Origin of the sequence: Ruegeria jejuensis (assembly GCF_041537905.1) — a bacterium.
Taxonomy (GTDB): domain Bacteria; phylum Pseudomonadota; class Alphaproteobacteria; order Rhodobacterales; family Rhodobacteraceae; genus Ruegeria_C.
This window is the reverse complement of the sequence record NZ_JBGRUO010000020.1, coordinates 54,492-104,555: the sequence shown is the minus strand read 5'-3', so window position 1 is coordinate 104,555 and position 50,064 is coordinate 54,492. Positions and strand designations below refer to the sequence as shown.

The window sequence follows — 50,064 nt, the reverse complement described above, 5'->3', positions numbered from 1 at the left end:
GTCAACGCCCTGGGTGTAGCCCACCAGCGCGTCGCCCACATCGCGGAACTTCCACCAGGCATAATCCTGAACCGTGTCCAGCGCGCCATCGACCACCGAGAACTTGAACGTGTCATTGCCCTTGCCACCGGTCAGCGTATCCGCCCCGGCCCCGCCATCCAGCAGGTCGTTGTTCTTGCCGCCATCCAGTACATCATCGCCCGAGCCGCCATAAAGGCTGTCGCCATTGTCATTGCCGTACAGCACGTCATTGCCGATATTGCCATAGAGCAGATCGCCGCCATCACCGCCATAAAGCGTGTCATCGCCGGCCAGACCGTCAAAGATATCCGTCCCGCCACTGATCAGCGCAAGATTGTCATCATTGCCATCCGTCAGCAAAACAGCAGCAGGATCAATCGGATCCAGCCCGACCTGGACGGTCACCCAAGCCGTATTGGACATTTCGGCATTTGCATCCGAAACGCTGTACTCGAACCGATCTATGCCCACGAAATTCGCGTCGTCCGGGGTATATGTAAACGCGCCTGTTCCGGGATCCTGCGACAGCGTTCCGAAGGCCGGTGCCTGGGTGATGACGATATCGCTGGCCGCAAGTGCCGGGCCGTCGGGATCCGTGTCATTTGCCAGCATGTCGAGCTGGAACGGGCTGCCGTCAGCCAGTACAACCCAGTCGTCCTGTGCGATCGGGGCCGTGCGCGCGGCAAAACTCACGGATTCGTAGATGGCGGATGTGGACGGGGCGAAATCGGGATCACCCATCCAGCTTGGCGTCCCGTGCCAGAGGCTCAGGAAGATCTGTGCATCGGCAGTTGGCACATCAAGGTCGACCGGGTCGGTCACCGAATGCAGAAGGATCCCGTTTGCATACCACGAAATCGAATCCGGCCCCCACTCGATCGTGTAGTCATGCAGTCCGGCAGAAGAGTCGAAGCCCAGATCGATAACGGTGCCGACGCTCTCGCCTTCAAAGTGATAGGTCAGTAGCGCCTGGGTCGGGTCGCTGCTGAGGAACTCAAAATCGATCTCGGTCTGGGGGGAATAGAGGAAAAAGGTCGAGTTGGCGCCGCTGCCGACTGCGGTTTGCATCGTAACGGTATAGCTGCCGAAGCTGAAATTCTCGATCGAGCGTATTTCACCGCCGCTGAAGGATTTGCCGTCCTGTGGCTGATCATCCAGTGTGAGGGTGAGCTGACCGGCTGAAACGGTCACATTGGATGGGGACCAGGCCGTATCGATCCATCCCCCGGGCAACGCGTAATCTGATACCAACCAGACACCGGCCTCCAACGGACCGTCAAATTCTTCCAAAAATGTCGACATATACCCCAACCCACTACAAAACAAACGGCGCGGCGTCCCCCCAGGACAATTCCACACCTCTACCGATGGCTAAAATAGACAAACAATCTTAGCCCCCCAACACTATCTTTACAGGTAAGACGACCCCGAGAGCAAATCAACTCTGTGCCATAAACCCGCAGAGATTGTTTCCGCAGTTGCAACGGTGGCTCAAAGCGGCGCGATTCGTGTCCCGCGCGCGCCGATAGAGTCTGCCCCGCTGCCGCCCCCGGGTCGGAAAATGGAATCAATGTGAAACAAATTCAGGCATTTGTCGCCCTTTCGGCAGGTCCGTTGCCCCTCATTCCGGCCTCGAAGAAACCGCCTCTGCCTGACCCTCTTCCGGGGTGTGTGTCATCGGGGTGGCATCCCTGAAACCAACAGCGCTCAACAGCGCACGTATCTTGGTCTCATAGATCGGGCGTGCGTATTTTTGGTCATAGAGCGCCCGGGCATTGCTGGCGCGCCGTCCGGCCTCCTCCGGGTTGTCCAATACCGCGCACATGCCCTCGGCAATCGAGTCGGGCGTCGGCTCGACCAGAAAACAATAGTCATCGTCAAGAACCTGCGTGTGCGACCAGATTCGTGTTGCAATCAGGGGTTTTCCGCTGGCCAGCTGTTCATAGACCTTCAGCGGCGTGTTGGTGCCGTCGATGCGGGGCGACAGCAGCGCATCCGCCTCTCTGTTGAGCCGCAGCGCCGTCGTTTTCGATACCCGGCCGGTGAACACGCATTGATCTGACAGTCCCGCGTCGGCGGCCACCGCCTTCATGGCGGCCACCTGTTCGGGCGTGCCGCCGGCCAGCACCAGCCTGGCCTGCTTGTGCCGGTCGGTGATCTGGGCAAACGCCTTGATGACCCGGTCAATGCCCTGATATTTTTCGAATGTTCCGGCATAAACCATCGTTGGGATATCTGCGGAAAACACGACATCCTCGGCGTCTGAATCCACCGCCACCGGCGCGCTGGGGGACGCTGCCAACCTGACATCGTCGAAGATCGAGTTCTCGATCAGGAAATGCTTGTCCTCCGGGACGCCCTGCTGCAGCGCATAATCCCGCAGGTCGGGGCAGATCGTGATCACCGCATCAGCCGCCTTCAGGCAGCTGTCTTCGAGAAAGCGGAAGATTCCGATCAGTATCTTCGATTTCGTGAACCCGAAATTCTCCAGCTGCTGGGGCAGGCTGGAATGCATGTCATAGATCAGCCGGAACCGGAAGAAAGGCTTCAGGGCCCGGCACCAGAACACGGATTCCTCATGGGCATGCACCAGCCCGTAGCGATGTCGGATCAGCATTCCGATGGTCCAGAACAGAACGAACACATCCAGAAACAGTTTTTTGACCGAAGGACCAACCGGCACCGGTTCGAGAAACCCGATACGCGGGATTCGCACGATGCGAACGCCCGGAATATCCACATCCTGCCCGGGGTGGTAGGTCAGCAGATCGATCTGGACGCCAGCCTCGGCCAGAACCAGCGTGCGGTAATAGACGCTGAACGGCGTGCCGCGGGGCGTGAAGAACGGATGCGGTGCGACAACCAGCATATCCGCGCGTCGCTTGGTCTGACTCATGTGCCGGTCCCCCATCAGAGCCATCCTTCCTTGACGTACCAGTCCGCAGTGTCCACAAGTCCGCTCTCGTTGGTATAAAGATACTCATAGCCGGTATGGTCGCGCATCTTCGACGTATCAAAGGCGCGATCCTTGGTGAAGAACGCCACACGCCGCCGGTAAATCGGCGGCTCTATCCCCAGGGGCTTGCAAATCCATTCGCACAGATCGCCCGCGATGAAGAACGGGGTGACGGGCAGGCGCAGAATTCTGGGTGCTGTTTTCAGTTTCCCGGCAATGACGCGGACCATCTGTTCGATGCTGATAGGCCCCCGGGCGCCACAGATATAGACCTCGCCGAGAGTCCGCTCATGGGTGGCGGACAGGATCATGAACCGCACCAGATCCTTCACGTGGATCAGGTGGTAGAGCCCCTTGCAGCCATATCCCAGGATCGGCACCACCGGTTTCTTCGCCATCTTGAACACTTTGAGCAGGCGGCGGTCGCCGGGGCCGTAGATGGCGGCGGGCCGGACCACGGTCAGCGGCAGTCCGTCGGTCTTTGCAAAGTCGCGGATCCACAGCTCTGCCTCGACCTTGGTGTCCTGATACTGATCGCCGGGCGCGAAGCGGTATTCCTCGTTTGCGGGCGGCTCTTCGATATGGCCGTGAACGCCGATGGTCGACACGTGGACGAAGCGTTTGAATTCCGGGTTCTGTGCTGCGATCCGGGCCAGGTTCTGGGTGCTTTGCACATGCACTTTCCAGTAGACGTCATCGCTGATCTTGGCCTCTCGGTAGGCGGCGGCGACATGGAAGACATAGTGCACCCCCTCGGAGGCGTGGGCGGCTACATCGGCGTCGAACACATCGCCCTGGAAGATTTCGATCGGCAGGTCCTCGATCCCGTCGAGCCGCGACGAGCTGCGCACGATTGCGCGCACGGTGGCGCCTGTGGCACATAATTCCCGGACCAGATGTTTGCCGGTGAACCCGGTGGCCCCGGTCACCAATACAATGTCGCCCTTGCCAATACTCATATTGAGGTTGCCTCTAATTCGTTGATCAATCTGTGTCTGAAGGATGAAGGGGGTAGCCGATTCAGGACCTGTTGGGTCTCAGCGCGTCGCTGTTCGACCGACCAGTTGAAATGATCTGCCAGCGTTTGCTCAATTACGGCGAAGTGCTGCGCGCTCATCCGGCCCGATACCAGGTCGTTTGTTCTGCGCAGGACGATGTCGTCAAGGCGAAACGCCTGGGTGTTCTCGACATGCGCTACCACGAAATCGCGCAGCCCGGCATCGGATAGCCCGCAGGTGTCATGCGGCATGCCGGGATAATCGGGAATCCTTGTGTGACGCGTCTGACAGGCGCGGCGGTCTTTCCACTGATCCAGCAACCGGTCGACGGCCTGTTCCGCGACCAGCCGTGCGGTCGTCCATTTGATGCTGACGATGCTGAACACCCCGCCGATACCATCCGTCGTAGCGTGATCGACGATCCTGCTTTCATGCAGCTTGGCTCCGTCCTCGGTCACGGTGTCGTCTCCCGGTGTGAGCCCCTGGTAACAATACAGGATATCATCGGTCGTCACACCCATCGCCGGAAAGGCGGCTGCGAATTCTTCGACAAATGCCGCGATCTCCTCTTGGTCGACCCTCAGGTCGAGAGTGGTGTCACGATGGGTGAAGTGGGTTGTTCCGATGACCGCCCTGCCTTGCCAGGGCACGACGAAGAACATCCGCTTGGCGGTGTCGATCCGGGAATCGGAGGCGCGGCTGCTCTTGACGGCAAGGGCGTGCGGCAAGGCGGGTTTGCGGGTCACCAGGTTCATGCTCTTGACCAGCCCCACCTGCAGCGACAGCCTGGATCCCCCGGCGCGCCTGATCCAATCCGCCGCCCAGGGCCCGGTTGCGTTCACCACCGCGCGCGCCGCGATCTCGAAGCGATCGCCGGTGCGCATGTCCCGTGCCCCGAGCCCGCAGACGGATTCGGGGGCCGAGGGATCGAAACGCAGTTGCTCGGCCTGCACGTCATTGGCAACGCAGGCACCGTGATCGACCGCTTGTTGCAGGATCTGCAGCACAGCTTTATCGGCGAGTCCGACCTGCGCGTCAGCCCAATAGGCACCACCGGTCAGCGCCTGAGGGTCGATTCCCGGCGCGCGCTTGCGGCAGGTGGCGGCCCGCATCAGCTGGCCCTTCGGCCAGGCCGGCCGGCGACCGTCGCGCAGCGCGACACCGGCGTTCAGCGCCTCGAACAGGGCGATCCCGGCCCCCAAGGCCAGGGGCCCCCGCATGCCATAGCCGTAGGTTGGCATCAGAAACCCCAGCGGCTGAACCAGATGCGGTGCGGTTCTGAGAAAGATCTGCTGCTCGCGGATGGATTCGATGGCCCGCTTGAAATTCAGATGCTGCAGATAGCGGATGCCGCCGTGAATGGTCTTCAGGGAATTGTGGCTGGTGGCGCCGCAGAAATCGCCCTGCTCGATCAGGGCAACGCTCAGCCCCCGCAGCGCCGCGTCCCGCGCCACACAGGCCCCCTGTATGCCGCCGCCGACAACAACCACATCAAAGCGGCGTTTCCGCAGGAGGGAGATGTCGCGCCTCATCGCTTACTCAACGGTGCCCGGTTTTTGCACAAAGGCCAGCATGTGATAGCCGGTGTTGCGGGTCATGCGCGCCGGAAGGGCGTGAAACAGATCAACAAAAAGCGTGTTGTACACGGCGGCCTTCCAGCCTTTATGCACCTCGGTTCTTTTGGGGAATCGGTACAGCTTTATCTCTTTGTCGGGGAATGGCCCGGTCAGTTCCGAGAACTCATCGGGGTCTTTCTTGTGAAAGACCGGCGCGTCCATATAGTCGATCTTCACACCGGCCACGCGATGCATGAAATAGAGCCATGACCGCCGGTTGATCATCATGAGCAGCGCCCGTCCGCCGGGTTTGAGGACGCGATGGATCTCGCGCACCATGTTTTCCGGCGACGGCGTAAAATGCAGCACCGTGTGGCAATAGACGAAATCGAAGCTGTCATCGGGAAAGCTCATAGCTTCGCCATCCATGACGTGAAACTGCCCCGGCAAGTCGCGCCATGCGAAGTTCTTTTCTGCCAGCGCGATCGCCTCAGGAGCGATATCGATGCCGGTGACCTCGGCGCCATGGGAGGCAAAGCGCGCGGTGTCGGTGCCCAACCCGCAGCCGACATCCAGAACTTTCTTGCCGGCATGCCGGTCATAGCCGACCACGGGCTCCAGATATTCGAGTTTATCGAAGCGATAGCGCTCGACCTCCTCGAAGAAGGCCTGCGAGCCGACATCCAGATGGCGGGCCACTTTCCAGTTCGAGACGTTCCGGTCCCAATAATCCGAGATGTTCTTCACCGGTTTTCACCACCTACACGACAACGCCCGACATGATCGAGATGTGCGCACTCTAAGGGGCCTTGATCCTTATTGGCAACACGGGTCGGTCGCGTCACGCCTTCGGCAACAGGTCTGTGCGGGCGAGCGGTATGGGGTGGTTGATGCGGTGTCATTTTTGGTGCTAGGCAATTCATTGCAGGAGATCAAAGCAGGGGAAGCCGGTGGAAAGCCAGCGCAGCGCAGTCCGGAAAGACTATGTCGTCGATGCACTGAGCGATGACGGGTCCGCCCTTAGAAAATACCAGCGGTTCTTCATTGGCGATGAAGGCTGGCGGTCGCTGCTAAAGTATGAATTCGCAATGTTTTTTGCCGCCGGAACCCGCGGCGCGCTGGGTTTTTTCCTGCGCAAGCATCTGTTCCCGGGGCTTTTTGGCGAGGCCGGTCGCGGTTTGAATTTCGGTCGCGATATTTCGCTGCGCTGCCCGGGCCGGATGACGCTGGGCGACAATGTTACGATCGATGACGGATGTGCGCTGGATGCGCGCGGCACCACCGCGCCCGGAGATTTTTCCATCGGCGCGCGCACTTTGATCGCCCGCGATACAGTCCTGCTCGTCAAAAGCAATTATCTCCGGATCGGCTCCGATTGCTCGATCGGCAGCCAGTGCAATCTCAGCGGGGTGTCCGGCATCGAGATCGGCGACCACTGCATCATTGCCGGGCAATGCTATTTCGGGGGCGGGCGTTACAAGATGGCGCTTGGCCAGGGTCCCATGGTGCTCCAGGGGCTTGAAACCAAGGGTCCGGTCAAACTGGGCAACGATGTCTGGGTGGGGGCGCATGTCTCGGTTCTGGATGGCGTGACCGTGGGCGACGGCGCCGTTATTGCTGCAGGGTCGGTGGTGACCTCGGATGTGGCCGAAAACGCCATCGTGGCAGGTGTTCCGGCGCGGCAGGTCCGGCTGCGGAGCTAGGGGCCCTAATCACGTCGGCCTTGCGAACAATTCCGCTACCGTGCGCCGGATTGGTTCCACGGCGCGCGCCACCGTTCGAATCTCTCTTCTGACGCTTCAAGACACCAGGGACCGTGAGAGTGGGAGTCCCGGGAACATGAAAAATGATTTCTTGAGATTTATTTCTTTTAAAAACAAACTCTTAATTGATACAATGCGCGAGGCGTGAACCTTGCTCGCCCCCCCGCATAAGGCGCTTGTGGCAAGTATTTTAGTGCCGGCCCGACCGTAAGCGGACGTCGCGAGGATCTCGCTTTCTTCAAGAATTGCTTTCACTTGCGCGTGTTGCTAGGGTCAACCCGCGCCCGGAAGTAACGGCCCATATTGGTAGCGTGTTTAAGGTTTTGTATTGTTAGGTGTTCGAGCGGGAGTAAGGCATTGGCCGTCAGATATTCCATAATAGTTCCCATATTGAACGAGGAAGACAGCGTTGGTTTGCTCTATAGCAAGGTCGCCAACACAATGGATGGCGCCGGGCTGCCGTTTGAGCTGATCTTCGTCGATGACGGATCGACCGATACGAGCTTTCAGAAACTGTCAGAGCTTGCCGCCGCGGATTCACGGGTCGTTGTGCTGAAATTCCGCAAGAATTACGGGCAGACTGCGGCGATGACCGCCGGTATCGAATATGCGCGTGGCTCGGTCCTGGTGACCATGGATGGCGATCTGCAAAACGATCCCAGCGACATCCCGATGATGCTGGCGAAGATCGACGAAGGCTATGACATGGTGATCGGCTGGCGGATCAACCGTCAGGACAAATGGCTGTCGCGCAAGCTACCCTCGATGATCGCCAACCGGCTGATCGGCAAGGTCACGGGCCTGCCGGTGAAGGATAATGGATGTTCGCTCAAGGTGTACCGGGCGAATGTGATCAAGCGGGTGCCGCTTTACTCCGACATGCATCGGTTCATCCCCGCCATGACGCTTCCCGTTGGGGCCCGGATCGCCGAGGTCGGCGTACGCCATCACGCCCGCCAGTTCGGAGAATCGAAATACGGGCTGTCGCGGATCTTCAAGGTTCTGCTGGACCTGATCGCGATCAAGACCCTGCTGCTTTTTGCACGCCGCCCGATGCGCCGCTTTACCGGGCTTGCCGCCGCCTCGGCGGTCATGGCGATTCTGTTTTCCTGGCCGATCCTGTTCGGGGCAGGTGCGACCGGATCGGGCAGTGTGATGGTATATACGTCGGTTGCGATGCTCTGCGGTTCTCTGACGTTGTTTTTGTTTTTAATCGGCGTGGTGTGTGCCCTGATACATCGCCAGATCGGACCCGCCGAACTATATTGGCTAGGGGATCATTCCGCGCGCGCCCTACCGGAGAGGAATTGATATGCTGCACGACCAGAACCCGGCCGAGACCGAGGCCACCGCAACCGGTCTGGTATCGGTCATCGTCAGCGCCGAGGGCGACGGCAAAGGCTTGGCCGATCTACTGACCGCGTATAGGACCGTCCTGGACGCGCGGCCCCAGTCATATGAAATGATCATTGTGTTCGAGCACGCCTCTGCCGGTATCCGGGCTGCGCTGGAGCCACTGGGCGCGCAATGGCCAAACCTGAGGCTTTTCCCGCAACGGCCATGGAATGGCGAGGATGCGGCGATCAAGCAGGGGATCGGTCTGGCAGTTGGCGATATCGTCCTGACTCTGCCCTGCTGGCCCGAGATTGATCCCGGCTCCATCATCAGCCTGATCGACGCGGTCGGCCCGGCCGACATGGCCGTGGGACGGCGGGGTGAACTCAACCGCAGCAGCATGCAGAAAGTCCGGGCGCAGGCCACGCATGGGCTTTTGAACCTGCTCTTTCAGCAGAAATTCGAAGATGTCTTCTGCCGGGCCCGGGCCGGACGCCGGGATGTGTTTCTGCGGGTTGCCGAACTGGGTGTCAGGCAGCATTTCCTGCCGCTGATCGCAGCTTCGGAAGGCTATGACGTCCAGGAGGTGGACCTGCCCGTCGTCAAGGATGTTGATGCGCAGCAGATCTACAAGTTCAAGCCGAACGCCCATGTGGGGGCTCTAGTTGATGTTCTCACCCTGTTTGTCGGGCTAAAATACCTCAGGCGGCCCTTGCGCTTCTTTGGCTCCGTCGGCGTTCCGCTCATTCTGATCGGGGCGCTGCTGACCGCGTATCTGGTGATCGAGCGGCTCTTTTTCGGCGCCCCTCTCGCGGATCGCCCGGCTCTGGTCTTTGCCGTGTTGATGCTGGTTCTGGGCATCCAGATCGTGGCCTTGGGACTGGTGGGCGAGATCATCATCTTTTCGTCCAGCCGAAGGTTGCGCAGCTATGAAATCGGAGAGGTCCTGCGCGGCCGGCCCTCGACTGCGCCCGGATCAGAGCCTGAGGCGGTCCGCGATGCAGAGGCCCCACCACAGGATGATCATCAGAAGAGCGATATAAGAAGCGATGTTGCGGATGCCTGAAGCGTGAATATGGACCTCCGCAACCCGGATCGTCGTTGGCGTTTCGAACCGCCCTCGGATCGATGCCACATCGCCCTGAAGCGGCGCTGACGCGCTCAGCCGGAATTCTTCTCCTGTCCAGACATGCAGACGGGTGCCGTCAGGGCCGATAGCGAGGCGGCTGCGGTCGAATTCGATTGACTTGCCTGCCCTGTGTTCCACCGCGTCCAGCGTTGCCGCAAAATGCAGATCGGCCGCCCGCGCGCCCTCTATCATAAGGATCGGCAGACCGGCATATGCGAGCAGCAGCAGCGTGGCGGCCACCGCCCGCCAGCCGCGAGGCCATTGCAGGTCCTTGCCGGATTTGAGTTCCTTTATCCAGAGCCAAACCCCGACCGCAACCGACAGGGCATAAAGCGCATGGGTCGGCCAGTCTTCCGGCCAGAACAGGCCGACATTCACCAGATCCCACTGTAGCGGCGCCAGCAGAACAACCCCGTTTGCCCATTTCGTCTGCAAGGCATCCAGACCCAGATGCAGCAGCACGCCAAGCGCCAAAACAGCAAAAACGGATCGGGGCGCCCTGCTGAACAGGGCCAGACAGGCACAGAGGATCAAGGTGACCAGCAAGCTGCTCTGGGCGATCACATAGAGCCGCACCTCCACCGATGAGGCACCGGTCACGCCGACAACAACCCGCTGAAGAATCCACGGCACATCCGGCAGGACGCACCCGGCCAATATCCATTTCGCATCGGCTTTCGGCAGGCATGCCTTGGTCGCCAAATACTGGAACCCAATATGGCCAAGCGTTGCGGGCACGGCTCAGCCCAGGCGTTTTCTGATCTGCATGGCCGTCTGATGCGCCACGAAGCCACCCAGCCCCCGAAGCGCGCCATAACAGTCCGGCGATCTCTCAAGCGCGCGCAACCAAGCGGCCAAGCTGTGAAAAGGACGGTCGGGATCGAGCGCACATTCGGCAACAAAGCCGTATCGACCCGCGGCAGCGGCCTGGTTCCGAAGCGGCAACGGGTCCGATCCCGTCAGAACCCGCCATCCATTTGCTTCGCCCTGCGCCAGAATTCCGGGCCGCGGCGTACCGGTGAGGCGCACGCCGCTATCGGCGAGGAAGAACCCGTCGGATGCCGGTGGGCGGGCAGCAAGCGCCTTCATGATACGCCCGCGTCCGCCGGTCCATTTCCCAACCCCCCATGGCAGGACGGCAAGCGCCCCAAGGTCACGGACAGCCGCCATCACCTCGGTCAGTGGTAGACCGTCGGGAAGGGCCTGTACGGTTCCGTTGGCAAGAACTTCCAGCCCTTCCGCCGTAACGATCTGGCGTCCTGCGACGATGAAAAGCCGGGATCCGTCATCGCGCCGGGCAACCACGGACATCGCCTCTGCGCAAGCGATGATGGACCAGTCGCCCGCGTGATCGGGCAGCGCGCCAAACCGGTCTACGCCCGCCATTTCGGTCAGGAGCAGAACGCCGGTCGCGCGTTCGGGTGATACGGCCAGCCCCATGTTGCGACAGGCGCTGTCCAGCACTCGGGAGATGGGGAAGTCGGGGTGGATATGCACATGACCATCCACGCGGCAGACCTGCCGGGATGGGTCGTTTTCCGCGGAGCCGCCGTTGTCCAAAGCCATCTTCTTTTCCCGATGCCCCCCTGAATCCCTATTGCATATCAACGCCCCGGTTCGGAATCGACAACAAAACCCGCCATTTCGAGTTACTGATTCGGGACCTCGCGGTGATGTCGCTACTTATTCAAACCGAAACGGAAGGATCGGTGTAGCTGAAACTGCGTTCATTCTCTGCCCTGCTGACAAATTGTTCCGCTTAGCGCGCCATTGGAGAGATCGGACAATATCGATACCGCCTTCGAATTGACGAATGGCCAACACCCTGTTTCATTTAGTCATTATCGGCGGTCGCCTATGTGTGATTTCACGTACCGGGTGGCAGCAGACGGGATTGGAATTTGACCGCTATTTGTTACTACACACAGGGACCGTGCGTTAACGAAACATACCACTACCGCAGTTTCGAACAGATTCGAAATCGGTTTTTGGCCGGTCGGGCATGTGCGGGCCTGGCACATATGGATGTTCGAACGCCCCTGCGCGGCCCATAAGGAAATGTCAGTGACCGACAAACCCGAACAGAAACGCATTCACCCCGGCCAGGATCATCCCGGAACAGGCCTTATCCCGCTTGTGCTGATCTCTGTGGTGGCATTTGGCGCAGCTCTTCTCACCCGGATCGGTATGATCGATCACCCGCTGATCTATGACGAGTTGTATCAGTATCTGCCCTCTGTCAGCTGGCAGGAGAGCCAGAGCTTTGCCGTTCTGGACGGCATCTATGACCGGGCCGCCCGCTTCAGCCAGTTGATCGCGCTGAGCTTCGGGATCATGGGAGAGCAATCGGCCAGTGCCGCGCGCCTGATTCCGTCGATCCTTCCCGGTGCGCTTCTGGTGTCGCTGGTCGTGGCCTGGGCCTATCGTGTCAGCGGCAGTGTGACTGCCCTGATCGCGCTGGTTTTTCTGCTGTTCTGGCCGAATGGCATCGAGGTTGCGCAATATATCCGTTTCTATTCGCTGCAGGGCGTGCTTTTTGTGGCCGGAGCCCTGCTGGTCTATGTCGCCCTTGTCGAGTTCAGGTCGCTGGCATGGCAATTGGCAGCCCTGGCCGCTGCGGCTGTTCTCTTTCTGATCGCCCTCGATTTGCAGATGCTGACAGCATTGGGCATAGGCGCGGTCGGGCTCTGGGTGCTTCTGGTCTTTGCGCCGGGCTGGCTGCGGGCATATCCGCGGCTGTGGTGGTTAGTTGGCCTTGTGTTGCTCACGGTCGCAGGTGTCTTGCTGAGCGGCATCTTTTCTGCCGAAATCCAATGGCTCTGGACCACATATAACTGGGAACCTTGGCCGCCCGCGAACGACACCACGTTCTATCACCGGAATTTCCGGGACAATTACCCTACCTTCTGGCCGCTGTTTCCGGTCATCGCCATCATCGCGTTGCGGGCCAATTTCCTGCCAGCCTCTTTCTGTCTGATTGTGTTTGCTGCAACCTTCGTGCTGCAATCTTTCGGAGGGCTGAAGAATATCCGTTATCTCTATCCGACGATGCCGTTCTTCTTCGTGCTTTGGGGCATCGGCCTGCAGGCAGTGCTTCCCACCGTGTGGCGGTTTCTGAAAGACGGCGCGGCAGAGGCGATGTCGTTTCTGCTGCCCGCATCTTTGAAGAAACCGTTCGCCTGGTTGATGCTGGTCGTCGCGGCGGGGTTCGTCGTCTTTGCCAACCCGGTCTTTATCCGCAGCACCAAGCTGATACTGGGAAAAGACGAAAACACGTTGCTGGGCAAAACCCGCTGGCAATGGACGGATGCAGAGACCCTGCTTGCCCCATGGCTGGCAGACAATGCGCTCATCGTGACCGAAGAGGAAATGCGCGCTGTCGAATGGCTGGGTGATTTCGATCTGGCATATAACAAGCCCCGATTCTCGGAGTTCCTGTATGTCCGGGGCACCGAGACGCCGCCGTTCAGTCTCGACCGCAGGACAGGCCGGCCCCTGATCGGGGATTTCGCTGACTTTGAGCTGACGGTTCGGTGCATCCCGGTGGGCGTTTTCATAACCAACCAGCCCGGTGTCCGGCACCCCAACATCGTCAGGCTTCTGCAGGACACCCGGGATGCGGATCTGCATTTCACGCTGCAGACAGGAAGCGGGTCCTCGCTGGTTGGCTGGCGGCATGGCGAGACCATGAACCTGCCTGCCGACTGCGCCCGGCTACCGGATTTCGGCACGCCTTCGGCTGCCGGGCGGATTCTGTCGGGCCAGTCCGAACCTCAGAGCGTCTCGTCAGCCACGGCAGACAGGTAGGGATCGCATTCCGGCAGCCAGGGATCGACAGAGCCATAGTCAAACTGGGTCTCGCGCTGCTGCTGGATGGCGATAATGTTGCTTCTGGTCAGGATCGTATACAGAAACCGGTCCTGCAGCGCGGCTGCGGGGCCGATCATTCGCAGCCGGTCGCCGTGCCAGGCAAAATACATCTCTGCGGCCAACCGTTTGGCCGGGCTGCCTTCTCCGGCAAGGGAGGCAAATTCGGTGACGAAATTATTGATGCCGTCAAGTTGCAGAACCTCGGGCCCGAAATGATCCCGAAGCGTGCGCCGAAGAAACGCGGTCGTGCCGCCCAGGGATAGCGGTACCGCCACCAGCGCGGCGGCGGCGCCCCCGCCGATCAGGAACATCCGGCGGCGCATGGTCATAGCGTTTCCCCCGCATAAAGAGACAGCGCCGACAGCGTCAGCGTCGGGTTGGCGGCGGCCCCTGTTGTAAAGGCGCCTGCCCCGAGACAGGCCAGGTTCGCAATCCCGAAGACGCGGCAGGATTTGTCGACGACCCCGCCTGCACTGTCCGCAGCCATGGGCGTGCCACCGACAATATGCGCCTCGGTCGGCTCAAACCCGCCAAACCGGACGATCTCATGTTCAAACGGGATCAACGAAGAGATCATGTCACGCGCGCGGGCGAGGCCTGCATAGGCATAGCCGCTATGCCCGGTCCATTGAATGACCGGCTCATCCTCTTTCAGAACCACCCGGTTTTCGGCCAGTGGCAGATCCTCGGCCACCAGTTTGAGCTTGAGCCGGTGCAGCCATTTTCCACGCTCCAGCCGCAGCGATTGTGGCGCGTTCCAGCTTTCGATCATCACCGAGGCCGCCTCGCGGCGGAAATCACCATCATAGAACCCATAGCCCATGCCGGTCAGGGAGGTGCCGCCATAATAATTGTCGAACGGGATATCGACCCAGACGAACTGGCCCAGCTGTTCATGAATGCCGCGCCCGACCAGATCGGAGCCGATGCCTGATCGCAGCAGAATGGCGGAATTGTAGATCGGGTTGGCCCCGAGACCGATGAAATCGCCGCGCAGCGTGATCGGGCCAGCCCCGGCGGTGTCGGCCACAATACCCGTCGCCTGACCGGCTGCGGTCTCGACCACTCGGCATTCCGCATCGAGCAGAAAATGGAACCCCTCATCCTCGAACAGGTCCAGCGCGTTCAGGATGGTGAATTTCGCATCGATGGGGCACAGGTTGCAGGCGCCCGACACGCAGCAATTGGCGCGCCGGCCGCCATTGGAGCGGGCGCAGGGCATTGGCTGCCAGCTTGGTTCAGCGGCAAACAGCTTGCGTTCGGCGCGGGTCGGCACATGCGGCGGAAACGGATAGGGCGCGCTGCGCGGCGCGTATCCGGCCTCATCCGAACCGGCGATGTCCATCAGATATTCGGCCTCGACCATATACGGCTCGAGTTCGGCATAGGAAATCGGCCAATCCTGACCCACGCCGTAGCGCGATTGCAGTTCGAAATCGCTGGGCTGCAGGCGTGGCGTATTCCCCCACCAGCAATTCGAGCAGCCGCCGAATTGATGGCGTACGGTCCAATCCTTGCGCTGCCCGGAACTGTTTTCCTGCGCAACGCCGGGAAAGGATGGGATCAGGCGGTTTTCAAGCTGGGTATCATGATCGATAAAAGGGCCGCGTTCGACAAAGAGGACCTTCAGTCCCCTGCCCTTCAGCTTGTAGGCAAAAAAGCACGCCGCAAAGCTCGACCCGACCAGGATAACGTCCCAGCCGGTCTTTTGAGCGTCTTCCGCGGATATGGGTCTCAAATCTCGGTCCTATCTGTTCCTGTTGCGGGGCGTGCTCCGGTCTCGCACCCGAAAATATAGGCCTGCGCCACGTGCAGGCCGGTTGGTCTGCTGCAGATGGATCAAGCGGGCCCGTTCAGGATAATACCGGCGCCGCCAAGCTTCATGTCCCTGAATATATTCAGACTATCGGTGATGCTGCCCAGGGTGACCTTGTTGGCCTCGATGGTGAAAATACCCAGATCCTGGGAGCTTAAAGTGGCGAATCTGTTTGAAACATCGTCAAGGCCCGGTGCGTCGATAATCACGACATCATAGGCCTTGCGCAGCAATGAGATCAGGTCCTGAACCCGCTCGGCGCTGTAGATGATCGACGGATCCGCCGCGGATGTCTGGGTTCCGATACAATCGAAACCACCCTCGGAATTCGTGGCGACCACACATTCGTTCAGGGGCTTCTGGCTGTGGATTGCCGACAGGAAACTGGCCTTGTCCGATACGCCGAGACTTGCGGTCAGCTGTGCGGTCCGGAAATCGCCGTCCACCAGAACACATTTCTTGCCGCGTTGGGCGCTTGCCCAGGCCAGCAACACAGCCGACAGCGTCTTGCTGTCATTTGCATTGTAGGACGTGAAGAAAATGGACCTGAGGGATTGCTCATTATGCAGATTTATATTGTCGGCCAGATTCAAGGCGGCCCGGGCCAGATCCTCATCCTGTGACAACCGCCGAAGCAGATCCTGCACCGAACCGGTTTTTCTGAGGCGCGGCGTGTTGCCGAAAACGGCCAGCCCCGTCGCGCTGAAAATCTGTCGAGGCGCGGCGAGTTTCCTAGGGCGCCATTCCAGCGCCAGCGCCAGTGCCGCTCCCAGCGACAGGCCGCCGATCAGGGCCAGAACCGCGGCAACTTTCTTGCGCGGATGTGACGGGCTGCTGGGCGGTGTCGCGTATCTGATGACCTTTGCATCCGAGATCGGGATCTTCTGGAATTCGCTGATTTCCCGGTAGCGCCCGAGAAAATCCTCGTAGACGCGCAGGTTGATATCGGCCACGCGCTGAAGCTGGTTTAATTCGATCAACTGCTTGGACCGCTCCAGATTCAGGCCTTCGAAACTCCGCAGGCTGATCTCCAAGGTCCGGACGTTCAGCCGCAGAGTCTCCACGCGGTTGTTCAGTTGCAGCAGTAGGTTTTCCACCTCGGTGGCCAGATCAGCCTCGGTGCGCGCGATCGCACGCCGGATCGAGGCAACCTGCGCAGATTCGTCGGAAAAGCCTGAAGCTGCCGCGGTTTCCTCGCGTCTCAGTTCCACAAGTGTCCGGCGAAAGTCGACCAGGGCATCGCTGGTCAGGATATTGGCGGTCGCAAGCGGGCCTTCGGCTTCGTTCACCAGCGTGGCGCGGCGGATCTGAGCTTCGGCCTGGGCCAGCTCGGCGCGTGCATTTACCAGCTTTGTGGTGAATTCCTGCATCTGCTGGTCAAGGCGCGCGCCGTTATCAGCATCCGCTTCCATCGCGCTGCGCAATTCCAGAACCGCCCGCTCCGATTCCTCGACATTATTGGCCAGTTCTTCCACGCGCCCTTCCAGCCAGCCGGTAAACCGGCTTGCCGCCTGGAACCGCTTGTCGGCGAGAAAGCGGATATATTCGCCCATGACCGTGTTCGAGATGGCGGCCGCCTTTTGCGAGTTCTCGGAGGTGGCCTGCACCGACATCAGAAAAGACGTGCCCTGCTGGCGGATGGCCAACCCCCTGCGGACAATGCCGACAGCGGCGCCCAGATCCCCGACCAGTTGCTCATTGAGAGATGCCGCCTCAAGGATTTCCTGGTTCCCCGCCCCGCCTGCGGTCGCCACGCTATCGCTTTGTGGCCGTTCCGGCCGCAGAATGGATTTTGCCGTTGTCTTGAGCCAGGTGATCACCGGGTTCGGCGCGCTCTGCTCTCGGAGGCTGGGGTTGAATTCCGGGTCTTCATCCAACTTCAGCTTGCGCACCACATTGATCAGGATGTCGTTGGATCGCATGATCGCGATCTCGCCTTCGATCACCGCATTGCTGAGCACCTGGGCCTCGACCAGATCAAACGAGTTCTGCTCGCTCAGCCCCTGGCCACCCAGCAGAAGCTGGCCGCCGGATGTATAGGTCGGCGTGATCGTCGTGAGGTAGTATACGGCAAGTGCCAGGCACAGCACCCCCGTCATCGTGATCAGAACCATGCGACGGCGGAACGCCTGCACGACATCCAAGAACTCAAGCGTCTTGGGTTGGGATTCCGCAGCTTTGGGCAAGCGCATATCCAGTTTTCTGTCAGGCGGTATAACTTTATTCATACGTCTTCATCAGCTTCCGAGAACAACACCAAAACGTTCACACAACTTCTTTTACACATTACAGAAGCGATCTTACGCCCAAAAGACCACTCATGGGCGAAGATAATCGACCGAAACAACCAGGTTCCAGCTTCCGAGACTACATCCGATTTAAATCTTTGAAAAGTCAGGACGCTGGTTGCACAGGGATTTGCGCCTCACCAGCGAACACTGTCAACAGAAGGAAGGGTAATCTGGCCCAAATCAGGGCATTGTTCATCAAAATAGAGGAGGCCAGCAGCAACCGCGACACTATCGAGCAAACCACCAGTGCACTCCCGGCATCGCAAACGCGCCCTCGCGCCCGTGTCTGGCTTTTCAAACTTGAAACACCCTGACAAAAAAGCGTAAGCGGAAGACACCCGGATCAGCGCAAGTTGCACCCCCCTCCGGCAAAGATTGTAACATTAGATGAAATGGTCATAATTGCTGACCGCAAGGGGTTGTTCGGGTGACGGCGCATTTTTTACGTGTTTACAAATTGACTTCTTCAGAGAGTTCCCGTTTCCAGAACGGCAAGAGGCGTCCACAGCGATGACCAGCGATTCAGAACATGTCGGGATTGCATTTGTCGGCTGCGGGTATGTGGCCGATCTGTACCAGGCAACGCTTGCCAACTGGACCGAGTTGCTGCACCTGCGCGGCATCCGTGACATCAATCCTGCGCGACAGAAGACATTCGCAAAACATTATGGCCTTGCGGAATATGCCAGCATCGACGCGGTGCTGGCCGATCCTGGTGTCGAAATCGTGGTCAACCTGACGCCACCCGATCAACATTACGCAATCACCAAACAATGCCTGGAAGCGGGGCGGCATGTGTATTCCGAAAAGCCTCTGGCGCTTGATCTGGGAGAAGCGCGGCATCTGGTCGAACTGGCCGAGCAGCGGGGGCTTCAGGTGGTTTCGGCGCCGTCCAGTTTCCTGGGACCTGCGGCACAGACCCTGTATCAGGCGGTGCGCCGCGGCGAGCGCGGCACACCGCGCCTGATCTATGCCGAGATGGATGACGGCATGGTGCACCGGATCGGCTATGAGAACTGGAAAACCGCATCAGGCGCCTATTGGCCCGCTGAGAACGAATTTGAGACCGGATGCACATTGGAACATGCGGGCTACGCGCTGACCTGGATGGTCGGCATGTTCGGGCCAGTGCGCCGCATGGTCTCTTTTGCAAGTTGCCTGATCCGCGACAAGGGCCCGCACACGCCGCCGGATTATTCGACCCCGGATTTCACCGCCGCCTGTCTGGAATTCGATAACGGTCTGGCCGCGCGGCTGACCAACAGCATTCTGGCACCGCATGATCACCAGTTCCGCATCATTTGCGAAGATGGGGTGCTCAGCCTGGACGAGACCTGGAATTTCTCTGCCCGCGTCCGGTCCTCACCGGTACCGGCAACCCGGCTGCATCGCGGGGCCAAAAAGCTGTTCGGGCTTGATTTCGGCCGGCGGATCAGCCCTGAACCCTCGCGCGAGATATCAACGGCCAAGCGGGGCTATCCGATGGATTTCGCGCTGGGGATCGCCGAAATGGCCACGGCGATACGGCAGGGCACCGCGCCGCGCCTGGCCGGAGAGTTTTCGCTGCACATTACCGAAGTCTCGCTTGCCATCCAGCATCCCGAGATTTTCGGAGCCGAGTACTTTCCGACCACCGCACCTGCGCCGGTGGAGCCCATGACAAAGATCTGAGCCGGCGCGGTGACATCCCGTACATGCGTTGTTATGAAAACCAGAGGGGTTTCGAGAAGGGTCCCGGAAAATGAACGTTGACGAGACCGCCCTTCCGGGTGTGCGGGTTCTGACCCCCGCACGATTTGGCGATGCGCGGGGATTCTTCAGCGAAAGCTGGAACAAGCGCCTGCTGGCCGAACATGGGATCACGCTGGATTTCGTGCAGGACAACCATTCGCTTTCCATGCAGGCGGGCACCATTCGGGGCCTGCACTTTCAGGCGCCGCCCGCTGCTCAAGACAAGCTGGTGCGCTGCGGGCGCGGCGCGCTTTTCGACGTGGCGGTCGATATCCGCAAGGGCAGCCCCACCTACGGGCAGTGGACAGGGGTGGAGCTGAGCGCCGAGAACGGCAAGCAGCTGCTGGTTCCGGCCGGCTTCCTGCATGGGTTTGTCACCCGCCAGCCCGAGACCGAGATCTGCTATAAATGCACCGATTATTACGCCCCCGAATGTGACGGCGCGGTGCGCTGGGACAGTTGCGGCATCGACTGGGGCTTTACCGGTGATCCGGTGCTGAGCGACAAGGATGCCGCTGCCCCCGCACTGGTCGATTTCATCAGCCCCTTTGTCTGGGAGGGCGCAGCATGAAGCTGCTTGTGACCGGCGGGGCCGGGTTCATCGGATCAGCGGTGGTGCGCCGCGCGATCCGCGACGGGCATGAGGTGATCAATCTCGATGCGCTGACCTATGCGGCCTGTCTGGACAATGTGGCCCCCGTGGCCAATGCGCCCGGTTACACCTTTGTAGAGGCTGATATTTGTGATCGCGCCGCCCTCGATACGGCCTTTGCCACCCATCAGCCCGATGCGGTGATGCATCTGGCCGCCGAAAGCCATGTGGACCGCTCGATCGACGGGCCCGGCACTTTCATCGAGACCAATGTGACCGGCACCTATACACTGCTGGAGGCCGCGCGCGCCTATTGGGTGGGACAGGGAAGGCCGCAGACCTTCCGCTTCCACCATATCTCGACCGATGAGGTCTATGGTTCGCTGGGCCCCGATCCCGACCGCGACGGCCAGTTCACCGAAGACACCTCTTATGATCCGCGTTCGCCCTATTCGGCCTCCAAGGCGGCCAGCGATCATCTGGTGCGCGCCTGGCACGAGACCTACGGGCTGCCGGTGGTGCTGAGCAATTGTTCCAACAATTACGGCCCCTATCATTTCCCCGAAAAGCTGGTGCCCGTCGTGATCCTGAACGCGCTGGCGGGCAAGGTGATCCCGGTCTATGGCGCGGGAGAGAATGTGCGCGACTGGCTCTATGTCGAGGATCATGCCGAGGCGCTGCTGACCGTGGTGCAAAAGGGCGCGCTGGGGCGCAGCTATAATATCGGCGGCGAGAATGAGGTGAAGAATATCGATCTGGTACGGATGATCTGCGCTATTCTTGATCACAAGAAACCCGCAGACAGACCCTATGCAGAGCAGATCAGCTTTGTCACCGACCGTCCCGGCCATGATCTGCGCTATGCCATCGACCCCACCCGCATCCGCGACGAGCTGGGCTGGCGGCCCAGCGTGACGCTGGAGCAGGGGCTGGAGAAAACGGTGCAATGGTATCTCGACAACAAGGCCTGGTGGCGCGCGCTGCAAAACCAGTCCGGTGTCGGCGAGCGGCTGGGGGTCAAAGCCTGATCCGCATGCTTCATCTGGCCAAAAATATCCCCGCCGGAGGCATAAGACTCCAATTTCTCCGCGAGAAAACGCGCGCCCGCAGGCCCTATCCGATGTCCGGGGTTCCGAGGCCGCATCCATGAGTATTCTCGTTTTCGGCAAAACCGGCCAGGTGGCGCGGGAACTGGCGCGCCATGAGGGCGTGACCTGTCTGGATCGGCAGGCCGCTGATCTGGCGGAACCGGGCACCTGCGCGGCGGCGATCCGGGCGGCGCGGCCGCAGGCGGTGATCAATGCCGCCGCTTATACCGCGGTTGACCGCGCCGAGGAGGATGAGGCGCTGGCCACCGTGATCAATGGCACAGCCCCGGGTGAGATGGCGCGGGAATGTGCCGTTCTGGGCATTCCGTTTGTCTCTATTTCAACGGATTACGTGTTTTCCGGGGTGGGCGAGACCCCGTGGTCGCCGGAAGATGCAACCGGACCGCTGGGGGCCTATGGGCGCTCGAAACTGGCGGGCGAGCAGGCGATCACGGCGGCGGGCGGGGCCGCGGCGATCCTGCGCACCTCTTGGGTGGTTTCGGCCCATGGCACCAACTTCGTGAAAACCATGTTGCGGCTGGGAGCGGAACGCGACCAACTGACCATCGTGGCGGACCAGGTCGGCGGCCCGACGCCCGCGCGCGCGATCGCGGCTACCTGTCTGGACATGGCGCAGCAACTGGCCGCTGATCCGGGCAAGGCGGGGATCTATCACTTCGCAGGCACCCCGGATGTCAGCTGGGCCGGTTTCGCGCGCGAGATCTTTGCCCAGGCGGGGCTCAATTGCGCGGTCGAGGACATTCCCAGCAGCGCCTATCCGACCCCGGCGCGCCGACCGCTCAATTCCCGCCTCGATTGTTCCTCACTCCAGACCGTTTTCGGCATTAGCCGTCCAGGTTGGAAAACCGGTTTACGCGATATTCTGAACGATTTGGGAGGAAGAGGGTGAGCACACGCAAGGGGATCATTCTGGCGGGCGGCAGCGGCACGCGGCTCTATCCGATCACCATGGCGGTCAGCAAGCAGCTCCTGCCGCTTTATGACAAGCCGATGATCTATTATCCGCTCAGCGTGCTGATGCTGGCGGGTATCCGCGAGATCTGCGTGATCACCACACCACAGGATCAGGACCAGTTCAAACGCACACTGGGCGATGGCAGCCAATGGGGGGTGAACCTCACTTATGTTGTGCAGCCCAGCCCCGACGGGCTGGCGCAGGCCTTTATCTTGGCCGAAGAATTCCTGGCAGGGGCCCCCAGCGCGCTGGTGCTGGGGGACAATATTTTCTTTGGCCACGGCTTGCCGAAACTGCTGGCAGCAGCGGATGCGCAAGCCAGTGGCGGCACGGTCTTTGGCTATCACGTGGCCGACCCTGAACGCTATGGCGTGGTGGGTTTCGACAGCAATGGCCAGGCCAGGGAAATCATCGAAAAGCCTGAGACACCGCCCTCGAACTATGCGGTCACCGGGCTGTATTTTCTGGACGGCACCGCGCCGGAACGCGCGCGCGGTGTCACACCCTCGCCGCGCAGCGAGCTGGAGATCACCGATCTGCTGCAGATGTATCTCGAAGAGGGCCAGCTCAGGGTCGAAACCATGGGGCGCGGCTATGCCTGGCTTGATACCGGCACCCATGCCAGCCTGCTGGATGCGGGCAATTTCGTGCGCACGCTGGAGGAACGCCAGGGCCTGCAGACCGGCTGCCCCGAAGAGATCGCCTATGAGGCGGGCTGGATCAGCACCGACGCCTTGCGCGCCCGGGCGCAGATGTTTTCCAAGAACGCCTATGGCACCTATCTGGAGGGGCTTTTGCAATGAAGATTCTGTTCGTGCATCAGAACATGCCGGGCCAGTATCGCGAGTTGATCCAGTGGCTGGCCGCACAAGGCGGGCATGAGCTGGTCTTTCTGACCCAGCGCAACCCCGCACCACAGCTCGCGGGAGTGAAAACCGTTGTCTACAAACCCCATCACCGCCCCGCCAAGGATGCCTATGGGCTGTCCAAGGTCTGGGAGGAAGCGGCTGGCGCAGGCTTTGGTGCGGCGATGGCGGCACGGCAGCTGGAGCGCGCACATGGCTTCAAACCCGATCTGGTGCTGGGCCATACCGGCTGGGGTGAGCTGACATTTTTCAAGCAGATCTGGCCGGATGTGCCGATCCTGGGCTTCTTTGAGTATTTCTACAACATGGAAGGCGGGCTGGTGGGTTTCGACCCTGACGACCCGGTTTCGGAACATGCGCCGTTCATCAACCACGCCCGCAACATGGTCCCCTTCGCCAATATCCAGAGCGTGGATCTGGGCCATGTGCCCACCGAATGGCAAAAGAACACCTTCCCGACCAGTTTCCATTCGAAATTCTATACCTGCCATGACGGCATCCGCACCGATCTGCTGGGTCCCGATCCAAAGGCCAGCCTGAGCCTGGGCCGCCTCGACCGGCCACTGACCCGCGAGGATGAGGTCTTTACCTACATGGCACGCAACCTGGAACGCGCGCGCGGCTTTCACATCTTCATGCGGGCGCTGCCAAAAATCCTTACCGAGCGCCCCAATGCCCGGGTGCTGGTGATCGGCGGCGACGAGGTGTCTTACGGGCGCAAGAGCACCCATAAACACGGGTTCCGCGGCGAGATGGAGGAGGAGGTCGGTCACATGCTCGACTGGGACCGGGTGCATTTCCTGGGCCGGGTGCCCTACACGGAATATTGCCGGATCGTGCAGCTCAGCCGCTGCCATATAGCGCTGACCATGCCGTTTGTGATGTCCTGGTCGCTGCTGGAAACCATGGCGATGCAGGCCACGGTGGTGAGCTCGGATGTGGCGTCGGTGCGCGAGGCGATCACCCATGGCGAGACCGGGCTCCTAGTGGATTTCTTCGACCCCGGAGCGCTGGCAACCCAAGTGATCGACGTGCTGGCCAATCCGGGCGATTACGCCCATATCGGTCCCGCCGCACGCGCGCATGTGGTGGGCACATATGATTTCATGACCCGCTGCCTGCCCGAACATATCAGGCAGATGAACAGCCTGGTGCCGAATGACCGCTGGATCGCGCTTCCCGGCTAGGGTGCGGATGGCGCGAGAAAGATCGATCTGAGTAAAGGAGCGTCATGTCCCTTCCCAAAACCCTGGTGCTTGGCGCAACGGGCCGGATCGGCCGGGTCCTGCAACAGTGCTGGCAGGCCGACACCGGATCGGTGCTGTGGCAGACTCGCCGGGCCTCTGTCCCGAACCCGGCGCTGAACTGGGCCCGATTTGATCCGCTGCAGGACCCGGCCACCCTGAGCGAGGCCATGCAGGGGCGGGCAGCCCTGCTCTGCCTGGCGGGGGTGATCCCGGGCCGAGGCACGGATCTGCACCAGAACGCCACTCTGGCCGAGGCCGCCATCCGCGCGGCGGAAAGGGTCGGCGCACGGGTTCTGCTGACCTCCTCGGCGGCGGTTTATGGGGACCGGGCGGGGCGATTGCCCGAAAACCTGCCGCCACAGCCGGTGAATGACTATGGCCGTGCCAAGGCCGAGATGGAGGCGGGCGGCGGCGCGCTGGCGCGCAAGCTGGGGGTGGAGTTCTGCGTGCTCAGGATCGGCAACATCGCCGGGTTGGACGCCATTCTGGGCGGCTGGCAACCCGGTTTCGAACTGGATGTGTTTGATGGCGGGCGCAGTCCGCGCCGCTCTTATATCGGGGTGCAGAGCCTGGCCCGCGTGCTGGCGGGCGTGCTGGCCGCCCCGCGCCTGCCCGAAATACTGAACATCGCCGCACCAGAGGTGGTCGAGATGGGCGCGCTGCTCGACGCCGCCGGGCGACGCTGGACCCCGCGACCGGCGCCGGACAGCGCCATTGCCGAGGTCCGGCTGGACACAAGCGCCCTGCAACAGATCGCCCCGGTCCCGGCAGAGCATGCTGACCCTGTACAGATGGTGGCACAATGGCGTTTGTTAGAGCCGTATGTGACCGAGGAGACTACGACCCAAGAGACGGGGCGCGCATGACCTGGAGCAAGCGCTTTTTCGATCTGTTTTTTGCGGCCCTTCTGGTGGCGATCCTGGGGCCCTTGCTGCTGGGGCTGCTGCTCTGGCTGCTGATCCGGCAGGGTCGGCCGCTGTTTTATGTGGCCGAACGGATGAAAACGCCCACGCAGGGGTTCAACCTGTGGAAGCTGCGCACCATGACGGTGGTGGATCGCGATGCCGGTGTTTCGGGCGGCGACAAGGCTGCCCGCATCACCCCCGCCGGGGCCTTTCTGCGCCGCACCCGGCTCGACGAGTTTCCGCAGCTGTGGAACATCCTGCGCGGCGATCTGAGCTTTGTCGGCCCGCGCCCGCCGCTGCGGCAATATGTCGAACGTCATCCGACCCTTTACGCGCAGGTGCTGAAATCGCGCCCCGGCGTCACCGGGCTGGCCTCGATCACCTATCATCGGCACGAAGCGGAACTGCTTACGCGCTGCGCGACACCCGAGGAAACCGACGCGGTCTATGACCGGGTCTGCGTGCCGGCCAAGGCGCGGCTGGATCTGATCTACCAGCGCCATCGGAGCCTCTGCTACGATTTTGCACTGGTCTTCGAGACGATCGGCAATCTGTTTACCCGACGCCGCTGACAGAGGGCCACCAAGACAGCTTCAGCGCAGCAGCACGCAACTGGCGAATTATCTCCGTGATCGGCGGCAAACCGCGTCTGGTAGGCATTTTGTCTCTCGCAATGGGAAGAAATATGTTGTTTTTGACAAAATCAGGTTTTCCCATTGCGCTTATGCTGCAGAGCGGAAAAGATTATGGTCGAAGGGACGGCTGCCTGGTGGCCATCCTGGATTATAGTGACGAATTGAGGTTTACATGCGTAAGAAGGTAACAAAGGCAATATTTCCCGTTGCCGGTCTGGGAACACGATTTCTGCCTGCGACGAAATCGGTCCCCAAAGAGATCATGACGCTGGTCGACCGTCCGTTGGTACAATACGCCATTGACGAGGCGCGCGCGGCCGGGATCAAGGAATTCATCTTCGTCACCTCGCGCGGCAAGTCGGCGCTGGAGGATTATTTCGACCACAACCCGATCCTCGAACAGGAACTGCGCAAGAAGGGCAAGGACGACCTGCTCGAGACGCTCAAGTCGACCAATATGGAAAGCGGCGCCATCGCCTATATCCGGCAGCACCGGGCACTGGGTCTGGGCCATGCGGTCTGGTGCGCGCGGCGGTTGATCGGCAACGAGCCCTTTGCGGTGATGCTGCCCGATGACGTGATCGCGGCAGAAAAGCCCTGCCTGCAACAGATGGTCGAGGCCTATGAAGAGACCGGTGGCAACATGGTCGCCGCGATGGAGGTGCCGCCCGAGAAGGCCAGTTCTTATGGTGTTCTGGACGTGGCCGAGGATATGGGCGCGGTGGTCAATGCCCGAGGTATGGTGGAAAAGCCCGTCCCCGGCTCCGAGCCGTCGAACCTGGCGGTGATCGGGCGCTATATTCTCGAACCCTCGGTGCTGCGCAACCTCAACAAGATGAAGCAGGGCGCGGGTGGTGAGATTCAACTGACCGACGCGATCGCCGAGGATATCAATGCCGGCAAGCCGGTCTATGGCTACCGGTTCCGCGGCCAGCGTTTCGATTGTGGCTCAAAATCGGGCTTCCTGCAGGCCACCGTCGCCTTCGCACTGGCCCGCGACGAGCTGCGCGGCGATCTCAGCCGCTATCTCACCGAAACAATTCACGCCAGCCAGGCCGCTGAATAATAAGATAAATACAGGCCCGCACATTTTCCGTGAGCGGTTTTTTGCTACGCTCACGGCTTAACATAATTTAATTTGGGGGCTGGCGGTGCTTGCGATATCGTGCGAAGGCTGGCGAGTAGAAATCAAAAGACCAACAGCAACCATGCGTTGTAGATCACACCAACAGTCGATAGCATTTTCATGGGGGCCGGAGCGGTCTCGGGAAGGCTGACGTGCTGGATTTCGTCAATTCCCTGACCCGCAAACAGAAAGCCAGGATTTTCTTGGCCATCGATCTGCTGCTGATCCCGGTAGCGCTGCTGCTGACCTTCGCCGTGCTCCCCCTGCCCGGCACACCGCTCGACACACTGGCCCGGTTCCTGCCGGTACTGCCCTATATGATCGCGGGCGCGGCAGTGCTGTCGCTCGGGCTGGGGCTGCCCAATATCAAGCTCAAGGCCTATGAGCAGAACGCCGTCGGACTGACCGCGCTACATGCGGTGGCGATGGTTTGCCTCAGCGCCCTGCTGACCCGGGTGGCGGCGATACATGTGCCAATGGGCACCCATGTCATTTTTGGCCTGATCTATTTCCTGATCATGGTGGCAACCCGCGCCATCCTGTTTCAGGTGGTCAGCGCGATCTATCGGCATGGCGAACATAGCTGCCGCGTACTGATCTATGGCGCCGGCACCACCGGAACCCAGCTGGTCCAGGCGCTGCGGGCCCATGAAAGCATCACCCCGGTCGCCTTCATCGACGACAAGGCCTCGCTGCAGGGCGTGTTGCTGGCAGGGCTGCCGGTGTTTTCGCCAGCCCGGATCGCTGAGCTTGTGGAGCGGCGCAACATTCACCGCGTGCTGCTGGCGATGCCCTCGCTGAGCCAGCCGAAACAGGCCCAGATCGCCCGGCAGCTGCAGAAGATGGGGCTTGAGGTGCAGGCCCTGCCCTCTTTCGCACAGCTGATCGGCGAAGAGGAACTGGTCGACAAGCTGACCCCGATCGCCCCGCAGGCTTTTCTGGGGCGCGCGGCGCGGGACATGACGCTGGCCGAGGCCTGCAACAGCTATGCCGGACGCTCGGTGCTGGTGTCAGGGGCCGGCGGCTCGATCGGCTCTGAACTCTGCCGCCAGTTGCTGTCCTGCCGCCCGACGCGGCTGGTGCTCTATGAGCTGAGTGAACTGGCGCTCTATAACGTGCATCAGGAACTGACCCAACTCTGCGAGGATAGCGAGATCGAGATCGTGCCGGTTCTGGGCTCGGTGACCGACCCGCGCCAGGTCAGCCGGGTGCTGGCCGATCACGGGGTGCAGGTGGTGCTGCATGCGGCGGCCTATAAACATGTGCCTCTGGTCGAGGCCAACCCGCTGCCGGGGCTGGCCAACAACGTATTGGGCACCCGGACGTTGGCCCAAGAAGCGGCGCAGGCGGGGATCGAACGCTTCATCCTGATCTCGTCCGACAAGGCGGTGCGCCCGACCAATGTGATGGGCGCCTCGAAACGGCTGGCCGAACTGGTGGTGCAGGATCTGGCCACACGGCACGGGCAGACCGTCTTTACCATGGTGCGGTTCGGCAATGTGCTGGGCTCCAGCGGCTCGGTCGTGCCGCTGTTTCAGGAACAGGTCAGCCGCGGCGGGCCGGTTACCGTGACCGACCGCAACGTGAAACGCTATTTCATGACCATCGCCGAGGCCGTGCAACTGGTGCTGCAGGCCGGGGCCGATGCAAGGGGCGGCGAGGTCTTCGTGCTCGACATGGGCAAGCCGGTGCCGATCATGCAACTGGCCCGGCAGGTGATCGAAAGCGCCGGATACACGGTGCGCGACACCACGACCCCCGATGGTGATATCGAGATCGAGGTGATCGGGCTGCGCCCCGGCGAAAAGATCGAAGAGGAACTGACGCTCTCGGGCGACCTGACCGGAACCCGAAACCCCAAGATCTTCTGCGCCCGCGAAGAGACCCTGTCGGAAATCGAGATCGCCAGCGTGCTGCGTGGGCTGCGTGAGGCCCTGTCCAGCGGCGACGAGGCCGGCGCGCGCGCCCTGATCCGGCATTGGGTCGAGGGCTATCAGGCCACCGAACCTGCAGCCAAAACCTCCTGATCTGCGGCGAATCCCGCACCACAATGGCGCGCTTATGCGTCAATTGTGCGGAAATCCGCGACAATCGCGGCGGCAAAAGGGACAGGCGGCAAACCTCCGCCCGAATTGGCCGCCATATGAGGTGGCCTTGCACGTATGCGCCCTCTATATGCTGATCCCGCAAAAACAACCGTCCGGCATGGCGCAATCTGATGGTGACGACATGGGTTCCGACCGCTACCCTTCGGAGACGATTCACAAAGTTTATTTGTCATAACGAAACATGATATTTTTGGCTGGACGGTCGGTGCGCCGACGGCATTGGGGAATGGAGAAAACGGATGCGGAATTCTGATCGCGCGGCAGGGCAGGCCGAACTGCGTGATGTGCGGCGCGAAAATCGCGGGTTGCTCTGGACCGCAGGGATTTTCAGCGTTTTCGTGAACCTGCTGATGCTGACCGGTCCGCTGTTCATGCTGCAGATCTATGACCGGGTTCTGGGCAGCCGGTCCGAGGAAACATTGGTGGCGCTCTTTGCGCTGATGGCCTTCCTGTTCCTCGCGATGGGGTTGCTGGACTGGTCGCGCGGACGGCTACTGGCGCGGATGGGCGCGCGGTTCCAGGCCGGGCTCGACCGGCGGGTGTTCAGTGCCATGCTGACGAAAGCATCTCTGAACCGGGATGAAAAGCAATCCGAGAACCAGCTCAAGGATCTCGAGTCGGTGCAGCGCTTTTATGCCTCGCCGACCTTTGCCGCGCTTTTTGACATTCCCTGGACGCCGGTGTTTCTGGCCGGGATCACGCTGTTCCACCCACTGCTGGGCGCGCTTGCCATTGGCGGCGGCACCCTGCTGATCCTGATCACGGTGTTGAACCAGTTGACCACCAAGGGCGCCGTGCTGCAATCGACTGCGGCCAGCTACACCTCGGACCGGATGGCCGAGCACCTGCATGGCGAGGCCGAGCATATCCGCAGTCTGGGCATGCAGCGCAGCGCCTTCGAGCGCTGGCACAAGGCCCGCGGCCGGGCGCTGGAACAGGGGTTGCATGCCAGCGACATGGGCGGCACCTTCTCGGTCACGACCAAGACCTTCCGGCTGTTCCTGCAATCGGCGATGCTGGCGCTTGGTGCCTATCTGGTGCTGCAGGGGCAGATGACCCCGGGCGCGATGATTGCCGGCTCGATCCTGCTGGGCCGCGCCCTTGCCCCGGTCGATCTGGTGGTGGGGCAGTGGACCATGGTGCAGCGCGCCAAGCGCGGTTGGGAAAACCTGACCGAATTGCTGTCCGACATCCCCCCCGATGTGGCCCGCGTCGAACTACCCAAACCCAAGGCCAAGCTTTCAGTGCAGCAATTGACAGTGGTGCCGCCAAATGCCCGACAGGCCTCGTTGCGGCTGGTGAATTTCGACGTCGCCCCCGGCCAGGCCATCGGTGTGATCGGCCCCAGTGGCTCGGGCAAATCGACATTGGCGCGCGCATTGACCGGGGTCTGGGCCCCGGCGGGCGGCAAGATTCGCCTCGATGGCGCTTCGCTGGAGCAATATGACCCCGAAAGGCTGGCCCAATATATCGGCTACCTGCCCCAGCGCGTGCAGCTGTTTGACGGCACCATTGCCGAAAACATCGCCCGCCTGAGCACCAATCCGGATGACGCAAAAATCGTGGCCGCCGCCAAGAAGGCCGCCGCCCATGAAATGATCCTGAAACTGCCTGACGGCTATGACACCCAGGTCAGCACCACCGGCGGGCAGCTGAGCGGCGGCCAGATCCAGCGCATCGGCCTGGCGCGCGCCATGTATGGCGACCCGGCGATCCTGGTGCTGGACGAGCCGAACTCCAATCTCGATAATGAGGGCTCTAATGCGCTCAACACGGCGATCCGGCAGATGAAAGAGGCCAACCATGCGGTGCTGATCATGGCGCACCGCCCCGCCGCCATTCAGGAATGCGACATGCTGCTGATGCTGGAAGATGGTGTGCGCAAGGCCTGGGGCCCGCGCGAACGGGTTCTGGCCGAGGTGGTCAAGAACCACGCCCAGATCCAGCAAGCCGCCAACAAACCGACTGGTGTGACATGAGTACCAAGAAATCCAAGCTTTTCCCCTCGACCGGCCCCATGATGGTGGGGGTGCTGACCCTGGCCATCCTGATCGGCGGCTTCGGCGCCTGGGGGGTCCTGGCTAATATCTCGGGCGCAGTGGTCGCCTCGGGCCGGGTTGTCGTCGACAAGAACCGGCAGGTCGTCCAGCATCCCGATGGCGGCGTGGTCGAAGCGGTGCTGGTCGAAGAGGGCGATATGGTCGCCGAGGATGACATCCTGGTCAAGCTCGACCCCACGCTGTTGAAATCGGAACTGACCATCGTGGAAGGCCAGCTGTTCGAATTGATGGCCCGGCGCGGACGGCTCGAAGCCGAGCGCGACAGCGCCGATGAGGTCCGCTTTGACCGGATGCTGCTGGAAAATGTCGAACGCCGCCCCGAAATCGCATCGGTGGCCGCCGGGCAGGTGCGCCTGTTCGAGGCCCGCCGCGAGGCCCAGGCCAAGGAAATCGAACAGCTGCGCGCCCAGCGGACCCAGCTGAACAACCAGATTGAGGGCGTCGACGCCCAGATGGATGCGCTCACGCGCCAGCAGGAGCTGATCGAAAGCGAATTGGAAAGCCAGCAGGTGCTGCTGGACAAGGGGCTGGCGCAGGCCTCGCGGGTGATGGCGCTGCAGCGCGAAGAGGCGCAGCTGGCTGGCACGGTCGGCAACCTCGTGGCGCAGCGGGCCCAGACCCTGGAGCGGATCGCAGAGCTGGAGATCGAAGAGCTGCAGCTCTATTCGGCCCGCCGCGAGCAGGCCATCACCCGCCTGCGTGACCTGCAGTTCAACGAGTTGGAACTGGCCGAACAACGCCGCTCCCTTATCGAGCGCCTCAGCCGTCTGGACATACGAGCGCCGATCTCGGGCGTGGTCTATGATCTGCAGGTCTTTGGCCGCAGATCGGTGATCCGGCCCGCCGACCCGACATTGTTTCTGGTCTCGCAGGACCGGCCGCTGATCATCGAGGCGCGGATCGATCCGATCCATGTGGATCAGGTCTATCCGGGACAGGAAGTGGTGATGCGCGTGGCCGCCTTCGATCAGCGCAACTCGCCGGATCTGTTCGGATCGGTGACCCTGGTCTCACCCGACTCCTTTGTCGATGACCAGACCGGGGCCTCCTGGTATCGTGTGGAACTGGAACTGCCCGAAGAGGAACTGGGTAAGCTGGGTGAGGATCAGATCCTGATCCCCGGCATGCCCGTCGACGCCTTCATCCGGACCCAGGACCGCACGCCGCTGGCCTATCTGGCAAACCCGTTGACAAGCTATTTCAGCAAGGCCTTCCGGGACGGGTGATATTACGCGTCAAACAAAGGGGCATGGGGCGTGCCTGAGAACGCCTCTTTCAATTCGGCGTAATTCTCGATCACCTCGGGCTTGGGGCGTTTGTTCTGTTTCGACATGCTGGAATGCACTGGGGCCGCCGGGACGTCGAGAAACCGGAACAGGCGCTGCATCTCGCCCCCGGTGTCCGAAACAAGCTCTTCATAGGTCATCTGCAGGACGCGCTGCGCCGGGAAACTCGCGGCAATCCTGTCCTCCCACCCTTCCAGCCAGGCAAACCGGTCGCGCACCCAATCCACCGGCAGGTGCACGGTTCTGTCCCCATAAGACCCGCCGACCCATTCCCCCGTCTCATAGGCCAGGCGGGTGGAGATCAGCACCGCCAGCTTGTCCCGACGGCTCAGGTGGACAATGCGGATATCGTCCCGCGACAGCAGATGGTCGAGCAGGCCACCGGTCCCCGGAATGCCGAATTTCTCGCCGTAATCATCCTCAAGATGTCTATAGAGCAGCTTGGCCCCGGTGAGGGTCTCGGTCGTCATCCGGCTTAACCGGCGGTCAAGATATGCTGCGGGGCCGGTCTTGTTGATGCGTTGGCGCACAGCCATGCTTTGCAACTGGAATTCGCCGATGATCTCGCCGTGCTGAATGTTTTTCGGGATGCTCTTTATAAAGGACACAAGAAGGTTGGATCCCGATCGCCCGGCAGACAGGACCACGTATTTCTTCAACTCTGGTAAAAAGGCATCACAGACCCGCCCTGCGGATGCGTGAAGACAGTCCTTGATCAATGCAGCGCGCGCCGGGGTCATATCAACTCACTAAACAATTCATGATCTGACCAAGGATATACGGCAACCAAACGCAATCGGAAACGTATGAAACGGGTTTCCAAACAAACAGCGCATCAGAACAAGAGCCAAGGCCTGTGCCGCCCGCTTTCGAATATCCGGCAGGAGGTATTTCGGGTTTCGCCCTACGGACCCGGTTACACCCCTGTTGACAGGCTGGTGCGGCAAAAAGGCCCATAACGGCCGCATATCAACGGCGCGGGCGGGCCATGGCAGCCCGTCATGGCGCGGCCCGCATCATTCCATCAGGCACCCCGCACCATCGTTTTGCCCTTTTTCTTTCCTGAAATCGGCAGGATCACCGTCCATGCTTGTCCCGGAGGGACCTCCGGCCCTCCCCGTTCCGCCACAGGGACGCGTCTGGCCTGCGGAAAGACAATCCGCCGGCTTTGTTTCCGGTTTGGCACCTCTGATTGCCCCCAAATGGGGGTAGCGAGGATTCCCCTATCAATGGCTCAGTGGAGAGGCGCTCGGCGAATTTATGCCGACGTGTTGTTTTGCATTCGGGCCGATAAGCCCGGCCTGTTCATTGCAATAGTGTTCATTTTTTACCGGGGGTAAAACATGTCTAAGAAGCTAATCAAAGCATGGAACTCGATTCCTGGCGCAGCCCTGATCGGCACGCCGCAATCGGACAATCTCAACCTGAAGCATCCTGACAATGCTGGCCTCAACAAGGCCAAGGGTCTGGGGGACAACGACTATATTCTGGGCAACAGCAACGACAACGTGCTGCTCGGAAATTACGGCGACGACTATCTGCGCGGCGAGCTTGGCGACGACACGCTGGGTGGCGGCAAGGGCGATGACGTGATGCTCGGCGACGGTGCGGTCTCTGACCTGATCGCTGGTGATGATTGCCTGATCGGCGAAGACGGCAATGACGTGGGCGCCGGCAATGGCGGCGACGACACCCTGAACGGCGGGGCCGACAACGACCTGCTGATGGGCAATGCCGGAGACGACAAGATCTATGGCGGCACTGGCGACGACTGCCTGATCGGTGGGGCCGACAAGGACCGCATGTATGGCGGTACCGGCTATGATCTGATGTTCGGCCAGGGCGGTCGTGACTACATGCTCGGCGGAGATGGCGACGACACCATGTCGGGCGGCGCCGGCAATGACGAGATGTACGGCGAAGACGGCGATGACATCATGGCCGGCAATGCGGGCATGGATGCGCTCAACGGCGGCAAAGGCGAAGACACCATGTGGGGTGGCTCCGGCAAGGATGCGCTGCGCGGTCATGACGACGATGACTGGATTTCGGGCGGCGAAGATGATGACTTCATCGCTGGTCAGCGTGGCCATGACGAGCTCTATGGTGACGGCGGCGATGACGCCATTCGCGGCAATAGCGGCGATGACTCCATCTCGGGTGGCGACGGCGACGACAACATCCAGGGTAATGACAACGAAGACTGCATCGACGGCGGCGACGGCAACGACATCATCTGGGGTGACAATGCCAGCGGCAAGACCTCGCCCGAGCTGGCCTCGGACAAGATTGATGGCGGTAACGGCGACGACACCATCTTTGGTGGCGATGACGACGACCACGTCAATGGCGGCAACGATGATGATGACATCAGCGGCAATTCCGGCAATGACATCTTGGACGGCAACAGCGGCGACGACCGCATCTGGGGTGGCTCCGGCAACGACCAGATTCACGGCAGCGAAGGTGAAGACAACATCGCTGGCGGCAGCGGCAATGATCTGGCCGATGGCGGTTCCGGCGACGACCGGATGAATGGCGGCAGCGGCGAAGACACGATGTGCGGCGGCGAGGACGAAGACCATGTCAGCGGCTCGAGCGGCAATGACGTGCTGTTCGGCGATGACGACGACGTCTTCTTCAATGTCGGTGGGCAGGTCGGCTATACCGACGAACTGCGCGGCGGCACCGGTGACGACATGCTGTTCGGCGGTGGTGGCGACGATGCCAACATGACCGCTGGTGAAGCGGGTTACCGTCAGGCTGGCGATGACTATCGCGGCACAACCGTTAACCCGGATGCAGCGTTTGGCGGTCTTTATGGCGGCCTGGGCAACGACACCCTGCTGGGTGGCGACGGCGACGACGCGCTGTTTGGCAACAAGGACGAAGACTGCCTGATCGCCGACCAGGGCGCAGACACCCTGACCGGTGGTGCGGATGGCGACGACTTCGTCTTCGGCTATCAGGTCTGCGAAGGACCCGAGGTGCTTGCAGCCTATGCCAGCTTCGGCGAAGGCAACGTGGTGACGGACTTCAGCTACATCAACAATGACCGGCTGGTGTTCCACACGGCGCATGAAGGCGAGCTGGAAGCCCGTGTTGTCAATGGTGACGACATCGAGATCATTTCGAACCTGACCGGTGATACCGTTGTGGTCGAGGATCTGTGGTCCGAACTGGGCCTGGATCTGCTGCCGCCGGAAGATGTGCCTGGCAATGAGGCCGACTATAACGCGGCACTTCTGGAATATCTCGAGAAGACCGATTTCGGCGAAGGCAAAGGTGTCATCTACTTCGAAGACAAGTGCATCGGCGTCGAAAATTGCGACCCGGACCGCCCGGATACCGGTTGGGAAGGCACGCGTCCGGAATATCCGGCGGGCAGCAAGCCGCTTGACGGATTTGCCGGCGACACCCTGCCGAACACCACGGTTCCGGACTTTGTCGACCGTTACCTCGATGACGACCAGAATGTTTGGTATGCGGCCGATTCACTGAATTGGGACCTGTTGGCCGAATAATCATTCGGCTTACGAGAAAGGACCGAGTACCCGGTCCGTTTTCGAACAGACCTGGAACTCGTCCCCCGGCACCGCCCCTGATCTTTCAGGGGCGGTGTTCTCTGTTCAGGCGGTGCTGCGGCGTTGCATCAGGGCCGCCTCCGCTCCCAAAACCCTTTTGACGACAGACTAAGAACATTTGACCACAGACTGGGAACAGCCGGCACCGCGTGTTCGCACCTCAGTGCAGCCAGAGAGGGTTTAGCGGTCTGGCTCGCCGCTTGTGAGCCTCACCAGCAGGCACACCTGCCCATGTCATGTTGCAGCCCCTGCACACAGGTCAATGTGCTGTCAGGTCTCCGTCTCTCCCTTACGCATCCACTGGATCTTCCTGCCGATGAATGGCGTTCTCGGTTGCCCGCTTCCGACCGGTTTCCCCTGACGGAACCACGACAAAAAACATGCCCAGCCGGAGCGGCTGGGCATGTTTTGTTTGCGTTCGGATAGCAGGCCCTGGAAGGGCCCTCCAGATCAGATCAGTTGCACATCCTCGATATTGCGGATGTCCAGATCGATGGTTGTGAAGCTGAACGTATCGGTCAGCACGCTGCCATCATTGATGCTGCCCGGCGCCGGAGCATTGGCATCGACCATCGCCAGATAGACATCGATCTCGGCCTGAACCGCAAGCGCATCAGCGCCGTTCAGCGAAATCTCAAGCGTGTCGATACCGCTTTCCCCGTCAAGGAAGTCACGCTCACCAGCATCGGTCGCCTCGGCCCAGACGAACTCATCCGAACCGGAACCACCGAGGATCGTATCCGCGCCGCTATTGGGGCTTTGGAAGCGATCATCACCAGCCCCGCCCGACACGAAGTCCGAGCCCTGCAACCCGCGGACGAAGTCATTGCCGAGGCCACCGAACAGGATGTCATCGCCACCCTGGCCAGCCAGGGCATCGTCACCGATGCCGCCCAGGGCGAGGTCACCCTGACCGTCCGCATTGATGGTGTCGTCGCCTTCCCCACCGAGCAGCGTGTCGAAGCCCGCCGCGCCGCGCAGATTGTCGTCGCCACGACCGCCATCGATGACATCGTTGCCGCCCAGGCCATTGATCACATCCTCGCCGCGTGTGCCGAGGATGTTGTCATCGCCACCGGTCCCGTCAAAGGTGACGCCATTGTCACCCGGCGCCTCGACCAGAACCGTCACACCGGGATCAGCGGGATCAAGCGTCGGCACGTCGCCGACCTGGACCTCGACGGTTCTGACGAAGCCGACACCATTGGTCACGGTATAGCTGAACACATCATAACCGCCGAACTCCGCACCGGCGCTATAGGTCACGGTGCCGTCCGCTTCGATGACGACGGAGCCGAAGGCACCGTCATTGACCTGTGCCACCGACAGCGTGCCTTCGCTGAGTTCGATGTCATTGGCCAGAACGTCGACATTGACCGACCCGCCGGGCACCGGTGCGGCAACCGCATCGCTGGTACCGCCGGGCAGGAGCGCCTCGACCGCAACCGTGGCATCGTCGAATTGCAGGAACTCGACATTGCGCACCCGGTCCACACCATCGACGGAGGTGACCGTCAGTTCGCCGGTGAACAGATCCACGATCTCGATCGTTGCATCGGCATAGTTGCCACCAAAGACCGCGGTGTCGACCTCGCCGTCACCATTGAGGTCGTCATTTCCGGCACCGCCAATGAGGATGTCGTTTTCGGAGCCGCCATTCAGATCGTCGTTGCCCTCGCCGCCTTCCAGCAGATCGTCATAGCTGTCCCCGTTCAGGACATCATCGCCACCATTGCCGATCAGCGTGTCCTCGCCCGAGAACCCGATGATCGTGTCATTGGTCTCGCAGCCCACCAGCAGATCAAAACCACCAACGGGCGAGTTCTCGTCGGCCTGGCTGGTACCTTCGATGAGGCCGCAGCGCAGCAGACCGGCATCCAGCGTCAGGTTGGATTCGCCTTCGGCCAGCGAGACCACCTGGGTCATCGCATAATCCGGGTCACCGGGCATGGTGACCGCATCGGAATCGCGGGCGTCGTCCGCCCCCTGATTGGCCGCCGTAAAGGCAAAGCCGGCCGGCAGAATGAAGCCGACCTTGTAGTCGCCCGCCTTCAGGCCGGTGAACAGGTATTTGCCATCTGCATCGGTGACCTGCTGATCCAGGATCGTGCCATCGGGTGCCAGCAGATGCACGGTCACGCCCTGCACCCCCTGCTCGCGGCCCGAGAAGAACGGATCGAACGCCTCGTCATTAAGGATGCCGTCCCCAAAGACATCCAGCCAAACCGTATCACCAAGCTCAGCCGTCCCCGGGTCAGAGTTGCGCACACCGGCATCGTTGTCGCCGGTATCGGCATTGGCAACAACCTCGATATTTTCAATGACCGACATGGTGGTGTCGCCGATCGCGTCGCTGTCCAGCGTGTCGTCCGCTCCGACATTCGCGGCCACCAGTTCCTTGCCGTCCAGAACCCCGTCCGGATCCTCGAATTTCACGCCATAGATACCCGGCTCAAGATCGGTGAACTGATAGCTGCCGTCCGCCGCAGTCACCTGCGTGACAGGGTTGCCCCCCGCATCCACGACCGGATCGCCATTTTCGTCCAGCAGAGTGACCAGGACCCCGCCAATGCCGGGCTCATCACCATTGTTGTTGTCAAGGCTGTCATCGTCGGTATCGCAGAAATAGCGGCCCGACAGCGAGCCCGGATCCGGCTTCACGCAGAGGCCCAGATCGACATCACTTTCGCTGTCAGCGGTCACGGTGATGACATCCGACATGCCAGTCCCATCAACATCGGAGTCGATCGTGTCGTCGGAGCCTGCATCCTGAATGGTGAATTCGGTACCGTCCGGCGCAACGCCCATGATCTTGTAATCGCCGACCAGAACGTCATCGAACCGGTAATTGCCATCCGCATCGGTTTCGGTTGTGGCAACAACATTCCCGTCCAGATCAACCAGCTTGATAGTGACACCGGCCTTGGTCGGCTCAGACACGACCTCCTGGGTGTCCTGACCTTCGAGGACGATATTGTCGATGCGGACATATTCACCGCCATCGCCACGCACCTTGAGCGTCAGATCCTGGCCAGACTCGATCGGGACATCCTTGATGACATAGGTCGAGAAGCCACCATCATTCGATCCGGCCCCATCGCTATCGCCGTCCAGGCGGATCGCCTCAACGGTCTCTCCGCCGATTTTCAGCTTGATGATACTCTGGCCATCATTCTCATCCTGCACGCGGATTTTCACATCATAGACACCGGATTTCCCGTCAAAGGTGGTGCAAAGTGCCGCGTAATCGCCGGGGCAGTAGAGCTTGACAAGCTCGCCGCCCGAGGCCTGCGCCCCTTCAACGACCTTGAACCCGCTGCTGTACATGTCCTCGGCTTCGATCGTATAGTCGCACCCCGGGATGACCGTGATTTCACCATTGATCCCGTCACAATCCTCGTCACAGAAAACGGTCCCCGAAATCGAACCGGTTTCGATCTTGTCCCCGGCGCCCAGGCATTTGTAATCAACCCAGTTGCCTTTGACATTGCACGTGTTGACCACGGTCAGTTCGGTTCCAGCCGGAGGCACGTCACCATAGAATGTGAAATAGTCTTCGCCGGCCCCGGGTGCGTTATGCCCTTCGATCTCGATCTCGATCATGTAATAGGTCTGACCGTCCGACCCTTTCAGCACATGATAGCTTTCGGCATACATCTGACCGCCAACGGCCTCACCGTCGATATAGGCCTGCTGTCCGCTCCAGTCATTGGCATTTTCGTTCCGGCAGGTGTCACCTGACAGAGAATAGTCGTTGTCCTTGGTGGACATGCAGACGGTCGCACTTCCGGGCATGGTAAACGTATCGCCACATCCGATGCTTGAACCGTTCCCGCCTTGATCCAGAAGATCGGCCTCAGTGATAGCGGTCCACTCGTATTCCTGATAATTATTAGTCACTGTTGCTTCCCCCTAGGTGAGCATTACCAAATACAAAACGTCACCCGCGATTGGCGGATTCCGTGTCCGGGGAGACATCAAAACAATCTGTATGAAGACTGCATGAGACAAAATACGGCAGTCGAAAGCCTTAAAATTTTTCAACCAGCACACTCAACACTCTTAACGATAGGTGAAATTCACCCGTCACTCACAGATACTATCTTGATCCCCCAACTATTCCGCCTGAGTTACAACCCCTTGCTTCAGGCAACATCGATATTAATGAATGGAGTGACACGTCTCGTCAATATTTTCGCCAAATTTTCGCCCAAATTTAATATGCCCGAACCGCAACCCGTCCAAGTTTGCGCTACCACGGAAACAATCGCGAAAGATCCCAAGTACCGTTTCCCGGCAATTTTTGGATTCTGAATATGAGGGCCACAACAAAATTCATGCCCTGAAAGCAGCGTGATCGCCGTCAAAAGCCTGTCGCCGTTCATGTGACCGGCTGCGGGCCATCAAACCGTATGCGCAAAACGGGCACCGGTTGAAGCCTGCGATGGTTTGACGTTGATGCAACACGTCTTGGAAAATAACCTGATTATGCGTCTCGCCCCCCGTAACCGAAAGCAGACACATGCAGGCATGTCTTCAGGTCCGGTCACTGCAGTTCTTTCACGGCAGCAAGCATGAGATCACTGGTCGGACGGCCCTGCTCGATCTGGAGGTGACAGATCCCTTGCCCGATCAGGTTCTGGCGCGGCTGGACCAACCGAACGGGTTGATGACGCTTTCGCCGCAAGAGGCGGCCGATTTTGCGCGAGACAGGGACTGGATGTCCGGGCTGCTGGTCGGCGGGCGCGGCAGTTCAAGGCTGGCCGATATGGCGGCGGCCCTGATCGTGCTGCTGCAACTCTGGGCGCGGATGCCGGTCCACAAGGGTCAGGTGCTGGACGCACATCCCGACCGGATCCGTCTCGCCCTGCCCTGGCGGCGCCAGCAGCTGTTCCGCAACGCCACTGATCTGATGATCGCCTTGCTGACACCAGAGGCCGACGAGATCGAGATGTCCCGGCGGCTGGACCGGTTTCTGGAGCAGGAACGGCGCGGCGGGCTGGCACCCAATTCGATGCGGTTCGCCCAGGCGGCCATGGCGCGCGACATGCCGGTGACGGTGCTGAATCAGCAGACGTTGCGGATCGGCTGGGGCGCGCGGGCACGGCAGCTGCGCAGCAGTTTCACCGACCGCACCGGATCGCTGGCCGAAAAACTGGCCCGCGACAAGTATTTCAGCCTTCAACGCCTGAAACAGGCCGCCCTGCCGGTGCCCGAACAACGCTTTGTGCGCACGCCCGATGAGGCCCGCGTCGCCGCAGCCGAGCTTGGTTGGCCGGTGGTGCTGAAGCCGGTGGCGCTGGATCAGGGGCGCGGCGTGCACGTGGGGATTACCTCGGAAGAGGCGCTTGTCGGGGCCTTTTACGCCGCCAACAATCTGCAGGATCGCGGCGTTCTGGTCGAGGCGTTTGTGCCCGGCGATGATCATCGGCTGCTGGTGGTGAACGGGCGGATGATGATGGCGGCCCGGCGCATCCCCGGCGGCATCACCGGGGACGGGAAGCAGACCGTGGACGCGCTGCTCGATCAGGTCAATGCCGACCCGCAGCGCGGCAGCGACCCGCGCAGCCTGCTGATCGAGATCCGCCGCGATGACGAGGCGCTCGCTTGCCTGAAAGAGGCCGAGCTAACCCCCGACAGCATCCCCGAAGCGGGCCGCTTCGTGCCGCTGCGCCGCACCGCCAATGTCAGCACCGGCGGCACTGCCGTGGATGTGACGGACATTGTGCATCCCGACAACCGGGGCGCAGCGATCCGTGCGGTGCGGCTGGTGGGGCTGGATATTGCCGGGGTGGATTTCCTCTGCCGCGATATCTCGGTCAGCTACCGTGAGGGCGGCGGCGCGATCTGCGAGGTGAACGGGCAGCCGGGGTTTCGACCGCATTGGCTGAGCGCGCCGGAGCGCGACATCAATGGCGAGGTGCTGGACGCGCTTTTTGCCGGTCAGCCCGCCCGCATCCCGACCGCCGCCATCACCGGCACCAATGGCAAAAGCACCACCGCCATGATGCTGCACCATATCTGGCAGAAAGCCGGAAAGACCGCCGGGGTCTGCACCACCGTGGGCACCTGGATCGGCGAGGACAAGGTGGACGCCCAGAACTTCAGCGGGTTGCCGGGGGCCGAGCTGCTGTTGGGCGATCCGGCGGTTGAAGCGGCGGTGCTGGAGATGCCGCGACTGGGGCTGATCCGGTTCGGTCAGGCCTGTGATCGCTATGATGTGGCGGCGCTACTGAATGTGCAGAACGACCATCTGGGCCAGAACGGGATCGACACGCTGGAAGAGATGGCGCGGCTGAAATCCAGCGTCCTGCGACACGCAGGCACGGCGGTGGTGGTCAATGCCGAGGACCCGCTCTGCCTGCAGGCCCTTGAGACCACCACCGCGCCGCGCCGCATCCTGGTGGCGATGACGGCCACCACCCCGGCGCTGGCCGCCCATCTGGAGGGCGGCGGCGATGGCGTCTTTGTCGCGGCGCGAGACGATGCGGACTGGATCGTGATCGCGCGCGGAACGCATCATGTCCCGGTGATGAACGTGGCGGACATCCCGGCCTCGATGGGCGGGTTGCTGCACTTCAACGTGATGAATGCCATGTTTGCCATTGCCCTGGCAGATGCGCAGAGCGTGCCTGCCGACGCGATCCGCACGGCGCTGGCAAGCTTTGCCAACACGCGCGAGAAGAGCCCGGGCCGCTACAACATGATCGACGGCTTCGCCTGCCCGGTGCTGATCGACTATGCCCATAATGACACCGCCGTTGCCGAGCTCTGCCGGGTGGTGCGGGCCTTGCCGGTGATGGGTCGGCGGCTGCTGGCGCTGCAAATTCTCGGCAATAGCGGGCCCCATAAGCTTGAGAGCAACGCCGCGCACCTGCTGAAGAGTTTTGACCGGATCGCCCTGCTGCCCGATCTCAGGGTGATCCGCAAATACGGCTATTTCACCGGCGATGACCCGGAAGAGGAGATGCGGCAGCTGTCACGGGACACGCTGATTGCGCGGGGCGCGTCAGATGGCCAGATCCTGACCGGGCCGGATAGCGACGCGCTGGTCGAACAGGTAATGCACGCGGCCCGGCCCGACGATCTGGTGGTGCTGATGATGGCGCCGCAGGACGCCTTTGGTCATGTGGATCGGCTACGGAAACGCCATGGCACCAAGGGCTGAGCCCGGCAGGATCACTGTTGCCGCTCGGGACCGGACCGGGGCTGCGTTGCGACCCGCAGCGGTGGCATCAGCTGGTGATAGAGCGTGATGAACTGGCTCTGCCGGTGGCTGCCGGTCTTGGCGAAGATCCGTTTCAGATAGCTGCGCGCGGTAGAGATCGTGAGGTTGTTTTCCTCAGCCGCCGCCGCCAGGGATTTGCCCGCCAGAAGCTGTTTGGCCAATTGCCGCTCGGCCACCGTCAGCCCCATCGTCTCAAGCATCAGATCGCGCAACGCCCGGTCCCCCTGGGTATGGCCGAATACGACCAGCGCCAGGCCGGGCGACTGGCTGACCGGCATCACGATGACCGTCTTGGGCAGGTTTTCCGCACCGCCCAGTTGCACCACCGAGACCTGTCCCGGTGTCCCGGTCGCCGCGCTCAAAGCAGCCTGTAGCGCTTTCTGGTTCTGTGGCAAACCACCGGCCAGCCGGTCATGCGCCACATGCAGCTCGTCATTCTCATCCAGCCATGTCTTGGCCAGGCTGGTCATGTAGCGCAGACCACCACTGGCATCCGACACGGCAACCCCGAAGGACAGGCTGCCCAGGATGATGTCGGGAATCTGGGTTTGCAGGCCGTTCAGGCCGCCTGCCGCTTCGACCTCGGCCCGCTCATTGCGCAATTGCTCAGCATAGGTCAGCCCAATCCGCGCCAGATGCTGCAATTCGGGTCGGCTCGCCGAGCCGATCGCACCATTCACGAAGGCGGCCATTGGCGCAAAATTCCCCACCTGCGCGCCAATGCCGATCAGATAGCGGTGCGAGCGCAGCCAGGTTTCGCTGTCGCCCTTTGCAGCCCTGAGCGCGCGCGCGCGCGTATTCGCGGGGCGAGCCTGCCGTTGGGACAGGAATGTCTTCACTTTATCAGAAACCAGATCCGCCGTATCGCTCAGAAGCAGATCCGAACCGGCCTTTCCCCGCCCGACCCAGACATCCACCAGATGCTGGCTGGACAGGTCCACTATCCCCAGACACGCCGCGCTGACATTGGCGGTACAGGCCAGCCGCTCCGCCATTTTTACACGACAGTCATCTCTTCCCAAATCGGTATGAACCGCACACATGTCCCCCCAGCACCCCTAAACCAATCACACTACAAAAAACTTGTCTTAAAAACGTCCAACGAGCCTAACAAGGAGCCGAGAACCGAACAAGCAAGTGGTTCTCTCTCAAAGTGGAACTTGTGCCATAATTTCCAATACGTGGATAATGGGCGGGAAATTCCTATGACTGTTTTGATTTACAGGTTGTACTTTCGAACCCCTAACCACTTTAGCGATTATTCGCCTTTTACCGCCCCGAACCGACCCTGATCCCACGCCGAATTGATTCTCTGTGATGGCTATGATCTAACGATTCCATAACCCTAGGCAGCAACCTAAACAGGCCATATTCCATGATGACGCCGTGCGTGTTGAGCACCCGGTCGCGCAGCAAAAGCGCCACCGCCCCGTCCCTTTTACAGACCGGGCAGGCTCGCCGCTGGCTGGCGGGGGCCGCTGCGGCGCTGGCGGTTCTGGGGGCCGCCCCGAACCCGGCGCACGCACAGCAGGAAATGGGGCCAGAGGGGCCGGGGCTGAGCTTTTACGGCGGCGCCATCACCGATCCTTTCATCGGGTTGAGCGAACGCTATGGCGATCTGGCCTTCAATTCCGCCGCGATCCGCTATCAGCGTGATTTTGGGCAGCTCCATTTCGACATCACCGCCGCGCATCTGCAGCATGGCCGCGACAGCACCATCCCGCGCTATGAACTGGCCTACAGCTTTGCCCAGGACACGGCCGAGATCGGGGTCGCCAAGAAGCTGCGCAACTGGGGGCCGTCGCGCTACAGTTCGCTGTTCCTGTCGCGCAATGCGCCCGCGATGCATGCGGTTTCGATCGCCAAGACCACCCCCACCGCCTTTGACGTGCCGGTGCTGAAATGGCTGGGACCCTGGGATGGTGAGTTCCTTGTCGGCACCACCGATGATTCCGGGCAGCCCGATGATGCGCTGTTCATGGGGATGCGCCTGGCCATCCGGCCGGTGAAAGGGCTGGAGATCGAGATCATCCGCACCGCGCAATGGGGTGGCGAAGGGTTTTCGCGCAGCCTCGGCACCTTCTGGGACGTGCTGATCGGCAATACCAATTCGGGACCCTCGTCGGATGCCAACCAGCTGGCCGGGCTGGGCCTGTCCTACGGGTTCGATATCCAGGACAGCAATCTGCGCTTTTATGGCCAGATCGCGGGCGAGGACGAGTCGGGCGGGCTGCCTTCCTGCACCTTCTACATGGCCGGTGCCGAGCTGAGCACGCAGCTTTTCGGCGTGCCCACCATCGCCACGCTGGAGACCGTGGACACCCGCACCGATACCTCCAGTTCGGGGTTCTGCGGGCCGAATTCGGCCTATAACAACAATATCTATTCCTACGCCAACAAGGGCGTGGTGCTGGGCGCGGCAGTTGATACCGAAGGCCAGTCCACCAACCTTTATGTCAGCCACGACTTTGCCGATTTCGATCTCAACTGGAGTGTCGGGCATTACCTGGTCAACGCCGATTCCGACCCCGATCACCGGCTCAGCAGCGACCGCCAGAGCGGTACGCTGGCCACGATCGGGATCGGCAAGCAATTCGATCGGCTGCGGGTGGACGGGATCATCGCCTATCAGGGCTTTGATCTGGACACGGCCGATATGAAGGAAGGGCTGCGCGCCGGGCTCGGGCTTTCAGTCGCATTCTGAAACAGAGACCCCGCCCCTGCCCCGCCGTGGAACAGGCTGCAACAGTGCCTGCGCGAAAGGGCGATGCTTCTTGTTGACGGGGCCGGTCTGTGCTTTGACTTCCCGCAAGAGAGTGCCAGAAGTGTGTGAGGGGTAGTTAGTTATGGGTAAGTCAAAGATTGCCGTTGTTGGAATCGGCTATGTCGGGCTGTCAAACGCGGTTTTGCTGTCGCGCAAACACAGTGTCACGGCGCTGGATGTCAGCACCGAGCGGGTGGCGATGCTCAATGCCCGCCAGAACCCGATCATCGACCCGGAGCTGGAACAATACCTGGCCGAGGAAGAGCTGGACCTGCGCGCCACCACCGACCCGGCCGAAGCCTTTGAGGGGGCCGATTACATCATCGTGGCGACCCCGACCAATTACGACCCGACCACCAATTTCTTCGACACGTCCACGGTCGAGACGGTGATCGAACAGGCGCTTGAGCTGAATTCGGATGCGGTGATCGTGATCAAGTCGACCATTCCCGTGGGCTTCACCCGCGATCTGAGCGAACGGCTGGGCAGCGACCGGATTCTGTTCAGCCCCGAGTTTCTGCGCGAGGGCCGCGCGCTTTATGACAACCTGCACCCGTCGCGCATCGTGGTGGGTGAACCCTCGGCGCGGGGTCAGCGCTTTGCCGATCTTCTGGCCGATTGCGCGCTGGATGAGAACGTGCCGATCCTGCTCACCGGGCCGTCCGAGGCCGAGGCGGTCAAGCTGTTCGCCAATACCTATCTCGCCATGCGGGTGGCCTATTTCAACGAGCTTGACAGCTATGCGTTGGCCCATGACCTGGACCCGCGCCAGATCATCGAGGGGGTCGGGCTGGATCCGCGCATCGGCACCCATTACAACAACCCCTCCTTCGGTTATGGCGGCTATTGCCTGCCCAAGGACAGCAAGCAGTTGCTGGCCAATTACGCCAATGTGCCGCAAAACCTGATGCAGGCCATCGTCGCCGCCAATCGTACCCGCAAGGATTTCATCGCCGACCAGATCATCGCCCGCGCACCAAGCACGGTCGGCATCTACCGGCTGGTGATGAAGACCGGCTCGGACAATTTCCGGCAAAGCTCGGTGCAGGGGATCATGAAACGGATCAAGGCCAAGGGGATCGAAGTCATCGTCTATGAACCGGCGCTGAAAGAGCGCGACTTCTTCGGCTCGACCGTCATCCGCGACCTCAATCACTTCAAGGCAGAGGCCGACCTGATCATCGCCAACCGCCACGCACCGGAACTGACCAATGTGGTGCAGAAGGTCTTTACCCGCGATCTGTTCAGCGCCGACTGAACCGGACCCCGGCGCGTTCCGGCCGTTTTTCCCAACCTCTGTGCGCAATCCTCTGCCGCCAGGCGGAAAGGCCGCATTTGCGGCAAATTCCTGCCAAGCCCACGCCCGATATGAGCGGGATATTTCCCGCAAATTCCGGCCCGATTGCGCCGGCCGGGTGGCCCGTGCCATCCCCCCGGCAGGCAGAGGAGCACTGAAATGTCACAGGCAGATTCATTCGAACGGTTGATGCTGGATCTGATCAACCAGGAACGCGCAAGGGCGGGCGTCGATCCGCTGCAACTGGAGCTGCGTCTGAACGATTCAGCAGAAGATTACAGCGAAGACATGCTGGAGCAGGATTTCTTCTCGCATACCGGACAGGACGGCTCCAGCCCCGGCGACCGGATGCGGGATGCGGGCTTTCAGTTCTCCGGCAGCTGGACCTGGGGCGAAAACATCGCCTGGCAGAGCGAGCGCGGCGCCACCGGCATCGCAGATGACGTCGCCGACCTGCATGAGGGGCTGATGAACAGCCCGGGCCATCGCGCCAACATCCTGAACCCGAATTTCGAAGTGATCGGTATCGGCATCGAACGCGGCAATTACAACGGCTGGGACGCGGTGATGGTCACCCAAAACTTCGCCCGCACCGGCGCGCCACTGCAGATCGATAATGGCGGCGGCAGTGGCGGCGGTGGCGGCGACCCCCAACCGCCGCAGGATCTGGTACTCTATGGCAATGGCGGCGCAAACACCCTCACCGGCAGCGCTGGTAACGACCGTCTGGTCGGCCAGGGCGGCAACGATACGCTGAACGGCAAGACTGGAAACGACTCTCTGGAGGGTGGCGATGGCCGCGACACGCTTTGGGGCGGGGACGGCAACGACAAGCTTGAGGGCGGCGGCAGCGACGACCAGCTCGGCGGCGGCAACGGCAGAGACGTAATCCGCGGCGGCAGCGGCAATGACATGATCAGCGGCGGCAACGGTGCCGATGCGCTCTGGGCACATGGTGGAAATGACACGATCTTTGGTGGCGGCGGCAATGATACGCTGGGCGGCAGCGATGGCCGCGACAACCTCAAGGGTGGCAATGGCAACGACCTGCTCTATGGCGGTGCCGACAGCGACACCCTGTTCGGCGGCGCGGGCAACGACACGCTGCGCGGCGGCGCGGATGCGGATGTTCTGGTCTTCTCGGGCGGAGCCGATCAGGTGATCGGCTTCGGGGCTGGCGACCGGATCGACCTGAGCGGCGTGGGTTCGATCACCGGCTTCGCCGACCTGCAGGCCAATCACCTGTCGGGCGGTAGCAGGGCAGTGATCAGCGACGGGCTGGGCAACACGATGACGCTCGTGGGCGTGGCCGAAGGGTCGCTGGATGCCGGAGACTTCATCTTCTGACGCAGCGCGGGACAGACCCGGCACATTCCTGACCGCCAATGCCCCGAGCCTGCGCCAGGGCATTGGCGATGATACCAGCAACAGCCCGGATTCCGCGTCCGGGCCATTTTTTTCGGCAAATACGCCACTCCTGCGCAATTGACGTCAAAACAGACTTTAAAATCCCTGATTTTGCCACGATAGACACATATGGCTTCCATTCGAATCCACCGGGGATTGTATATTAGCAGGAGACAGAGTTCATGGCCCAGCTTACGGCCTATTTTGCGTTCGACATTAATAACTTCGATCTGAACACCCTAATCCGGGATCATACGGATACGCTCTTTGCGGAAAATTCGGATTTTGAGTTCCAAGGCGTGACTTACGACGACCTGCTGCTTGTCGAATATGCCGGCGATTTCCCCAGAGCCGTCGTGTTTGCCGGCTCGAACATCGGGTTGGATGGCTCCCGCACCCTGGCCGACAGCGGCGAGATTAACTTCATCGGTGAGTTGATCCTCTTCCAGGGCCAGCTTTATGATGACTGGTTTCTGACCGGTGTCAGCCTGGATGCCGCGGACGTCTATCGGGCCGCCCTGACGACATCCTTGACTGACGACAGGGCCGTCATCGCCAACGCCCTGTCCGGCAATGACACGTTCGAGATGTCCGCCTCCGATGACATGATCAGCGGGTATGGAGGCAATGACCTGATCCGGGGCAATGCGGGCAATGACACGCTGTTCGGCGGCAGCGGCAACGACACGCTGAATGGCGGTGCCGGAAGTGACGCCCTGGGCGGCGGCCCGGGTATCGACACGGCGCATTACGATGGCCTGTCGCGCGCAAATGTCACGGTCACCCAGTTTAACAACACATTCACCATCCGGTCCTCACAGGGCACTGACACGCTCCGGGATATCGAACGTATCCACCTGACGGACGGAACTTTTGACATTGGCGATCTGGTCTCGCAAACGCGGTTCACCGGCACCGCCGGGGCAGACACTCTGCTGGGCACCGGCCAGCGCGATCAGCTCGAAGGCAACGCTGGAAATGACAGGCTGGAAGGTGGTGACAGCCAGGACACGCTCAAAGGCGGAAACGGCGACGACACCCTGCTGGGCCAGGGTGGCGAGGACACGCTCTTTGGCGGCAATGGCAACGACACCCTGTTGGGCGGCGCAGACCACGACCGGCTAGTCGGCTGGGAGGGCGAGGATTCCCTGTCCGGCGAGGCCGGCAATGATACGCTCTGGGGAGAGGGGGGCGATGATACCCTGATCGGCGGCGAAGGTGCGGATCGGGCCGACGGCGGCGACGGCAGCGACCTTCTCAAAGGTGGAAACGGCGACGACACCCTGCTGGGCCAGGGTGGCGAGGACGCGCTCTTTGGCGGCAATGGCAACGACACCCTGTTGGGCGGCGCAGACCACGACCGGCTAGTCGGCTGGGAGGGCGAGGATTCGCTGTCCGGCGAGGCCGGCGTCGGCTGATCGGCCAGCAC

The 50,064-nt window shown here is 61.2% G+C and carries 36 protein-coding genes; 22 read left to right on the top strand and 14 right to left on the bottom strand.

The features are described from left to right. The 5 genes from AB1E34_RS19910 to AB1E34_RS19890 form a co-directional block, all read right to left on the bottom strand. On the bottom strand, window positions 1–1,323 hold a 1,323-nt coding region (locus AB1E34_RS19910; RefSeq protein ID WP_372574067.1), incomplete at its 3' end, for a family 16 glycosylhydrolase. Window positions 1,324–1,642: 319 nt separating this feature from the next. After that, a complete protein-coding gene (locus tag AB1E34_RS19905) occupies window positions 1,643–2,917 on the bottom strand; it encodes a glycosyltransferase family 4 protein (protein ID WP_372574066.1) in 1,275 nt (424 codons plus the stop codon). A gap of 14 nt (window positions 2,918–2,931) precedes the next feature. Next, window positions 2,932–3,936: an NAD-dependent epimerase/dehydratase family protein gene (locus AB1E34_RS19900; protein ID WP_372574065.1), complete on the bottom strand. Its 1,005-nt coding sequence runs from the start codon at window positions 3,934–3,936 to the stop codon at window positions 2,932–2,934. Further along, on the bottom strand, window positions 3,933–5,507 hold the full coding sequence (locus AB1E34_RS19895; protein ID WP_372574064.1) for a glycerol-3-phosphate dehydrogenase/oxidase: 1,575 nt from the start codon (window positions 5,505–5,507) through the stop codon (window positions 3,933–3,935). The genes AB1E34_RS19900 and AB1E34_RS19895 overlap by 4 nt, the downstream gene beginning before the upstream one ends. A gap of 3 nt (window positions 5,508–5,510) precedes the next feature. Further along, on the bottom strand, window positions 5,511–6,278 hold the full coding sequence (locus tag AB1E34_RS19890) for a class I SAM-dependent methyltransferase (RefSeq protein WP_372574063.1): 768 nt from the start codon (window positions 6,276–6,278) through the stop codon (window positions 5,511–5,513). Window positions 6,279–6,481: 203 nt separating this feature from the next. Between AB1E34_RS19890 and AB1E34_RS19885 the strand changes: the two genes are divergently transcribed. From AB1E34_RS19885 to AB1E34_RS19875, 3 genes are all read left to right on the top strand, one after another. Beyond that, on the top strand, window positions 6,482–7,234 hold the full coding sequence (locus tag AB1E34_RS19885) for an acyltransferase (RefSeq protein ID WP_372574062.1): 753 nt from the start codon (window positions 6,482–6,484) through the stop codon (window positions 7,232–7,234). Window positions 7,235–7,651: 417 nt separating this feature from the next. Then, on the top strand, window positions 7,652–8,605 hold the full coding sequence (locus tag AB1E34_RS19880) for a glycosyltransferase family 2 protein (protein ID WP_372574061.1): 954 nt from the start codon (window positions 7,652–7,654) through the stop codon (window positions 8,603–8,605). A 1-nt stretch (window position 8,606) separates the two neighbouring features. Then, a complete protein-coding gene (locus AB1E34_RS19875; protein ID WP_372574060.1) occupies window positions 8,607–9,695 on the top strand; it encodes a glycosyltransferase family 2 protein in 1,089 nt (362 codons plus the stop codon). Here AB1E34_RS19875 and AB1E34_RS19870 read toward each other — a convergent pair. Further along, entirely contained in the window at window positions 9,606–10,496 is an 891-nt protein-coding gene (locus AB1E34_RS19870; RefSeq protein ID WP_372574059.1) for a hypothetical protein, read from the bottom strand. The two genes, AB1E34_RS19875 and AB1E34_RS19870, sit on opposite strands and share 90 nt — an antisense overlap. Before the next feature lie 3 nt (window positions 10,497–10,499). Continuing rightward, window positions 10,500–11,324 (bottom strand): hypothetical protein, encoded by an 825-nt coding sequence (locus AB1E34_RS19865; RefSeq protein ID WP_372574058.1) that lies wholly within the window; start codon window positions 11,322–11,324, stop codon window positions 10,500–10,502. Between the two features lie 498 nt (window positions 11,325–11,822). On the opposite strand from AB1E34_RS19865, the gene AB1E34_RS19860 reads away from it, so the two are divergent. Further along, window positions 11,823–13,565 (top strand): hypothetical protein, encoded by a 1,743-nt coding sequence (locus AB1E34_RS19860; protein ID WP_372574057.1) that lies wholly within the window; start codon window positions 11,823–11,825, stop codon window positions 13,563–13,565. Here the strand turns inward: AB1E34_RS19860 and AB1E34_RS19855 are convergent. The 3 genes from AB1E34_RS19855 to AB1E34_RS19845 form a co-directional block, all read right to left on the bottom strand. Then, entirely contained in the window at window positions 13,532–13,957 is a 426-nt protein-coding gene (locus AB1E34_RS19855) for a hypothetical protein (RefSeq protein WP_372574056.1), read from the bottom strand. The two genes, AB1E34_RS19860 and AB1E34_RS19855, sit on opposite strands and share 34 nt — an antisense overlap. Next, window positions 13,954–15,366: a GMC oxidoreductase gene (locus AB1E34_RS19850; RefSeq protein WP_372574055.1), complete on the bottom strand. Its 1,413-nt coding sequence runs from the start codon at window positions 15,364–15,366 to the stop codon at window positions 13,954–13,956. The genes AB1E34_RS19855 and AB1E34_RS19850 overlap by 4 nt, the downstream gene beginning before the upstream one ends. 101 nt (window positions 15,367–15,467) lie before the next feature. Next, complete coding sequence (locus AB1E34_RS19845) at window positions 15,468–17,636, bottom strand: GumC family protein (RefSeq protein WP_372574054.1); 2,169 nt, start codon at window positions 17,634–17,636, stop codon at window positions 15,468–15,470. A 609-nt stretch (window positions 17,637–18,245) separates the two neighbouring features. On the opposite strand from AB1E34_RS19845, the gene AB1E34_RS19840 reads away from it, so the two are divergent. The 12 genes from AB1E34_RS19840 (at window position 18,246) to AB1E34_RS19785 (ending at window position 32,295) form a co-directional block, all read left to right on the top strand. Then, window positions 18,246–19,406 (top strand): Gfo/Idh/MocA family protein, encoded by a 1,161-nt coding sequence (locus AB1E34_RS19840; protein WP_372574053.1) that lies wholly within the window; start codon window positions 18,246–18,248, stop codon window positions 19,404–19,406. A 70-nt stretch (window positions 19,407–19,476) separates the two neighbouring features. Next, a complete protein-coding gene (rfbC, locus tag AB1E34_RS19835) occupies window positions 19,477–20,037 on the top strand; it encodes a dTDP-4-dehydrorhamnose 3,5-epimerase (protein ID WP_372574052.1) in 561 nt (186 codons plus the stop codon). Beyond that, window positions 20,034–21,086, top strand: coding sequence for a dTDP-glucose 4,6-dehydratase (rfbB, locus tag AB1E34_RS19830; RefSeq protein ID WP_372574051.1), 1,053 nt, complete (start codon window positions 20,034–20,036; stop codon window positions 21,084–21,086). The genes rfbC and rfbB overlap by 4 nt, the downstream gene beginning before the upstream one ends. Before the next feature lie 118 nt (window positions 21,087–21,204). Further along, on the top strand, window positions 21,205–22,056 hold the full coding sequence (gene rfbD, locus AB1E34_RS19825; RefSeq protein ID WP_372574050.1) for a dTDP-4-dehydrorhamnose reductase: 852 nt from the start codon (window positions 21,205–21,207) through the stop codon (window positions 22,054–22,056). Then, the gene (gene rfbA / locus AB1E34_RS19820) at window positions 22,053–22,925 is read left to right on the top strand and encodes a glucose-1-phosphate thymidylyltransferase RfbA (RefSeq protein WP_372574049.1); all 873 of its coding nucleotides are present in this window, start codon (window positions 22,053–22,055) and stop codon (window positions 22,923–22,925) included. The genes rfbD and rfbA overlap by 4 nt, the downstream gene beginning before the upstream one ends. Continuing rightward, window positions 22,922–24,175 carry a glycosyltransferase family 4 protein gene (locus AB1E34_RS19815; protein WP_372574048.1) on the top strand — a complete coding sequence of 418 codons (1,254 nt, stop codon included), beginning with the start codon at window positions 22,922–22,924 and terminating at the stop codon, window positions 24,173–24,175. Before rfbA ends, AB1E34_RS19815 begins: the two co-directional genes overlap by 4 nt. Window positions 24,176–24,219: 44 nt before the next feature. Continuing rightward, complete coding sequence (locus AB1E34_RS19810) at window positions 24,220–25,101, top strand: NAD-dependent epimerase/dehydratase family protein (RefSeq protein WP_372574047.1); 882 nt, start codon at window positions 24,220–24,222, stop codon at window positions 25,099–25,101. Next, window positions 25,098–25,712: a sugar transferase gene (locus AB1E34_RS19805; protein WP_372574046.1), complete on the top strand. Its 615-nt coding sequence runs from the start codon at window positions 25,098–25,100 to the stop codon at window positions 25,710–25,712. The genes AB1E34_RS19810 and AB1E34_RS19805 overlap by 4 nt, the downstream gene beginning before the upstream one ends. A 235-nt stretch (window positions 25,713–25,947) precedes the next feature. Continuing rightward, entirely contained in the window at window positions 25,948–26,841 is an 894-nt protein-coding gene (gene galU / locus AB1E34_RS19800) for a UTP--glucose-1-phosphate uridylyltransferase GalU (protein ID WP_372574045.1), read from the top strand. A gap of 212 nt (window positions 26,842–27,053) precedes the next feature. Next, window positions 27,054–28,928, top strand: coding sequence for a polysaccharide biosynthesis protein (locus AB1E34_RS19795; RefSeq protein ID WP_372574044.1), 1,875 nt, complete (start codon window positions 27,054–27,056; stop codon window positions 28,926–28,928). 320 nt (window positions 28,929–29,248) lie between these two features. Continuing rightward, window positions 29,249–30,988: a type I secretion system permease/ATPase gene (locus AB1E34_RS19790; RefSeq protein ID WP_372574043.1), complete on the top strand. Its 1,740-nt coding sequence runs from the start codon at window positions 29,249–29,251 to the stop codon at window positions 30,986–30,988. Beyond that, complete coding sequence (locus tag AB1E34_RS19785) at window positions 30,985–32,295, top strand: HlyD family type I secretion periplasmic adaptor subunit (protein ID WP_372574042.1); 1,311 nt, start codon at window positions 30,985–30,987, stop codon at window positions 32,293–32,295. The genes AB1E34_RS19790 and AB1E34_RS19785 overlap by 4 nt, the downstream gene beginning before the upstream one ends. A 2-nt stretch (window positions 32,296–32,297) precedes the next feature. On the opposite strand, the gene AB1E34_RS19780 is transcribed toward AB1E34_RS19785, so the two are convergent. Further along, a complete protein-coding gene (locus AB1E34_RS19780) occupies window positions 32,298–33,095 on the bottom strand; it encodes a sulfotransferase (protein ID WP_372574041.1) in 798 nt (265 codons plus the stop codon). Window positions 33,096–33,698: 603 nt separating this feature from the next. Between AB1E34_RS19780 and AB1E34_RS19775 the strand changes: the two genes are divergently transcribed. Then, on the top strand, window positions 33,699–35,879 hold the full coding sequence (locus tag AB1E34_RS19775) for a calcium-binding protein (RefSeq protein WP_372574040.1): 2,181 nt from the start codon (window positions 33,699–33,701) through the stop codon (window positions 35,877–35,879). Between the two features lie 510 nt (window positions 35,880–36,389). On the opposite strand, the gene AB1E34_RS19770 is transcribed toward AB1E34_RS19775, so the two are convergent. Continuing rightward, window positions 36,390–39,839, bottom strand: coding sequence for an SdrD B-like domain-containing protein (locus AB1E34_RS19770; protein ID WP_372574039.1), 3,450 nt, complete (start codon window positions 39,837–39,839; stop codon window positions 36,390–36,392). Window positions 39,840–40,084: 245 nt separating this feature from the next. Further along, a complete protein-coding gene (locus tag AB1E34_RS19765) occupies window positions 40,085–40,324 on the bottom strand; it encodes a hypothetical protein (RefSeq protein WP_372574038.1) in 240 nt (79 codons plus the stop codon). A gap of 137 nt (window positions 40,325–40,461) precedes the next feature. Between AB1E34_RS19765 and AB1E34_RS19760 the strand changes: the two genes are divergently transcribed. After that, complete coding sequence (locus AB1E34_RS19760; RefSeq protein WP_372574037.1) at window positions 40,462–43,107, top strand: Mur ligase family protein; 2,646 nt, start codon at window positions 40,462–40,464, stop codon at window positions 43,105–43,107. Between the two features lie 11 nt (window positions 43,108–43,118). On the opposite strand, the gene AB1E34_RS19755 is transcribed toward AB1E34_RS19760, so the two are convergent. Next, a complete protein-coding gene (locus AB1E34_RS19755; RefSeq protein ID WP_372574036.1) occupies window positions 43,119–44,162 on the bottom strand; it encodes a helix-turn-helix transcriptional regulator in 1,044 nt (347 codons plus the stop codon). A 380-nt stretch (window positions 44,163–44,542) separates the two neighbouring features. On the opposite strand from AB1E34_RS19755, the gene AB1E34_RS19750 reads away from it, so the two are divergent. The 4 genes from AB1E34_RS19750 to AB1E34_RS19735 all read left to right on the top strand — a co-directional run bounded on the left by AB1E34_RS19750 (window position 44,543) and on the right by AB1E34_RS19735 (window position 50,053). Beyond that, window positions 44,543–45,871 (top strand): capsule assembly Wzi family protein, encoded by a 1,329-nt coding sequence (locus AB1E34_RS19750; protein WP_372574035.1) that lies wholly within the window; start codon window positions 44,543–44,545, stop codon window positions 45,869–45,871. 142 nt (window positions 45,872–46,013) lie between these two features. Beyond that, a complete protein-coding gene (locus tag AB1E34_RS19745) occupies window positions 46,014–47,189 on the top strand; it encodes a nucleotide sugar dehydrogenase (RefSeq protein WP_372574034.1) in 1,176 nt (391 codons plus the stop codon). 198 nt (window positions 47,190–47,387) lie between these two features. Further along, window positions 47,388–48,575, top strand: a complete 1,188-nt coding sequence (locus AB1E34_RS19740; protein ID WP_372574033.1) for a CAP domain-containing protein — start codon at window positions 47,388–47,390, stop codon at window positions 48,573–48,575. A 242-nt stretch (window positions 48,576–48,817) separates the two neighbouring features. Then, window positions 48,818–50,053 carry a calcium-binding protein gene (locus tag AB1E34_RS19735; protein ID WP_372574032.1) on the top strand — a complete coding sequence of 412 codons (1,236 nt, stop codon included), beginning with the start codon at window positions 48,818–48,820 and terminating at the stop codon, window positions 50,051–50,053. Window positions 50,054–50,064 lie beyond the last annotated feature (11 nt).

Excerpts from the sequence above, each read along its gene's own strand:
- rfbC (WP_372574052.1), top strand. The coding sequence starts at position 19,477 with ATGAACGTTGACGAGACCGCCCTTCCGGGTGTGCGGGTTCTGACCCCC.
- AB1E34_RS19905 (WP_372574066.1), bottom strand. The coding sequence starts at position 2,917 with ATGAGTCAGACCAAGCGACGCGCGGATATGCTGGTTGTCGCACCGCAT.
- AB1E34_RS19805 (WP_372574046.1), top strand. The coding sequence starts at position 25,098 with ATGACCTGGAGCAAGCGCTTTTTCGATCTGTTTTTTGCGGCCCTTCTG.
- AB1E34_RS19790 (WP_372574043.1), top strand. The coding sequence starts at position 29,249 with ATGCGGAATTCTGATCGCGCGGCAGGGCAGGCCGAACTGCGTGATGTG.
- AB1E34_RS19785 (WP_372574042.1), top strand. The coding sequence starts at position 30,985 with ATGAGTACCAAGAAATCCAAGCTTTTCCCCTCGACCGGCCCCATGATG.
- AB1E34_RS19735 (WP_372574032.1), top strand. The coding sequence starts at position 48,818 with ATGGCCCAGCTTACGGCCTATTTTGCGTTCGACATTAATAACTTCGAT.
- AB1E34_RS19875 (WP_372574060.1), top strand. The coding sequence starts at position 8,607 with ATGCTGCACGACCAGAACCCGGCCGAGACCGAGGCCACCGCAACCGGT.
- AB1E34_RS19900 (WP_372574065.1), bottom strand. The coding sequence starts at position 3,936 with ATGAGTATTGGCAAGGGCGACATTGTATTGGTGACCGGGGCCACCGGG.
- AB1E34_RS19755 (WP_372574036.1), bottom strand. The coding sequence starts at position 44,162 with ATGGCGGAGCGGCTGGCCTGTACCGCCAATGTCAGCGCGGCGTGTCTG.
- AB1E34_RS19765 (WP_372574038.1), bottom strand. The coding sequence starts at position 40,324 with ATGAACGGCGACAGGCTTTTGACGGCGATCACGCTGCTTTCAGGGCAT.
- AB1E34_RS19760 (WP_372574037.1), top strand. The coding sequence starts at position 40,462 with ATGCAGGCATGTCTTCAGGTCCGGTCACTGCAGTTCTTTCACGGCAGC.
- AB1E34_RS19740 (WP_372574033.1), top strand. The coding sequence starts at position 47,388 with ATGTCACAGGCAGATTCATTCGAACGGTTGATGCTGGATCTGATCAAC.
- AB1E34_RS19840 (WP_372574053.1), top strand. The coding sequence starts at position 18,246 with ATGACCAGCGATTCAGAACATGTCGGGATTGCATTTGTCGGCTGCGGG.
- AB1E34_RS19750 (WP_372574035.1), top strand. The coding sequence starts at position 44,543 with ATGATGACGCCGTGCGTGTTGAGCACCCGGTCGCGCAGCAAAAGCGCC.
- AB1E34_RS19845 (WP_372574054.1), bottom strand. The coding sequence starts at position 17,636 with ATGCGCTTGCCCAAAGCTGCGGAATCCCAACCCAAGACGCTTGAGTTC.
- AB1E34_RS19815 (WP_372574048.1), top strand. The coding sequence starts at position 22,922 with ATGAAGATTCTGTTCGTGCATCAGAACATGCCGGGCCAGTATCGCGAG.
- AB1E34_RS19865 (WP_372574058.1), bottom strand. The coding sequence starts at position 11,324 with ATGGCTTTGGACAACGGCGGCTCCGCGGAAAACGACCCATCCCGGCAG.
- rfbB (WP_372574051.1), top strand. The coding sequence starts at position 20,034 with ATGAAGCTGCTTGTGACCGGCGGGGCCGGGTTCATCGGATCAGCGGTG.
- galU (WP_372574045.1), top strand. The coding sequence starts at position 25,948 with ATGCGTAAGAAGGTAACAAAGGCAATATTTCCCGTTGCCGGTCTGGGA.
- AB1E34_RS19895 (WP_372574064.1), bottom strand. The coding sequence starts at position 5,507 with ATGAGGCGCGACATCTCCCTCCTGCGGAAACGCCGCTTTGATGTGGTT.
- rfbD (WP_372574050.1), top strand. The coding sequence starts at position 21,205 with ATGAGTATTCTCGTTTTCGGCAAAACCGGCCAGGTGGCGCGGGAACTG.
- AB1E34_RS19810 (WP_372574047.1), top strand. The coding sequence starts at position 24,220 with ATGTCCCTTCCCAAAACCCTGGTGCTTGGCGCAACGGGCCGGATCGGC.
- AB1E34_RS19855 (WP_372574056.1), bottom strand. The coding sequence starts at position 13,957 with ATGACCATGCGCCGCCGGATGTTCCTGATCGGCGGGGGCGCCGCCGCC.
- AB1E34_RS19775 (WP_372574040.1), top strand. The coding sequence starts at position 33,699 with ATGTCTAAGAAGCTAATCAAAGCATGGAACTCGATTCCTGGCGCAGCC.
- AB1E34_RS19745 (WP_372574034.1), top strand. The coding sequence starts at position 46,014 with ATGGGTAAGTCAAAGATTGCCGTTGTTGGAATCGGCTATGTCGGGCTG.
- AB1E34_RS19780 (WP_372574041.1), bottom strand. The coding sequence starts at position 33,095 with ATGACCCCGGCGCGCGCTGCATTGATCAAGGACTGTCTTCACGCATCC.